We start from the raw sequence: 56412 nt of genomic DNA, 5'->3' as shown, positions 1-56412 counted from the left end.
TCGCCGCAACACCCGCCTTCGCACGCCAAGTACGCCGGCTTGCTCAAGCGCCGTCGGTCAACGCAGTGAAATAACGCCTAACCCTTCTCCGCCGGATCGGCGAGGAGCTGTTGCAGGGCGGAATCGGCCGTGACGTCTACGGCGTACCAGGTTGACGGATCGCCGCTGGGCGCGCTCCACGCCGCGGCCGCGCAGATACGAACAGTCTCGTCGAACCGAAGGCCCGGCAGCCGCCAGGTCAGCCCCGCCGGAGGGACGAGTTCGACACCGTACGGCGCATCGGCTCCGTCCCTCAGCTCATCAGCCCATCGACCAGGAAAATCCCGCCCGGCCTCGGCATCACGCCGTATCGCATCGAGGTCCGGTCCGCCAGCGCAAGAACGGAACCGGCGTTCTCGACGGTCACCGCCTCCAGCGACTCGCCGGGATCAGCTCCGACGGAAACGCCCGCGGGCACGTCGCGAAGCCGCAGGGAGAGTTCCAGTCCCGGCAGGGCACCGCGTGCTCGAGTCCGCCAGACCGCAGCCCACAACGTCACCGGCGCGAAATGCCCCGCAACCACCGCATCGATCCCCGGAAACAATGCTCACCGTGGCGGTATCGCCCTGAGCCGCGGTTGCTGCCGACCTCACCGACCGTCGGCCGACCTCGCCAGACAGCCCGGAAAGCGGTGTCGAACCGAGGCGCCCCGCCAGTGCGACAGTGCCGAGCGGTGTGACAACGGACGGCAGCCACTGAGGACACGGTCCCGTATTTCCGGATTCAATCTTCACGTTGCTGTTCTCAATGTTTGACGACGTCACGGCCTGATCGGGTAAATGTGCACCGCCCCGTCTTCCGCATATACGACCATTCCCTTGGTGGTCGGAATTCTGGTGCCCGTCCGGCCAACGTATATTCCGATCACGTTGCCTTCGCCGAAGTCTACGCGTTCCTTGAAGCCGGCATGACCGCGTGGGACGCCGCCGACCGGTTACGCGCTACGGCGGGAAGCTTGCGTGCTGGAGTCCGTGTCGTGGAATTTCGCTCGTCGGGGGCGGCGGTCACGGGAACTGAAGGGGCGGAGAGAGTGCTCAGCATTGTCGGCGCAGGTGGTGCTGTCTTCCGTTGAAGTTAAGGCTGGCTAGGTGCCGGTCCGCCCCGACGGTGCGCCTCAGCCGTCAAATGACAGCCGGTGCTGACGGCCACGCCGGTGTTTTTCCCCGTGCCGAAGCTAAGCAGCGCACCGTCGGTTTTGCCGTACACCACGTCGTGGTTGCTAGGGCGGTCGGAGAAGATTTTGGGCGTGGGATCGAAGCCGTATCCTGCGGCGATTTGTCCGACGAGGGCTTGGGCACGGGGCCAGTCGGCGTCAGGCAGGTTTCCTTCGGAATCCCAGCGGGGCAGGCTCAACTCCAGGCCGTCGGTGTCGAGTCCGGGGTAGTCGTTGCCGCAGCCGGTTCCGCTGAGTTCGCCTCCTTGTTCCCAGGTTCGGCCGAATTCGGCGGTGAGGCGTTCGCGGATGGTGGTGAGCATGGCGGTGTAGGCGGTTTGGGCTTGGTCGATGTCGGGTCGTTGCATGAGCTGGTCGTAGGCGCTGGACACGTCGGGTCCTTTCTGTCCGCAGCCAGCAAGCGCGAGCGCGGCGGCGCAGGCTGCTGCCCAGCGGCTCAGGCCGTGGTTGCGGTTTCGATGCGGGGGCATGGTGGCTATCTTAGTTTTTCCCGGGTATGCGGTATTCGAAGCCGGGTTGGTCCCGGAGCATGAATTGCGCAGGGGTGTTGGCGAGGAGTGCGGCGAGGTTGTGCTGGCTGGTGGTGCCGGGCTTGAGGTATTCACCCACGCTGGAGTGCCCGGTCGAGGCTTCCAGTGGCGGCCCGTCGATCGGGTGCGTGCGGTCGGTGGACATGTCGTGGACTCCGGGCAGGTGGGTGGGGTCGGTGCCGAAGACGCCGGAGTCGGCGACCATGTCGGCGTCATTTTTGAGGGCGTAGGACTGGCCGGGCGGGACTTTCAGGTCGGTAACGGTGTCGGTGCCGAGCCCGGGAGACCCGGCGAAGGCAGCCGCGTCGACTTCGACGTGACGCAGCGCCAGCCCGGTAGTAGTGGAGCCGTAGGAGTGTCCGAACGCGACCGTCCGCGCCGGATCCGGCCCGCGCGAGGTTTCCAGCCCTTCCAGGAACGGTGCCAGTTTCGCCGCACCGGCCTCGGCTTTGCCCGAGCCCAGCACGTCCAGGGACTGCGGCGCGTCATATCCCATCCACGTCACCGTCGCCGACTTTTCGCCGTTCCCATACCACGCTGCCATCTTGTCGGCTTCCTGGCGGATCTTGTCCATGCTTTTGTCGTAGTCGATCAGGTCGCCGCCGACTGAAGACCCGAACCCGCCGGTGAAAGTCATGACGTTTCGAGCGGTGTCGACATTGCCGTTCGCGATGGCCGCTCTCAGGTGTTCACCGCTGCCATCGAGCACCAAGAGTTGCCGTCCGCCAGGCAGGCGCACCGCCTTGTCGACCGTGCCGAGTTCGGCCAGCCGATCGTTGATCCGGTCGAGCTGGACTTTCAGGTCGTGGTGCTGGTTCTGCTGCTGCGGGTCGGACAGTTTCAGTCCGTCCATGCGCCGTTGGAGGTCGTCGCGTTGACGTCGCAGGTCCGTCTCCTGCTGTGCCAGCACCGCCCGGTTCGCTTTGTCCCTGGCCCAGCCCGGCAATCCGTCCATCGCGCCGACCATCCCCGGGCGGTCTCGGACGAGGTTGTCGCGTTCGCCCGGGGACAGGGTCGCCCACCAGGCAGAGGCTTGTGAGGGGGTCGCGTTCGCCGGAGGTTCGGGGGCGGTGATGCCGGGGGCAGCGAGTCCGTCCGCGGCCGCTGCGGCCACGGTGGACTCGTTGCCGGTGCCGAACTGTCCGGCGGCGGCGCGGTCGAGGACGGCCGCGAGGTCGGTGTCGATGTCGTCAGCGGTCCGCAGGATCTGCGCGACTTCGTCCACGAGCTGGGCGTGGATGCGTTCCCGGTCTTCGGGGTGCAGGTCCGCCGGCGGCTGCCCTCCGGCGTAGAGGTCGGTGATGCCGCCGGTGCCGGTGAGCCGGAACCCGTATTTGCGGGCCAGCTCGTCGGCGTTGCAGATCGCGGCCTGCACGGCGGCGATGGCGTCCGCGGCCTGACTGACGGCCTTGCCCAGGGCGGCGACTCCGGCGGCGTAGGTGTCCAGACCACGCATCAGCGCCTTGTGCTGCCCGGCAGCGGCGTCGGCCCCGCCGCCGGCCCAGTCCTCCATCGGCAGGAGCTTGCCGAACTCGTCGCCGTCGTGGACAAGGATCTGCCCCCGGATCTGCAACACGGAGAAGACATCGTCCAGCACGCCATGGTCCCAGGCGCGCACGTCAGCCAGCGACACCATCAGCGCGGCCCCGTCACCGTCGGGGCTTCCGGGAAGATCCCCGCCGCCGAACGGTCGCCCTTGCCGAACCGGTCGGCCGCGACACCCAGGTGTTCGCCGAACGCCCGCACCGACGAGCACCACTGGGCGAACGTGGTCGACAGCGATTCCTGGCAGTGCCCGGCCGCCCCCGCGGCCTTCCCGCCCTTGACCGCGACCCCGATCCGGCCGACCGCTTCGGCACAGTCCGCCTCGCCGAACCTGGCCGCCTTCGCCCTGGCCTTCCCTCCCGCCGCTCTCAACCTGTCCGGCACCGTCGTGAACCCCATGATTTCCTCCCTCGGTCGCCTCGTCACGCTAGGGGGAACACGACGGCGTGATCAACTTTCCGCACCCCCGAACAGGGGGCGTGACCCGCCGAAATGCGGACAGGTACCTAGCCGCGGCCGAGTAGAACTACTCAGCCGCCGACCGCGGAGCCGGTCCGCGTCGAGAGAAAGCAACACCGCCGGCCATCCGAGGGTCCCGAACTCCGTTGCATTCCCCGAGAACCGGGTGTTGCGACGGCGTCGACCACCCGCACGGCCCTTCAGAGCCTTCTCCTGTTGGCGTGCTTCCCCGTCCGCTCTCGTAGGCTCTGCCGGTTCAGTCGGGGAGGCCCAGTCCGTAGAACCTCGCCAGGTCCTCTGCCCATCGGCGGGACCGCTGGGGTGCGTTGGCCAGCTGTTGCTGTGCCCGCTGTTCGGGCGTGGGTATCGCGGGCGCGTCGTTGCGGGCGGTGCGCCGGGAGCGTCGCGCGGGGGCGGTATGCCGTCCGTTCCGTTGGTCCTTCATCGGCCACCCGCGCCGCACGTTGCGCATGTCCTCTCGCTCTGATCCGTTGTCACGGTCGCTGCCTTTCGTGCGGCTCGGCGGGGTGGTCCGGGGGCGCGTGTCCGTGCATGGCGAACCGGCGGAAGTGGTTGCGAAGTCGACCACGAGCTGATCGGGCCCGGCTCGCATTCCGGAACGGTACCGCTGTCGCGGGGTGCGCCGGGTAAGGCGCATCGCTCGCGTGGGCGGTCCCGCCCGGTTCGGGGTTGCGCGGCGTGGACGGGCTCGTCAGCGTCGGGCGCGGCATGGGGACCACCTCGGAGAGGCGGGCCCGTGCTCGGCCCGTTCTGGAGGCGGGTCGAGCACGGGCCTGGCGCGGCGCCGGGTGCGTCGGCTACAGCGACGAAGGGCACTGCGTCGGGGTCCAGCATGCCGTGAAGCCGGTCACGCGCTGGTCCGCCTCCATGACCGCGGCGCGCCTCCGGATCGCCCCCGGCAGCTGCCGTGCCAGCCGCGCATTACCAGGCCCGAACAGCCGCACGTCAAAGTTCGCGCACGCCGTCAAGATCCGCATGAATCCCCATTTCAACCTCTTGCCCCGGACGTTCAGGAGCAGGTTCCTGGGCATGAAGCTCGACTACTTCGATAATCGAACCCGCAGGAATATGAAGGTCCGCCAACCCGAAACCCCTCTGCTGAGCAACATTGGCGTAATTGTACAGGTGGGCAGTTTGCTGATACCGTGTTCCGTCCGGATGATGGAAAGCAAATTCGAACGTCACGTACCACTGTGGAGGAAGCCGGACGGAAAGCGTCTGATTAGCGTTGTCCCACCGCCACTGGCAAACGTAGTTCGTGGCCTCCGGATCGGCTGGAAGCTGGTTGCCCGGCCCATTCGCGATCCCCTCGAAGCAGACGTCGTCGGGAGTTCCGGCGGAGGCGCTCTGCGCGGTGACGCCGGCGAACGCGACCGCGATCGCGCCCGCCGCGATCAATCGCTTCCACGACTTCGGCCGATCGCGACGCGAGGACGCCTCCTCGACTTCGTCGACAACATTTCGTTCCATTCGCATTCTACACCTTCCTTGATGTCGAATTCCGATCCCGGGGCCCCACGGGATACAAATACCAGTAAACACCCCTCTTCGCCCGCCGTGCAATATTCGAACGAGTGAAAATAGTCGCACGTGCAGCCCAGGCAACCACTGCTCGGATTCTCGTGAGGTATCCATGAGCCCGGCCTGCGCGCAGCAGGCGGCCCTCGAACGCCGTCGACGGGGAGCGTCAGGCGTCTACCAGGCCCTGCTCGAGGATGATCATGCTCAGTTCGCGCCCGTGACCACGACACGCCGCCCGAGATCGCACAGCGCGGGCGCCGCACTGTCGGCGGCGTCGTGGCCGCTCGCTAAATGAGCGTGAGCACCCACGAGCCAGACAACGGGCAGCCAGGCCAGTCCGGCTGCCGCGTGATCGGCTTCGGCGGGGTCCATGCCGAACAGGCTCGGCGCAACCCGTCGCCGTGCTCGACACCGCCCTCCCCCCAGCCGGCGTCACCGCGACGACCTGCTCGCCCGACGAACAGATACGCGAACAGGGGGCAGAAGCCAGCAACGCCGCAGGATCCTCTGTCACGACGCGCGAACGCCATGATTCCCGGCTCAGCTTGGCGGCCGTCGGGGAGACCACGTCCCTCGCCGTCCGCCGAGAACAAGGTGACGAGTGCTATACCGAGTCAAGCGGGGCGCGAAAGGACTGTCGGCACGAACGGCGCTGCCGACTCTCATTGGCGCCCGCGGTAGAACGACCCAGCGCCGGACTTCTCCGAAGGCCCGAGCGCGGACCGCGCGGCCGAGTCCGAGGCTGTGCCGGTCGCCGAGTGGCAACTTCAGGCCGGCGACGCGGACGTCACATGGTCGTCGAGCAGCCACCGGCCGAGTGGCCCGTCAGGAGGGCCATCAGCAGCAGTTCCGGGCGGTGCCGGTGACACCGTGGTTCGCGAGCTGATGCCCTCAGCGGGTCATCTCGAAGCACCGGACCGCGACCGGGACCACGATGCGCAGCAAGCCGAACGGTCCCGGCCCAGTCGCGACTGGGCCGGGACCGGAGCCGGTCGCCGGATCTCGAACGCCGCGGGGCCAGGTTGATCGCCGCTGTCGGGCGACCGTCCGAAGAGGACCGCGGCGGACTGCTCGGCGACCCGGCTCGGCTGCTCCCGACGCGGCACCTCCCGCGGTTCGGCAACCAGCCCTGCTCGCGGCGAATCGCCTTTGGACAGATCCCGGCAAGAAGGTCACGGAGAACCCGAAAGCCAGGGCCGTCTACGGCTACCGAGGGGTCAGCCGCGGCATCGGGGCGGGAGGCCAGCCGGCCGTCGCAAGTCCTGAGCGACTGGCGGGCCAGGACGCGGAGAGGAGCCAGCCTCCGGCCTCCTACCCACCGAGACTCTTCACTACCGCGTCGTCGATGATCTGTTTCACCGCGTCGGTGGTGAGCGAGTTGTCCTTCGACAGTGCCGCGACGGCTGCGCCGAGGCCGGTGACCTGCGCGCCGAGCGTCTTGAGCTGGCCGACGATCCGGCGGGTGTTCTCCGCCGCGTCGTAGATCGGCGTGCCGTTCGCGTCCGCGTCGCCGTTGGTCGCGCTGTCCGGGTAGCGGGCGAGCACGGCCGCGACGTAAGCGGAGTTCTGTGCGATGGCCGACAACTGCGCGGCCTGGGTGCTGTCCAACTCTGATACCTCCGTGTCGATCAAATGAGCGGTCGTGTACGCCTGGTTCCAGTCGACGAGCCCGGCCGAGCCGGGAAGCGTGCCGTCGCTGCGGTACTGGTGGACGTCGTAACGGGTCCTCGCCGGCTTGGCGCCGTAGCGCGCGATCCAAAGGACCGGGTTTTCGGGCCAGTCCTCGACCCCGGTCTGCCCGGCGAGCGCGTCGTTCATGTAGATCGCGGGCCGGACGCCGCGCTTGAGCATCTCCGAGCAGTAGGCGCGGCCGTGGTCGGTCGCTTCCTCCGCGCTCCAGACATGGATCTTCGGATCGCTCTCGATGTCGCAGGCGGGTGCCACGCTGGTCCCGCCGAGACGCTGGCACTCTGCCCACAGCACGCGTGCCTCCGCGGCGCCGTCGCCGGGCTGGGCGTAGACGTATCCGCCGAACGGGATGCCGAGCTGCCGGAACAAGGCGGCGTGCGCGTCCGCCGTATACACCGTGCCATCGGCAGTTTTCGAGTATTCCTGTGCGCCGTCGGCCATCTTCAGCCAGCCGTATTCGACGCCGGGCAGCGACGTGACGCCGCGCTGGTAGTACGGGTGGAGATCCACCCCTAGGCCAGTGGGCACGCTTAACCTCCGGTGGTCGTGGAATGAGCTCGCGGGTGCGGGGCCCGGCGCGCACCTTGCCCTGGCACGTGAAACCGCCGGGACGGTGATGACGGCAGCGCGAAACCGTCCGGGCAGGCGGAGCTGGGGCACCCTTGTCGCCTTGCGCTCGTCGGGATCGGGCAGGCTCCGGGTTCCCCTTGTGTCCGGTGGGTCCTGCCGGGCCGATGTCTCCGGCTTTGCGGTGGCTCCAGAGGAGCCAGTGAGGCCGTCGAGACCTTGATAACCCTCAGCCGCGTGAGGGTCGCGACTGGGAGGCCCGCGACGGCGGACGGCAGCAGCGCCCGTTTCCGCAGCCGCGGGTCAGCCCGCGTTCCGGGTTGGCCGTGGGGTCTGGCCCCGTGGGGTGCGGGACCCGCCGAACCGGGCTCGGCGGCGGGAGCGCCGGTGCCGCCGGTCTCGTCGCACCGGCGTTGGTCCGGATTTCCTGGAGCTGATTCAATAATTAGCCAAATAAGATGATCCGGCGGCAACGCCGAAATGCGCCGCAGGGAACCTGCGTCAAGAATCACGAAATGACGAACGCCTGCGCGGCGGCGGGCCTTCACCCGGATCACCCCGAGCCCGTAGGCCGTGCCCGGCGGCCTCGCCGGGCACGGTCTACGGGCTGCTTCATTCGCGACGCGACGCCGGACGCGCTGCTTCAGGCGTTGTCGGGCTTGAGCGGCTTCGGAGGGGTCGGCACATCGGGCTTTCCGGGGTCAGGACGCTCGGGCGTATCCGGCTTCTTCGCCTCGGCGTGCAGATGCTTCGACGCTTCGGTGACGGTATCGAAAGCCACGTTGCTCGTCGTCTCGGGACTTTGGTCGGCCGCCTTCTGCTCGCCCGCGAAGTCCTGGTAATTGCTGAAACTCGCCGCCAGGAAAGATTTTGCGATCAAGAGCCCCACCGGCGACTCTTCGGTAACGATCTTCGGATCCTGCGGAGTGTCCGGGATTCCCTCGAAAAGCTCCGGGTCTGAATACTCGCGGATGGGCCATTCTCCGGGAATGAACCCGTGCAGGTAGTTCGCGGCCTGCTCCGCAAGCAGAGCTTCGGCGGCCGCACCCTTAAAGACGTTGTCGAATAGCATTTACAGCTCCACTCTTGACGGTCGATGCGATTGTCAGTACTTGTAGAGCGCAGTGGGCTCGCCGTCGTTCGAATTCCGCCCGGAGACAGTAAGCGCCTCCGGATTGAACACTTCGTGTTCGCCCGCCAGCGTGGACACCACCTCCGCCCAGCCTTTTTGAGCGTACACCTCGCCGTACTTGACGATTCCCAAGATCCGAATGTCGAATACGATCACCTGCGTGTACTCCGGAGGCTCGATATTGCCCGTCGGGTCAGCAGTCTGGACTTTTTTCCAGGTTTTGAGGGAATCGATGCTCTTATAGGCATAATCCTGACTGCCGAATTTGACTGGTTCCGGATAGTACAATGCGACGTAGCCGCCGAAAACGATGGGGATCGTGTAGTCGTACCGCCGGACCTGGCGGCGCTGGGACGCCCGCACCACCACCCTGGAGCCCACGGTGCCGCTCATCGTCGAGGTCTGCGTCCATCCGGTCCGCAGGGAGCCGCTGACCTCGCCCGTGATGCCGAGCATCAGTTCGGCAGACACTTCGCCGGTGCCGGCCCCTTCGCTCGTCGACTCGACAGTATTCGTCTCTTCACTGGACACCTCGGCATGAGCGTGCGACTCGCCTCCGGTCTCTTCGGGATGGTCGTGCATGATCTGCTCTACCGACGTCATCCCCGCACAGGTGTCTTCTTTGCCGACTTCGATCGTCTGATGCAATTCGGCGGACGCCGAATCGCCGAAGGTGAGTTCGACCGTCCCGTCAAGCGACCAGCTGATCTCGTTCTCGATGGAAAATTCCACTGAATTTTCCCAGTTCATCGGCTGCGGGTCGGTACGGTTCACGTAGACCTGCTCAGAGATCACATCGGGTCGGGGCTGCACGATATCCGACCGCTCGTCAATGAGCGGCTCGCCCTTGTTCATGTACGCGAGCCAGCCCCGCGCCCTTGCCGTACGTTCGCTGTCCGGGTAATCGCCGTACCGGACATTGTTGATCGAGAACCCCGTCGGCAGCACCTTCCGGTCGTTCCCGTCTTTATCTTTCTGCTGCGCCACCGCCCGTACGTAGTAGTCGGCCGTGTAATCGCTCCCGAGCGTTGACGCAGTATCCGGAAGCAGCCTTCCCGCCCAATTCCGGAATTCATCGACGCGGCCCGCGATATCGAGTTCCTGCAAGTTTCGCTCAGTCAGGACATATCGCAGATAACGCGAGGGAATGTACGTCTTCCCCATCGGATTGTTGGTAGCCATGCGTGCTCCAATGCCGAGTGTTTAGAAATGGCTTCTGAGTGGTTCGCGCATTGATTTCCTAAAACCTAACGCTACCCATTCTCAACTCGTTGTCAACGAGCATCGCCGGAACTGTCCGTATTGTGAATATCAAATGCAATTGTTCACGCCTTGCCGGAACTCGCCGAATCACCTGGACCGCCCGGTCGATGCGCCGCAGTTCCGAGAAGGCTGGCAGAGCCGGGTTTCCCGCTTCGCGCTTATCGGCCGGCGTGCAAATTTTCACCGAGCTTTGCTCACCCGGCCGTGAATGTCGCTGCGACCGTGAAGCGCCGGACGCCAAACGGCTGCCCGGCCCGGACTGCCTTGCCGCCAGTTCGATGCCACGACAACCAAGCCCTTCGCGCCCGCGATCGGAAAGCGACAGAACCAGCAAGCGGCGCACGGTCAACGGGTCGGCGAGTCAGTGGATGCCGGAACAATACTTGCCCGACGAGCAGGGCGGTCAGCCTCTCGATCGCGCTCGCCGGCCGCGCCGGCACGAGCCCGACCGAGCACACGCTCAACCCGTCCCGCAGAGCAGTGGCCATCTTTCCGGCAACGACGTGTCACCGCCCCCCTCATTCGGTCCTGAACGCAACCGCCGCGTCGACGCGCTGAACCCGCCGGGGCGGCAAGCGATTCCGCGCATCCAAATACCCGGAGGAGGAGCTGCTCGGCGCTCGCCGGGAACGGCTGGGAGGAAACACGAGATCCGACCGCTCCGGGAGGCCGGCCCTTCACTGGTCCCCTGCCCGTACTGAGTACGACGAATTCCCGTTTCGGCAGCCACAGCAGCGCCCGTTTCGAAAGCCACCCGAGAATAGCCGGGCATACCGGAGTCCAGATGAGATCCGGCACGCTTGTGTCCATCGCCCGGTCGGCAGCCACCCTAGGTTTCGCCGCCGTGGCTTGCGGCCACCGGGAGTCCGCGCCACCAGCCCGGTCACGTTTCCCGCCCGCACACACTCGATGGTGAAAAGCGGCGGCAGCAGGCGAGATCCGGCTCGCCGACGGTTCCCGGACGGAGGAGATCGCCTCGGCGGCGGGCGTCGCCAGGCTGGTCGGCGTGCCGAGCGCGTTGGAGGTCGCGTTACGCGTCCGGGCCGGGGATCAAGTCGCGGAGGAGGCGTGGGCGAAGTGCGTCGGCGTGCTTGCGGAAGCGCTCGCTTGGGCCACCCCGGTTTCGGACTGCCGGACGGTGGTGGTCGGCGGTGGGCTGGCCGAATCCGGCGCTCTGTTGCTTGACCCGTTGGCCGCGGCCGTGTCCGCTCGGCTCGCAGGCATCCGGCCGTCGGCCATCGCCGCGGCCCGGCACGGGGCCGCGGCCGTCGTCGGGGCGACGCTGCTCCCGCGGGAACTGGTCGGGTCATTGTCGTCGTGCCCCGTCCCGCAGTCGACGCGATCGATCGCGCCGCCGCCGGGGTCGTGAACGTCGCGGTCGCGCTCTCCGTGACGGCGCACCAGCGCATGCCCTGCTGCCGCTGCGCAAACCGGCCGACGACGCCTCGCCCTCCCCCGAGGGTGGTCGCGTCATCCCTTCCGGGCCAAATCCGAACCCGGCTGCAGCGCAATGCAATAATCAATGAGCGACGCGTGAAATATTCCCGCCTCGCGCAGGAAGCAGCCGGTTGACAAACCAGCGATTCACCTTGCCTAATGGTCCATACCAAAACGGTCCGGCCAGATTCCGAACAGGAGCGAACATGAAATCGTTCCGTTTCCCGCGCCGCTTAGCTGCTTTCGCGGTGATCGTCGCACTGGCCGGCTCCGCGGCACCGGCTCACGCCGAGAGCGTCTCGCCCGCCCAGTAGGTACAGCCCTTGGATTCGACGACCTTGGGCACGTATTCGGCAGCCGACGAGCAAGGTCAACGGATCCGGACGATCCTGCGGAACAGTTCTCGCTATCTCATCGGGCCAGCCTACGCCGAAACTTATCGAGAGTACGCAAAGGACGGTTATCTGGACCTCGGCGGGAAAGACGAGCGGGCGATCCGCGTTCCGGCGATGGCCGCGTTGACAACCGCGGTCGCGCTCAAACTCGGCGCCTACGATTCGAATGGCCTCTCGGCATCGAAAGCCACTGCCCGGCTTGTCAACCTGGTGCGCTCTGTGGCCGCGCGCCACCGGGTGAACAACGACAACACCGCGACGTCCTGGGGAGGCGACTGGCAGACCGCGCTGTGGGCTTACTACGCCGGGGCGGCAGCGTGGTTGACGTGGGACTCGCTCTCCGCTGCCGACCGGGAAAAGGTCGTCAGGATGCTCGTATTCGAGGCGAACCGGTTGACCACGGGCGACGACGTCCGTCTCGTCGGCGACGGTTCTTGGCAGCTGTACATGAAGCGACGCGACGGCAAGGTGATCACGCCAGGCGACAGCAAGGCCGAGGAAGACAGCTGGAATGCCGGGCTGCTCGGTCTGGCCGCCGCGATGCTGCCCGGAAGTCCCGACGCGCGGCGGTGGGCTCGCCGCAACAGCGAACTGCTGGTGGCCAGCGCCGCGCGACCAGCCGACCTCGACAGCACGAAGACGATCGACGGGATCCAGTTGTCCACCTGGCTGCAGGGGACGAACATCGAGGACGACGGCATTCTTCGCAATCACCATCGGGTGCACCCGCTCTACATGGCCGCCTTCGACCAGAACCTCTATCAGGGGGCCATCTCCGCCCTCGGGCGCACCTGCGCCCCTGGTGCGGCCTTGCACAATATTCCGATCGTGTACCGCGCACTGGTTGACCGCCCGTTCTCCGGGAAGACCATCTACACACCCGGCTCTCCCGCCATCAGCTATCCGGAGGGCAACGACTGGGGCACTGAGTTCCCGTTCTATTTCGGGAACTTCGACCTGCTGGTGTCTCTCTACCAGCAGGACAGCGGGTCATCGGTCGGCGCTAGCACGTGGGAGCGGCTGCACGACGAGAAGCAACTGGCCCTGCAAGCGAGGTTCCCCGACGGCCGCACCTACGACGGGACGGACGAGAACAACTACTTCGGCCGGGAACAACGCGTCGGCGCCATGGCGGCCCAGGCATTCTTGTCGCTGTGGATGGCCCGAAACTCGCTCGGTTCCAAGGTGTGCTGGACGACCGCCTCCGACTCCGCGACATCGACCGCGCCGACATCGTCCTCGGCGACGCCCTCGACTTCGCGGCCCGCCAACACGAGCCCGACGACGTCCGGCATGCCAGCGGACGCCCGGCGGCCGGCGGCTCCGGCGGCCGCAGCACCCGCAACCGGCCCGTTCTACCGCGGCCCGCTCGCCACGACCGGCGCGGATATCCGCGGCTACCTCATCGGCGGCGCGTTGCTGCTCATCGGCGGCGCGCTGATGGCGGCAGTGTCAATGCACCGCAAGCGATTTCGCCGAAGCCGCACAGTCCGGTCGCGAGCGGAAGCCTGACGGGAGCAAGGCCCGCGGACCCTCTACCTGGGTTGCCAACGACCTTTCCGAACGTCTCCCGCCATTGTGCCCAGTCGCACCCAGCACGCCGAGGTGCTCAAATGTGCTCCAGAGCCGATGGAGCTTTCACGCCGCAGATTCCGGGGCCGAGCCCTAAGCGGCTCACTACGATCGACGTCTGCGCATCGCGCAGGTGATCTTGTGCGAGTTCTCGTCTGAGGCTTCGACAACGCTGGTCGAAGGCCAGAGCTTGATACCTGGAATCGGCCGCCTGTATCGAGTCGTCGCGAGCAAGCGTCCGCGGTCAGTGAATAGTCCCCGCAGGCGGCCGGAGATGGCCCCGCTGATGGCCACCGGGATCCCCGTGGACGACCGGATATCTCCCCGGAAGACAGTCCGAGATGCTGTGCGGCGGTCGCACCGAGCACCGGGTTCGCCCGGTCGACGACTGCTTGCCGAAGATCGGGAAGCTGATGGTGCGCTCGAGGACAGGGCAAACGAAATCGCTGCCACAACCGGCAACGAAAAACGTCGCCACCAGATAAAGAGCACCCATCGATGCTCCGGTCAGGGCGCGGTCCTGGCCACCGCGATCGTGCTGGCTCCCGCGCCCGGCAGCGGGGTCGGCCCGAACCAGCCCAGGCAGACCACCATCGCGTCGTCTTCCGCTTGGGCGTGGTCGCGGCGGGTGGCGAGTTCTCGCAGGACCATGCCCGGCACGTGCGCCGCGGGCAGGTCGGCAGTGGTCACGACCGCCTCGGACAGTTCGCGGTCGCCGCAGAGTTCGCCGAGGAGGCCGGTCGCGTTGTAGACGCCGTCGCTGACGAAGACGAACCGGTCTCCGTCGAGCGCCTGGAATCGGTGCGGCACCGTTTCTAGCGAAGCTGATCCAGAGTCCGCTCGACATTGCGGCGCGTAGCCAGCGCGGCAGCCTCCGCGTCGCCGGCTTCGATCGCCTCCACCAGGTCGTGGTGGGCCTGGTGGAGGTCGTCCGTGCTGGTTTCGCCGTTGTCCAAGGTGGTGACATCGGCGGCCACGGCGCGCATGGCGTCGAGGAAGGAATCGAATACGTCGAGCAGCACCGGGTTGTGCGCGGCCAGGACGACTGCCCGGTGGAACGCGACGTCCGCGTCCAGCAGTTCGGGGAGCGAGGCGGCTCGGTCACGGGCCTTGAGCGCTTTGCGGAGCGCTTTGAGGTCCGCGGCGGTGCGTCGGGTCGCGGCGAGGGCACCCGCCTCGACTTCCAGGGCGACGCGGACCTCGTACACGTCGATCGCCGCGGCCGTGCGCAGTTTGCGGTCCAAATCGGACAGCGGGGTCGCCGAGGCGACGTAGGTGCCCGAACCCTGCTGGGAGTACAGCTGACCGGCGGAGATGAGAGCCCGGACGGCCTCCCTCGCCGTGGACCGGCCGACTCCGAGCAGTTTGCTCAGCTCGACTTCGTTGGGCAGCTTGGCCCCGACCGGCCATTCGCCCTCGCCGATCAGCCGGCGCAGTTCGGCCGTCGCCGCGTCGACCAGCGAGGTTCGCTGCACCGACCGGACCGTCATGTCAGACTCCCTTTTCCGCTTAGTACCCCGGCCAGCAAGGTATCAGGTCACCAGCTCCTCAGAGGGGTGCGCGGACGGCTGAACAGGCAGGACGCGGTCCCGCAGGCGGGTGCCGAACACCACGGCGATGAGGTACACCGCGAGCACCGCGCCCAGGGTGAACCGCAACCCCTCGGAGTCGGCCAGCCAGCCGAACAGCGGCGAGGTCAGCCCGCCGACCGACATCGCCAGGCCGAGCGTCAGCCCGCTGGCCGTACCGGGTCGCGTCGGCAGGTAGTCCTGGGCGAGCGTCACCTGGTTGGCGAACGGCAGGAACATCGCGAGTCCTAACAGGACGGTGCTGAGTTCCAGCACGGGATAAGCCGGGCTGAACACCACTCCGGCCAGCGCCGGAATGCCCAGCAGGTATCCGGCCCGGATCGGGGTCAGGCGACCGAACCAGTCGCCCAGCCAACCTCCGAGCACCGTACCCGCGGCACCGGCAAGCGTGAACGACGTCAGCGTCACCGCCGCGACTGCTGTCGAAGCGTGCAACTCGCGAATCGCGTACAGCGAAAGCAGCGAACTGACTGTCACATAAGGGATCGACCATCCGACCGTTGCCGCGACCAGCCTGCCGAAGGCCCGCCAGTCGTCCGAGACGTCCGTTGTGGACTGTCCGGCCGCGGTTCCGCTGGTGGCCAGCACGGGGACATTGCGGCGATTGAGCAACCACAGCAACGCCATCACCGCCGCCGGGACCGCCAGCAGGTAGCTTCCCGACAGGCCGAGCGAGCCGACGACCGCGGTGACCAGAGCGGGAGCGAGCGAACTGCCCAGCGTGCCGCCCACCGAGAACAAGCTCATGGCGCGTTGCGACCGGCCGCCCGCCGCCCGAGCCTGATTGGTCGCGGGCGGATGGTAGGCGGCCACGCCGATTCCCGCGATGGCAACGCAAATCCAGGTGAGCAGATAGCTGTCCGCGAAACCGGCGCCGGCGATTCCGGCGGCGGCCACGAGGAACCCCAGCGGGGCCAGCCAGTCTCGCCGGGACCGGTCGACGATCATGCCGAACACCGGCTGCACGACGCTGGACAAACCCGTTGCGGCCAAGGCGATTCCGGACACCGCCGCGTAGCTGTAGTGCCGCTCGCTCATCAGGAACGGCAGCAACGCGGGCACCGCGCCCTGGTACAGGTCGTTGACGACGTGGGTTCCGGTCAGGAAGCCCAGTTGAGCTTTTCTCATCGCCGTGCCCGCTCCAGTTGTGCCGCAACGGAAATGAGGGTCGTCTCGGCGCCGTAGCGGCCGGTGAGCAGCACCCCCGCGGGCAACCCGCCGGGTGTCCGGAGCGCCGGGGCGGTCAGCGACGGCTGGCCGGTGATGTTGGCCAGCGGCGTGAGCGGATGAAACTCCAGCATGTTCTCGAAGGTGCGCGCGGGATCCGCGTCGACGAGGCCGCCCACCAGCGGCGGCAGGGTGGCCGTGGCGGAACTGAGGACGACGTCGAACCGGTCGTAGCGGTCGGCGATCCGGCGGGCGGTGGCCTGCATCGACCCGAGCGCGGACATGAGGGTCACCGCGTCGTAGCCGCGTGCCTTCTCCCGCAGCCAGCGGGTCAGCGGCAGCAGGTCCTGCTCCCGTTCGGCGGGAACCGGCACCGACGCGGCGAGCACCGACCACACGACGGTGAAATCGTCGCGGTAGTCGTCCGGAACCGTCGGCGCGGCCTCCTCCACGTCGTGTCCCAGATCCGCGAGCAGCGCGGCAGTGTCTTCGCACGCCCGGCGGCACCACGGGTCGTCGTTCGGCTGCCCTTCGAGCACGCCGATCCGCAACCGGCCGGGGTCGCGCTCGGCGCTGCTCGCGAAGTGCCCGGGCGGGGTCGGCGGCAACTGGTGGGTGTCGCCGGGACGCGCGGTGCTCAGGACGTCCAGCAGCAGTGCGGCGTCCGCGACCGTGCGGGCGATCGGACCCGCGGTGGCCAGCCCGGCCGAATCCGGCCCGGGAGCGGGGCTCACCCGGCCCCTGGTCGGCTTGATCCCGACCAGCCCGCAGCACGCGGCCGGGATCCGCACCGAGCCGCCGCCGTCGCTGCCCTGCGCGGCCGGAGCCAGTCCAGCCGCGACCGAGGCGGCGGCCCCGCCGCTGGACCCGCCCGCGGTGCGCGCGAGGTCGTGCGGATTGCGGGCCGCGCCGAACACCGTCTCGGTGTAGGAGGAGCATCCGAACTCGGCCGCGTTGGTCTTGCCGAGCAGCACCATGCCCGCCTGGCGCAATTGCGTCACGACCGCCGCGTCCACTTCGGCGACCCGCTCGGCGAAGACCTTCGAACCCGAGGTGTAGCGCAGCCCCTTCACCGGCCAGGTGTCCTTCACCGAGACCGGCACGCCGCACAACACCGGCAGGTCCCGCCTGCCGGACAGAACGAGCGCCTCCGCCTCGCGGGCGGCCGCGAGCGCCCCCTCGTGGTCCACCGTGAGGTAAGCGCCCACTTCGTCGTTCTCGCGATCGATCCGGCCCAGGTACTCCTCGGCGAGCTCCACCGGGGACACCTCGCGGGCCCGCACCGCTGCCGCCAGCTCGGCCAGCGTCAGATCCGTCATCTCAACTCCTCATGTCATCTGAGGACTTGGACGGTAACCGACGCCGTCGGGTTAGGCAAGCCTTACCCGGCGGACTCCCGGCCGCCGCGTGCGTCGGGAATCCTCAGTGGACGGTGAATCCGCCGTCGACCGGAAGCGCGGTCCCGACCACGAAACTGGCCCCGGGACTGCACAACCACAGCACCGCCTCGGCCTGGTTCTCGACCAGGTCGGCCACCATCGGCGTATCGAGCACACCGGGGCACACCGCGTTGACGCGTGATAATTCGCACGCTCGGGCAAGCCGGCCAGCCCGCCCGGCCAGCGTTGTTGAACGCCATGTCCAGTCGGCCGTTCTCCGTCACCGCGCGTTGCACGGCCGCTGCCACTTGCTGCTCGTCGGTCACGTGCAGGCGACGCCGATCGCTCGCGGGCCGATCTCGTCGGCCACGTTGCGGACGGCGTCGCGGTCTAGGGGTTCATCATGGTTTCCTGGTTCACGGCTTCAGCAGCGTTTTGACGGCACGGCGCTCGTCCATCGCCCGGTAGCCTTCGGCGGCCTCCTCGAGCGGGAGGGTGAGGTCGAAGACGCGGCCCGGGTCGATCTCGCGGTCCCAGATGAGCCGGATCAGCCCGGGCAGGAACCGGCGCACCGGAGCGGGGCCGCCGAGCAGGTGGACCTCGGCGAAGAACAGTTCCTCGCCGGGAAGCTCTACGCCGTGCGCGACCCCGACGTAGCCGACGTGCCCGCCGGGACGCGTCGAACGAATGGCCTGCATCATCGATTCCTGGGTGCCGACCGCTTCGATCACACTGTGCGCGCCGTATCCGCCGGTGAGTTCCTTGATCCTCGCGACGCCCTCGTCACCGCGCTCCGCGACGATGTCGGTCGCGCCGAATTCGCGGGCGAGCTGCTGCCGCGACGCGTGCCGCGACATCGCGATGATCCGCTCCGCGCCCAGGTGCTTGGCGGCCAGCACGGCGAGGAGACCGACCGCGCCGTCGCCGACCACGGCCACGGTTTTGCCCGGCCCGGCCTCCGCGGCCACGGCGCCGAACCAGCCCGTTCCGAGCACGTCGGACGCGGCCAGCAGGGAGGGAATCAGGTCGTCGTCCGGCATTCCGGGGGTGGCGACGAGGGTCCCGTCGGCCAGCGGCACCCGCAGGTACTCCGCCTGCGCCCCGCCGGCCCCGACGTACTCGACATGCGCGCACCGCGACTGATAGCCGGCTTCGCAGATCTCACAGGTGTTGTCCGAGGCGAAAAACGACCTGACGACGAAGTCGCCGACCGCGAGGTTCTTCACCTCGTCCCCGATTTCGGCGACGACACCGACGTACTCGTGCCCCATCGGCGTCGGCCCGGCCACCTCGTTGACGCCGCGGTAATCCCACAGGTCCGAACCGCACACGCAGCTCGCCGACACGCGCACGATCGCGTCGGTCGGCGCGACGATGACGGGGTTTTCGCGCTCTTCCACTCGGACGTCGCCCGGGCCGTACAACACAGTTCCACGCACTTGGCATTCCTCTTTAGACAGGTCTTCGGGGGTGGCCTCTTCACCGTCCGTCATCTCGCGACGGCCTGCCAGGCACTGTCAGAACCCCCCAGAACGGCCGCCTCGACCTGCTCGCGACCCAGCGAGTCAGCACCGACGAAAGATCAGATGTAAAACACCCCGCCGTCGACCTGGCACACTGCGCCAAATCGGGACAGATTCCCCGGGATATCCTTGATTCACGGCGACTTCCCACCTCCGGAAGCCACCCGTACACCTCCTTGACTGCCGATGCGCCCTCCTGCATAGTCTCCTAGACATCGGATGTCATGGGCGCGCAGGACATCTCCCGATGCCTGGTCAAGGAGGACCTGAATGGCCAACCGCCGGCTTGTGAGCATCGTCCTGTCCGCCGTCGCCGGGTTAGGCGGCACGTTCGCCCTCGGGCCGCCGGCCGCCGCGAGCGGACCGCCGCCGATGACGGTCTACGCCGCCCCGAACGCGGACGCGCCGCCCGGAAACCCCTGCACCCAGCCGCGGCCGTGTTCGCTTTCCCAGGCGCAGCAACGGGTCCGGCACCTGCTCGACACGGGTGTCGGCGACCATCGCGACCTCGTGGTCAAGCTCGCCGGGGGCGCCTATCATCTCGCCGCTCCGCTGGCGTTCGGCCCGCAGGACTCCGGACGCAACGGGCACACCGTGACCTGGCAGCCGGCGACCGACGCCGCCGTGACGATCAGCGGCGGACGGCCGTTGCGTCCGAACTGGCAGCCCACCGCACCCGGCAGCAAGATCGTGACCGCGACCGTCCCGGCCGGGCTGGACTTCGACGGCCTGTTCGTCAACGGCCAGCGCCAGATCCTGGCCCGCTATCCGAACTACGACCCGAACGCGGCCCGGCTGCAGGGGTCGACCTCGCTGGCCGCCCTCGAACGGGAATCGGCGAAATGGGCGGACCCGTCGACCGCGCTGGTGCGCGCGATGCACTGCGGCGACTGGGGTTCTGTCTCGTTCACCGTCAGCGGGCGCACCGCCGACGGGCTCGCGCTGCACTACGTCGGCGACAACAACCGGCCGCAGGATTGCGGGCTGGCACAGGGAAACGGGCCCGGCCGGATCGGACCGGCGATGGCCGAGAACGTCAAGGAAGAACTCGACGCTCCCGGCGAGTGGTTCTACGACCGCGCGAGCGGTCAGCTGCTCTACTACCCGCCGGACGGAACCGACCTTTCCGCCGCGACCGTCGAAACCGCGGAACAGGACCAGCTCTTCACCCTCACCGGGACCTCTCCGGCCAATCCCGTACACGACATCACGCTGCGCGGGCTGCACTTCACCGCGACACACCGCACGCTCTTCAACAGCCCGTTCGAGGCCGACGCCAAGGGCGACTGGTCGGTCGTCCACAAGGGTGCGGTATCTCTGAAGAACGCGGCTGACATCTCAGTCACCGGGTCGTTCTTCGACCAGCTCGGCGGCAACGGCGTCTTCCTCGACGGCTACAACAAGCACAACACGATCAGCGACAACAAGTTTGAGTCCGACGGCGCCACGGACGTCCAGATCGTCGGCTCGCCGCGCGCGGTGCGCGACTACTCCGGCAACTACTACGACAACGTCGCCGTCACCGACACCGCGCCCGGGCCGAAAACCGACGACTATCCCCGCGACATCGTCGTGCGGAACAACCTCATGCAGAACATGGGCCGGTTCGAAAAGCAGTCCTCCGGCGTCAACATCTCGATGAGCGCGGACGTCACGGTCGACGGCAACACCATCTCCGACAGCCCGCGCGCGTGCCTCAACATCGAGGACGGCACCTGGGGCGGGCACGACGTCAAGAACAACGACCTGTTCAACTGCGTCGAGGAAACCGGCGACAACGGGTCGATCAACGTATGGGGCCGCGGCCGGTTCTGGGCCAGTTCCGGCAACAACACGCTCGCGCCGGGCACGAGTTTCGAAGGCACCACCGGCACCGCGCTGACCGACGCCCAGGCGCGGCGTCTGATGAAGCTGGACGTCGTCCGGCCGATCACCATTCAGCACAACCGGTTCTGGCACGCCGGGGACTGGGCGATCGACCTCGACGACGGCTCGTCCAATTTCCGTCTGCTGGACAACCTCATTCTCAAGGGCGGGATCAAACTGCGCGACGGGTACGAGCGCACGGTGCGGAACAACCTGCTCGTGGACGGCTCGATCTACGAGCAGGTCAGCCATTCCGACTGCGGCGACCTCATCGAGCACAACATCACCCTCGGTCCGCAGGCGTACAACAACGTGCTGAACAATCCGTCCACCGCCAAGTACGGCGTCGACCGAAACCTTTTCTGGAACGACCGCTATCCGGTTTACGTCAACCCCGACGGCAGCGGCAACGAGGCGCTTTCCGCGGACGGCGCCACGATCAACCCCCAATCGGCCTGGGTTCGCGCCGGGATGGACCCGCATTCGCTCGTCGCCGACCCGAAGTTCGCCGCGGCCGATCCCCCGGCGAGCTACGATTTCACCGTCGCCGCCGATTCGCCCGCGATCAGCCTCGGCTATGCCAACTTCCCGATGACCGGCTTCGGCGCCTCGGGGGCGCCGCGCCCGCCCAAGGCAGTCTTCGCTAACGGCCCCGGCTCCGGCGGTCCGGCCAACGGGCTGATCGTCCAACCCGAAATGCTCATGGGGGCCACCGCTACCAATATCCCGTCCCTCGCGGTCCAGTCGTCCCTTGGCCTGACCAAGCCGTACGGCCTCTACCTGTCCTCAGTGCCGCAGGGCAGCTACGCGGCTCAGAACGGGTTGCGGACCGGTGACGACATCACCGCCGTCAACGGCACTTCAGTGACCGACGATCGCAATACCTTCTGGCTCAGCTACAACAGACTCGCGCCGGGTGCGCCGATCACGCTGACCGTGCGGCGCGGGCAGGCTGACGTCACTGTTCACCTTGCCAAGACACGGGAAGCGGAACTGCTCAACAACACTTCCGGCGTCGTCTACACCAACACCGGAGCGCCGTCGACGGGATGGATCTGGCGCGGCAGTTCAGCCGGGGGCGCGAATTCGTATCTCGACGACATCTGGGCGACCCAGAACGTCGGTGATTCGTGGAGTTTCACGTTCTACGGAACGGGAATCGACATCATCTCCGAAACCAACACGGACGAGGGCGATGTCGACCTGACCTTGGACGGCTCGCCCTACCGGACGGTCAGTTTCGTCACGCCGACGCGGGAGTACCAGTCGACGGTGGCGACTGTCTCGGGGCTGCCGCCGGGGGTGCACACCGTTACGGGGACGATGAAGAACGGCAGTTATCTGATCGTGGACGCTTTCCGGACTCATCCGTAGCTCATGCTGACGTGCCGTGCGCGTGGTGCCTTGCCGGCGTCACGCGCACGGCATTTTCCTATTCAGCAACAGGACCGGTATTCGTCAGGCGATAGTCGAGCGGCAACGCCGGGGTCGGCGTCGCCGTGACGTGCAGCCGGGTGTAATGACCGCCGACCAATCCGCTGGCGGTCACCGCCGTCGGAACCGAAATCAGTATGCTGGACGCGCAACTGGGAACGCAGTCGTACTCCCAGAAGCTGCCCGTCGCGTGCGCGGTCGCCTCGCCCCAGCCCGACCAACGCAGCTGGCCGATCCCCATTTTCTGGTCCGCACAGGCCAAGTTCAGCCACGAAGGCGCGACGACGGCGGGCCCTTCGCAGCGGTAGACGGTCAGCGACGGCTTCGCGACAGCGGCTGAATGCTTCGCCGGCGACGCCGCTGCGGTCGTTTGCGGCACCGCCGATGGAGCCGTCGAGATGGTCGGCGACGTGGTCGCGGGTTCGCTGGCGGCTGGCGCGGACCCCGAAGGCGCTGGGCCGCCCACGGGATCCGAGGTGCATGCCGTCGCAGCCACCGCGATCAGTACCAGCGCTCCCGCGCCGAGCAACGGTCTTCGGATTCTCCACTCAGTCATGACAAATCCCCTCCCCGGCCGGACCTCCGCGGCCCGGCTACGGAGAAGAGGACGCGCAAGCCTCCGCGAGGTTGCGCGCCTCCCCTAAGTCCACTTAGGACACCTCAGCGCACCCGCAACCGCCGCCGGGCGAAGGCCAGTGCGCTCAGGCTCAGCACGGCCAGCGCCATCACGTAATAGCTCGGCGCCAGATTGCTCCCGGTGACCCGAATCAGCCAAATCACCACCAACGGCGTGAATCCGCCGAAAACCGACGCCGTGATGTTGTAGCTGACCGACAGCCCGGTCGCCCGGGTGCGGGTCGGGAAGACGTCGGCCATCATCGTGCCCAGCGGGCCGACGTACCAGACTTTCACCAGGCCGATCGCGGCCATCACCGCCGTCATCACGGCGAACGTCGGCTCGCTGTTCAGTGCCAGGAACAGCGGGAAGATCGCCAGCAGCATCGCCGAACAGGCCGCGGCCATCAGCGGGATCCGGCCGGTCCGGTCGGACAGGCGTCCGGCGATCGGGGCGAGGACGGTCAGCACGATCTGGGTGACGATGGTCGTGGTGAAGGCCAGCGATTTGGGCAGCCCGAGGTTGCGGATGGCGAAGGTCGGCATGTAGATGATCAGGTAGCTGATCGCGGTGGACACCGCCATCGCGCCCATCGCGACCAGGATCCGGGTCTTCTGCGAGCGCAGCACCTCCCGCAGCGGGGCCTCGGCGGCGTCTTCCTCGAACGCGGGGGATTCCTCGACGTGCCGCCGGATGTAGTAGCCGATCGGGGCGATTAGCAGGCCGAAGGCGAACGGGATCCGCCAGCCCCACGAGCCGAGCTGCGCCTCGGTGAGCACCGCGCTCAGCACGGCGGCGAACACGATGCCCAGCAGCGTGCTCAGCCCCTGGCTCGCCGCGCCCCAGCTGCCCATGAAACCGCGGCGTTTCCGGTTGCTTTCCACCAGGTACGCGGTCGCGCTGCCGAATTCGCCGCCCGCCGAGAAGCCCTGCAGCAGGTTGGCGAACACCAGCCCGATCGGGGCCGCGATCCCGATCGTCGCGTAGTTCGGCATGACCGCGATCAGCAGCGAGGCCACCGCCATGATCCGGATCGACCACACCAGCGCGGCTTTGCGGCCCGCGCGGTCGGCGTAGGACCCGAGGATCATCCCGCCGAACGGGCGGATCAAATACGCGACCGCGACGCTGGCGAAGGCCAGCATCAAGGACACCGCTGGGTCAGAAGCGGGGAAGAATTGCTTCGCCAGAACGTCGGCGAACAAAGTGTAGGCCCCGAGGCTGAACCATTCCAGGGTATTGCCGATCGTGGCCGCGAGCACGATCCGGGACGCACGCGGCGGGGGAACTGTTTGGACGACAGGGGAATCGGGAGCAGGGATCGACATGGTCGCCTCCGAGGCGGTGCGTCAGCGGTTCGGCGTCATTGGTGAATCGCGGCTCCGAGCACGTCTGCCCGGAGCAACCATGTGCGGGAATTCAGCGGAGCTTGCCCAATTCGAGCAGGACGTTCGCGGCAGCGGTGATTCCGGCGTGAAAACGGGCCAGTTCGAAGTTCTCGTTGGGACCGTGGTTGTGCTCGTCGACGTTCGCCAGCGGGATTCCGTAGCACGGCAGGCCGAGGCCGTCGGACAGCGAGGCGATCGGCAGGCTGCCGCCCATCGCGGGCACCAGCAGCGCCGGACGTCCGGCAGCCGCGCTGACCGCGTCGGTGATCACCGCGGTGTAAGGCGATTCCGGCAGCGTCCGGGACGCTTCCATCACTCCGCCCGGGACGTGCAGTTCAGCGTGCGGAAGGTGCTCGGCGAGGTGCGCGCGCAACGCCTCGATGACCGTCGAGGCGCGCTGGCCGCCGACCGTCCGGATGTCGCAGCGAGCGACCGCGACAGCCGGGATGACCGTGCGGTGCTCGCCTTCGTCCGAACAGGACAGCGAATTGATGCTGAAAGCCGGCAAGGCGAGGCGATCGTTGAACCCCACGCCTTCCGGCACATCCATCCGGTTCAGGCCGACTTCGGCGAGCGCGGCGGGAACGTCGACCGGGAGCGCGTCCAGCGCGTCCCGTTCCGACGGGCTCAGCGGAACCCTGCCGTCGGCGATTCCCTTGACCAGCACCTCGCCTTCCGGAGAGCGCATCGTCGACAGCAGCCACACCAATTCCCACGCGGGATTCGGGCCGACCCCGCCCCAGTTCCCCGAATGCAGCGCCGCCGGAGCGCCGTGCACCCGGATCTCGAACCGGACCGCACCGCGCACGCCGAGGCTGACCGTAGGTTCGCCGCTGTCGTGCACCGGGCCGTCGCTCCACAGCACGAGGTCCGCGTCCCACTCGTCGCGCAACCCGGCGAGCGCGGATTCCAGGTTCGGACTGCCGATTTCTTCCTCGCCGTCGAGCAGCACAGTCACGCTGCACGGCAATTCCCCGGTCTCGGCGAGCGCCCGCAACGCAAGCAGCTGCGCGAGATGCTGCCCCTTGTTGTCGCCCGTGCCGCGGCCGTACATCCGGCCGTCCCGGATGCTCGCCTCGAACGGCGGACTGTCCCAAGCGGCCAACGGCCCGGCCGGTTGGACGTCGTAATGGCCGTAGATCACCACGTGCGGCGATCCGGGCGGCCCGTCGGCATGTCCGACCGCCAGCGGCCAGCCACCGGTCTCCACCTGCCGCGCTTCGAGCCCGCTGCGCCGCAGCAACGCGCAGGCGAACTCGGCCGCCTCGGCCATGCCCTCGCCGGTGGCGCTCACGCTGGGAACGCCGATCCATTCGGCCAGCTCCGCTTCATGCCGCTCCCGGTGCTGCTCGACGTACGACTCGATGCGGCGCACCCGACCTCCAGTGATTTCACTTTCTGATATCGATACCATCGAAGCAAATCGGCTAAGCTGCTGTCAATGGACGACCGTCTCCCGCGCCAGGCGACCGCCGACGACCTCCGCGCGCTCGCACACCCGCTGAGCTGGCGGATTCTGCGGCTGTGCCTGGATTCCGCGTGGACGAACCAGCAGCTGGCGAAGCGGCTCGAGGAGTCCCCGGCGACCGTGCTGCGCCGGGTGCACGCGCTCGCGGAAGCCGGTTTCCTCGTCGCCGAACCGGCCCGCCGCAGCGACCTAGGGGCCTGGGAACGCCCCTACCGGACGACCCGGCGGACCTGGCATCTCGACCTCGACCAGGCAGGCGACCCGGCGCTGACCGCGCGCGTCGAACTGGCGACCCTGGACGCGCACCGGGCCGAAATGCTCGAAGCCGACCCCGCGTCGATCCAGCAGACCCGCCGCGGCGTGGTCCGGCTGAGCGACGAGGCCGCGGCCGAGCTGCAGTCGCGATTGGACGCGTTGCTGGACGAGTTCGTCGCGCGCGAAGAACCGGCCGGGCGCAGGCATTCGTTCCTGTGGAGCGTGGTCGAGCGCCCCGGCGAGCCCGACACCGCCGAGGACTGACCCCGCCGAAATGTGACGCAGTTAACGTCCGTTTTGCCTGATTACCGGGCTCCCGCGCGAAGCCATGCTTCAGCTCCGAAACGCACTCGACCGTGAGGAGCTGGCATGACCGGCAGCGAAACGTTCCCGATGGCGCGGGCGGCAGGATGCCCGTTCGCCCCCGCGCCCGGATTGACCGAGCGGCCGCCGGTGTCGCGGGTGCGGCTGTGGGACGGCAGCGAGCCCTGGCTGATCACCCGGTACGCCGATGTCCGCGCGGTGCTGGCGGATCCGCGGGTCAGCGTTGACGTGGCACAGCCCGGTTTTCCGCATACCAACGCGGTCAGCAAGGCACGCGACGCGCGGATGAAGACCTTGATGCAGCTGGATCCGCCGGAGCACCCGGCGCAGCGGCGGAGGCTGGCCCCGGAGTTCACCGTCCGGAGAATGGCGGCGCTGCGGCCGCGCATTCAGGAGCTGGTCGACGATCTCCTCGACCAACTGCTCGCCGGGCCGGATCCGGCCGATCTGGTCGAGTCGTTCGCGCTGCCGCTCCCCTCGCTCGTGATCTGCGAACTGCTCGGCGTTCCCTACGCGGATCGCGACTTTTTCCAAGGTGTCGCCCGCACCCTCGTCATGGACAACCCTGACCCGGCGCGCGCCGTGGCCGCCAGCGAAGAGCTGAATGCGTATCTGGAAGACCTCGTCGCCGCGAAAGCCGCTGCCCCGGGCGATGATCTGCTGAGCAAACTGGCCGCCTCGCCCGAACCGATGTCCCCGCGGGAAATCGCCGTGCTAGGTCAGCTTCTTCTCGTGGCAGGCCACGACACCACCGCGGCGATGATCGCGCTGGGCACGGCTGTGCTGCTGACGCACCCCGAGCAATTCCGCGACTCGTCCGCCGATCCGGTGGAGGAACTGTTGCGCTACTTGTCGATCACGCACACTGAAGCACGCCGCGTCGCGTTGGCGGACCTCGAGATCGGCGGGCAGCTGATCCGCGCGGGCGAGGGCATCATCGCGGTGAAGAGCACCGCGAACCGGGACCCGCTGGCCTTCCCGGACCCCGACCGCTTCGACGTCCGCCGCCCCGCCCGGCACCACGTCGCCTTCGGCTACGGACGGCACCTCTGCCTGGGCGCACCGCTGGCGCGGGTCGAACTGGAGATCGCGTTCTCGACATTGCGGCGCCGGGTGCCGGGGTTGGCATTGGCGGTGCCGGTGGATCGCTTGGAGTTCAAGGAGAACGCGGTTTTCTACTCGGTGCGCGAATTGCCGGTTACCTGGGGAGGTTTGCCGCTCGGATCCTCTCGCGGCTCGTCGGCGGGCGGATAGCCGACGCACGGCCCACGCCGAACCACCTCGGCGTGGGCCTCCCCCAGGACCGCCAAGACCGCCCCGGCAACCCCATCTTCTACTCGGTGCGCGAACTCCCCGTCATGTGGGCGAGCACATTGACGACATTGCCACCCGGATCCTCGACGAAAAACCGCAGCACTCCCCACGATTCCTCGGTCAGCGGATAAACCACCCGCAGCCCGCGCCGGATCGACTCGGCGTGGGCTGCTTCGACCGCTGCCGGATCGCCGAGATCAATTCCCCAGCGCGGCACGGGATCAGTGCTTCCGGGAGGAAGGACCAGCACCTGCGCGGCCGGGTGGTCGTTGCTGCGGAGGCCGAGAACGGGATCGTCCATGGCGACGTCCAGCCCCAGGACCTGGACGTAGAACTCGCGGGTCGCGGCGTCGTCGGGGCCCTCGCTGTAGGCGATGATGCGCTTGATCACCCGGTCAGCCTCGCAGGCCAAGGCAGCCGGCGGCTTGGAGAAATGGGAGCTAGCTGCCCGCGGAGTAGGCGATCCGGCGGTGCCGTCCGGGGCGTTGGACCCGCCAGTGCCGGCCGCGGGACGACGACCGGCTGGAGCCGCGGGCCTCGAGGGCCAGGTGACGCTCCGCGAACTGTTCGGCGGTGATGCTCATCAGAACGGGGTACTTGATTTCCCCGCGCAGCAACTCGGCGTCGCGGAGCCGGCCCTCTTCGCGGAAGCCCAGCTCGCCGTGCAGGGACAACGAGGCGAAGTTGCTTCCGTTGACGCTCACCTCGCACGCCCGGTACCGGCAGCGCTCGAACATGAACGCCAGCAGCAGCGCGACCGCGTCGGCGGCGTAACCGCAGCGGCGGTGCTGCGGGCCGATGCCGACGCCGTAGCTGAACCGGCCGGAGTATGGGTCCGTTTCGACCCACACCGAGCCGACCAGCGTCCGGTTGTGCAGGGTCTCGATCGCGAAGTGGAAGCCGTCCGGCGAGGAGTGCGCGCGGTGCGTCGCCCAGTGCCGGTAGCCGCCGACCTGCGGGTCCCGCGCCCGGACCGAGTCCCGGTCGAATCCGGCGAGGGTGCGCTGGTCGCCGGGACGGACCGCGCGCAGCCGCACCTTCCGTCCGACCTCGTCGACCCGCCACGGGGCGACGGCGCCGGACCCGGGCCGCCGAGACGCATTCGTGATCATCGGGGGTGATGGTACCGGGCCGGGTCCGGGCGGGTTTCAGGAGAATCCCCGATCGGCTCCGGGCGCGGTCACTCCTTGCAGTTTCCCTTGACCGGAGCGGGTTTGTCGGGATCGAACTGCCCCGGCTCCGGTGACAGCGACGGCCCGGTGAAGTCCGGGTCGGCGAACGCGGGGGCGAGCAGGCGCTGCTTGGCGGCGACGCACGAGACCTCGGTGGAGTACCCGCTGCTCTCGGCCAGCCACAGGCCCCGGCTGCCCGGTGCCCAGGCCGAACCGCTGCGCATGACGTAGTCCGCGTCGGTCCGCACGAACGGCTCCAGATCGCCCGGGCCTTCGATCACCCGGTTGCCGGGATCGAAGGCGTAGGCCACCACGTACGAGACGTGCAGGTACAACTCCCCGGCCTCGCCCGGCCGCACGGTCATCTTCCCGGTCATCCGGGGCGACACGGGCAGGAGACGGTAGCCGTCCTGCAGGTAGACCACGAGCGACTGCGGATCATCCTGGAGATGCGCCCTGCTGTCCGGGGCGAAAAGCCCGAGGTACCCGTCGGCGCGGTGCCCTTCCAGGACGTTCTTGTCGAACTGCGCGACCTCGACCGCGTGTTTGACCTGCTCCTGCGCGTCCCCGACCTGCTTCGCGGAGAACGTGCCGACCTTCGCCGGGGCCGGGACCGCCAGCCCGGCGATGCCCTCGGGCCAGTTCTGCGCCGGGGTGTTGAGGAACGGCCTGGACAGGTCGACGTGCGCGGAGTCGGGAAGGCTGGTCGGCGCGGGCGCGGTGGTGGTCGACACCGGCGCGGCCGGAGTGCTCCCGGCGACCTCCTCCGCCCTCGTCCCCTGCTTCCACAGGTAGAACCCCGCCCCCGCCACGACGACGACCACGGCCGCCCAGATGGCCGCCAGCCTGCGCCAGCGCGTCCGGCGACGCTGCCGGCGCAGGCCGGTCCAGGCTTCCTTCTCGGCGTGCCGCTGCCAATCCGGGTCCATCAGCTCCGGATGGTTTTCGATGTTGTGCTCGTCCACTCGCTCCGCCTGTCTCGTCGATCCCGCCTCGAAAGATCGACAACCGCGAGCAGGCGTTACGGGCGGCGGACCTTCGCAACCAATTCGGAATCCAGCCGGGGCTCAAATCAATTTGCACGGAATGTCGGCATTTTCGTCGAGATGATACGAAGCGCACACGCGGTGGTAACCGTCCGCGATGACGAGGTCGTCGGCCGTCGCGAACCCGGGGTGGCCGTGCCCGCGGACGAGCAGGACCGGCGACAGCGCCTTGCCGCCCTTGACCTTCTCGAGGTCGCTCGCGACGTGCGCGTTGTCCTCCGGCAGCAGCTTCAGCCTGCTGGCCCGGAGGATGTCCTTCGCCTTGCGGTGCGTCAGTTCCGCTTCTTTCAGCTGATCGACCAGCTTGGTCGCGACGTCCTCGGCGGCGACCAGGGTGAGATAGTCGAATGCGGCCGGATAATCGTGCTCGTCCGGTTCGTCTTTCCAGTGCTCTTTCACGACGCCTCCCTCGTTTTCGGCGGAAGCCATTGTCGTCCGGTCCGGGGCGGACGGGCCAGGTCCGTCGCCCGTCTGCGAAGCCGTCAGCGGCGGATCAGCCCGCGCGCCTTCCCCGCCGCCACCGCCGCCGTCCGGGAATCCACTCCCAGTTTCGCGTAAATGTGCACCAGATGCGATTTCACCGTGGCCTGGCTCAAAAACAGCCGTTTGCTGATCTCCAGGTTCGACAATCCGTCGGCGACCAGACCGAGCACCTCGATTTCCCGCGGCGACAGCGCGGCCGCCGGGGTGCGCATGCGGTTCATCAGCCGGTGGGCGACCGCGGGAGCCAGGACGGTCTGTCCGGCAGCGGCGTTGCGCACCGCGGCGGCGAGGTCTTCCGGCGGGGCGTCCTTCAACAGGTACCCGGTCGCGCCCGCTTCGATGGCGGCCAGGATGTCGCCGTCGGTGTCGTAGGTCGTCAGGACCAGGACTTTCGGCGCGTCCGCCGCCGCGGTGATCTGCGCGGTCGCTTCGGAACCGGGCATTCCGGAGCCGAATTGGAGGTCCATCAGGACGACATCCACGCCGCCCGCGAGCCGCACGGCTTCCTCCGCCGAGGACGCCTCGGCGACGACTTCCAGGTCCGGTTCGGTTTCCAGCACGGCGCGCAATCCGGCGCGGACGACCGGATGGTCGTCGGCCAGCAGGAGGCGGATCATCGCGAGTCCACCGGGAAGCTCACGGCCAGCGCGGTGCCGTTGCCGGGCGCCGATTCCACTGTCCACGAGCCGCCGAGGGAGCGGGCCCGGGCGCGCATGGCGGGCAGACCGAATCCGCTGCCGCCGCGCACTTCCTGCGAGTCGAAACCAATGCCGTCGTCCACGGCGTCCAGGGTGATGCTCGTGTCCATGTAACTCAAGGTCAGCTCGGCCCGGCTCGCGGCGGCGTGCCGGACAGTGTTGGCCAGCGCCGACTGCGCGATGCGCAGCAACGCGACCTCATACGCGGTGGGCACGTCGAACGGGGTGCCGCTGAGGTGAAAGTGGACGGTCAGGCCGGAACGTTGTTGCGTGGTCGCGCATAGACGTTCCAGCGCCGCGGGCAACGAAGCGCCTTCCAGTTCGACCGGGGCCAGGGCGTAGACGAGACGGCGGGCTTCGGTGAGATTGTCCTGGGCGGCTTGCCGGGCCTGAGCGACGTGCGGAACCGCGGCCTCGGGACGGTCCGGCAGCGCGCGTTCGGCCGCCCGGAGCAGCAGGTGGATGCTCGACAGACCCTGCGCCAGGGTGTCGTGGATTTCCCGTGCCAATCGTTCGCGTTCGGCGAGGACTCCGGCGGAATGTTCCATCGCGGCCAGGTCGTTGCGGGTCTCGCGCAGCTCCTCGATGAGCTGCCGCCGTTGCTCGCTTTCGCGGTAGAGCACCTGGTAACCGAGCACAGTGGCGATCGCGACCGCGGCCCCGAGCGTCGGGCCGAGGAGCACGCCGACGCTGAACCCGCCTTGGTGCCAGGTGAAACCGGCGATCGCCAGCACCGTGGTCAGCGCGACGACGGCCGGGCCCCAGCGCGTCGGCAGCAGGTGCATTTGCAGGAAGTACAGCGGGAAAGCCAGCCACACGCCGTCCGGGGTGAGCCACAGCAGCACGAGCCACGCGACGCCCAGCACGGCCAGCCATCCGGCCGTCGCGCCCGGGAACCGGCCGATCCGGGGCAGCAGCGGGCCCACGGTGTAGACGCCGCCCATCGCCAGCGCCCCGGCCAGCACCGCGGGCGCGTGCGGCTGGCCCTCGGCGAACGCGCGCGCGACGGCGAGCACCAGCAGCCCGGCCAGCAGGAGGTGCAGGCAGACGCGCAGCACGCGCAACGGCCGGTCGAGGGTCTGCGGGTTCACGAAAGCGGCTACCTCCCCGGTCGATTGTCCGTGTCCCGGGCGGAATCCGCATCAATCGAAAGGTTGAGCGGCGCGTGCACCCATCGATGCGCCGGAGACCGTCCGCGGCGCGATGTCCCCGCGCCCGGGTCGGCCGATGCTGGGAAGCACACCGAAAAGGAAGGGACGCACATGTTCGTCGCGTGGCGGGATCTGCGCTTCGCCAAGGGGCGGTTCGCGTTGATGGGGACCGTCGTCGTGCTGATGACGTTGCTGGTCGGGCTGTTGTCCGGGCTCACCTCGGGACTGGCCGAGAAGAGCACGTCCGCGATCACCGGGCTGGCGGCCGACCATCTGGTCTTCGCCGATCCCGGCAGCGGCTCGCTCTCGTTTGGACAGTCCACAGTGACCCGCGAGCAGGCCGAACAGTACGCCCGGATGCCCGGAGTGACCAGTGCGGAACCGATCGCGATCAGCACCGCCAGCGCGGCGGCCGGCGAGCGCACCGCGACGTTGGCGGCATTCGGAGTCCGGAACTCGAGGCCGGGCACGGTCGTCTTGTCGACGAGCGCCGCGGACGCGTTGAAGGCACGAGAAGGCGACCAGCTCACGCTGCAAGGCCAGAAAGTCACCGTGTCCGCCATCGACGGAGACGCGTCCTACAGCCATCTCCCGGTGGTGTGGACGCACTTCGCCGGTCCAAACGCGACAGTGCTCGCGGTGGCCGCCGATTCGTCCGCCGACCTCTCCGCCGCGGACGCGCGTCTCGGCACCCGCACCGTCACGAAGGACGACGCGTTGTCCGCGATCGGCTCCTACTCGGCGGAAAACGGCTCGCTCCAGCTCATGCGCGGCTTCCTGTTCGTGATCTCCGCGCTGGTGATCGGCGCGTTCTTCACCGTGTGGACGATCCAGCGCAGCCGCGACATCGCGGTGCTGAAAGCACTCGGCGCGACCACGAAGTACCTGCTGCGAGACGCGCTCGGGCAAGCCGTCGTGCTGCTGATCGGCGGAACCGCGCTCGGGACCGGGCTCGCCGCCGCGCTCGGAGCGGTCGCGTCGGAAACGGTGCCGTTCGTGCTCAGCGTGGGCACGTTGCTCGGCCCGGCCGCGGTGCTCGTGGTCCTCGGGGTGCTCGGCGCCGCGCTGGCGGTCCGCCGCATCACCTCCGTCGACCCGCTGACCGCACTGACCTCCGGAGCGCACTGATGAGCCTGCACCTGTCCGGCATCACCCTCACCTACCCCGACGGCGATTCCCGCCTCACCGCCCTCGACCAGGTCCACCTCCACGTGCCCGCCGGGAACGTCGCCGCGGTGGTCGGGCCGTCCGGCTCCGGCAAATCGAGCCTGCTCGCCGTCGCCGCGACGCTCATCCGGCCCGATCGCGGACGCGTGGTCGTCGGCGGCGTCGACACCACCGGCCTGGACCGGGCCGCGCTGGCGGAACTGCGGCGCACCAAGATCGGGATCGTGTTCCAGCAGCCGAATCTGCTCGCGTCGCTCACCGCGGCGGAACAGCTGGAAGTCATGGCGCACCTGAACGGAACACCGCGCGGCGAAGCGGCGAAACGCGCGAAGGAACTGCTCGACGCCGTCGGGCTCGCCGACCGGGCGACCCACCGGCCGGGGCGGCTTTCCGGCGGACAGCAGCAGCGGGTGAACATCGCGCGGGCGTTGATGAACGAGCCCGCCGTGCTGCTGGTCGACGAACCGACCAGCGCGCTGGACCGGGACCGCGGCGCGGCGGTCGTCGATCTGCTCACTACGATCACGCACCAACAGGCGACGGCAACCGTGCTGGTCACCCACGACCGCTCCCACCTCGAAGGGGTCGACTCGGTGCACGAGGTCGTCGACGGACGGATCCACCAGCCGGCCCGGGCCGGCGCCGAGGAGAACCGATGACGAAGAAGATCTACTGGGCCGCCGCGATCTACACGATCCTCGGCCTGCTCGGCGGGCTGTACTACCGCGAGCTGACCAAGGCGGAGCACTTCACCGGCGACACCCAGCTGTCCATTGTGCACACCCACCTGCTCGCGCTCGGGACGCTCGTGTTCCTGATCGTCCTGGTGCTGGACAAGGTGTTCACGCTGTCGGCGACGAGGTCGTTCGCGCCGTTCTTCTGGATTTACCACGCCGGGATGCTGGTCACGGTCGGCGGGATGGTCGTGCACGGCACGCTCACCGTGCTGGGCAAGGAATCCGGCGCGGCGATCGCCGGGATCGCCGGGCTGGGGCACATCCTGCTGACGGTCGCATTCGTGTTGCTGTTCGTCGGCCTCCACGGGCGCATCTGGAAGCCCGCCGAGACAAAGGCGTGACGTGAAGGACTCCTTGAGGGAATCTGATTCCCTCAAGGAGTCCTTCACGGGCCTACTGGCGGCGGAAGGTGACCGCCGCCAGGGCAGCACCGGCGAGGGCAATCACGGCCGAGCCGATGAACGCCACCGAGTAGCCGTTCGTCAACGCCGCCGGGTCGCCGAGCGCGCCCGCGCCCGAGGCGGCCGCCAGCGCGGTCATCACGGCCAGTCCCAGCGCCGAACCCACCTGGTAGCCGGTGTTCACGATCCCCGACGCGAGGCCGCCTTCTTCCGGCCGGGCCGCGGAAATCGCCGTGCTGAGCGACGGGATGAACGCCAGCGACATCCCCAGGGCCGCGACCAGCGACGCGGGCAGGACGTCGACCCAGAAGGTGCCCTCCGCGCGCACCAGCGCGAGCCAGCCCAGCCCGATCGCCAGCAGCAGCAATCCGGCGACGATCGGCGGCTTCGGGCCGAACCGGCCGATCACCCGCGGGGCCAGCGCGATCATCCCCAGCATGATCAGCGCGGTCATCGGCAGCAGCGCCGCACCCGCCGGGAAGGCGCGGAAGCCGAGCACCTGCTGCAGGTAGAGGTTCAGGAAGAACCACATCGGAATCCACGCCGCGCCGAGGAACACCTGCGCGAGGTTGGCCGCGCCGAGCCGCGGGGCGCGGAAGATCGACAGCCGCATCAGCGGGGTGCGGGCTTTCGCCTGCCGGACAACGAAAACCGCGAGCAGCGCGAGACCGGCCGCGACCGCGATCCCGGTGGCCGCCCAGCCCGCCTCCGGAGCGCGGACGATCCCGTACACCAGCGTGCCCAAGCCGAGCGTGACCGTCAGCGCGCCGAAAACGTCAACGGTGCCTCGGGTCCCGGTCGCTCCCCCGGGCAGCACGGCGCGAGTGGCGAACAGCGCGAGCAGCGCGATCGGCACGTTCAGGTAGAACACCCACGGCCACGACAGGTACTCGGTGATCACCCCGCCGAGGAACACTCCCGCGGTGCCGCCGGCCGGAGCCGCCGCGCCGTACAGGGCAAGGGCTTTCGTGAGTTCCTTCGGGTTGCTGCCGAAGAGCATCATCAGCAGCGTCAGCGCGGATGGGGCGATGAGCGCGGCTCCCGCGCCCTGCACGACCCGGCCGGCGAGTTCGACCGGCACGTTCCCAGCGGCTCCGGCGAGCACCGAACCGGCCAGAAGAATCGCCCATCCGGCGGCGAAGAGCTTTCTGGCGCCGAACAAATCCGAGAGCCGCCCGCCGAGCAGCAGCAGGCCGCCGAAGGCGATCACGTAGGCGTTGAAGACCCACGACAGCGTGCTGGGCGTGAAGCCGAGGGCATCGCGCATGCGCGGCAGCGCGACGCCGATGATCGAGGTATCCATGATCACCATGAACTGGGCCAGGGCGATCAGTCCGAGCGCCCACCAGCGGAGCGCGTTCGGCCGGGTTTCTTGGGCAGTGGTCATCGTCTTTCGCTTTCTCTTCAAGGGGAACGGCAGCACGGCATGCGGCTGCTCAGCGGTGGCTGTGGTGGTCGTGGCGGCCGGGCGCGGCGAGCCCGGCGTCGAGGACGAAGGCGGCGGTGCGCACGACGCCCTCGGCCTGGAAGTCCAGGTACAGCAGGTACCGGCCGGTCGTCGGAGCCTCGGCGTGGAAGCGGATTTCCCCGGGCTTCCCGTCGTCGAGCGCGTGGATGTGCAGGTAGGCGAGGTCGCCCTGGCGCAGCGCGACCAGGTGCCCGAACGACCCCAGGTACGGCTCCAGGTCGGTGACCGGCCGACCGTCCCTGGTTACGCGGGCGGTCAGCAGCGTTCCGGCCCCAGCCGCGAGCGTGCCGTCGAGGGTCACCTCGTAGCCGTCGACGACGCTCGTAGCGATCGGTTCCGCGGCCTGCGGCTGGTAATCCCCGGCCACCTCGACCGTCCGCGACAGCGTCACGCTTTCCCCGCCCGCGGGGGTCAGGTCGGTGAACACGCGGTAGGTGCCCGCCGCCTCCCAGGTCCACGGGATCTTCCAGACACCGGTTTCCGGGTCGAGCACCGGATGGCGGTGCCGGAAATGCGCGCCGTCGTTGCGAACCACGATCAGGTGCAACTGCTTGCCGTGCGCCTCCTCGTATTTGGTTACCGGCTGTCCGTCGGCGGTGGCGACAGTGAACGACAGCTCGCCGTCCTCCCCCGCCGTCGCCGGGGCGCGCACCACGCCGAGCTGGACTTCGCCGGTCGAAAGTGCGGTGCCGTTGACGTTCATCGGACTCTCCTTCGTTCGTTCTCGACGGCACGAACTGTATACCCCCTGGGGGTATTTAGAAGTGTGTCCTGGGTCTCCTTTCGGGCGACCCCGGCCCTTGTCTCGGGCTGAGACCGGCGTTACGCTTCGTCGACGGCGGTGCGCCCGCACCGCCCGTTCCGTTCGCTCTCGAGGAGGTGCGCGATGCTGCTGACTTCCGGACAGCTCGCCGACCTCCGTCAGCGCACGCGCCAGTCCGCCTGGAACAAGGGGCGCGTCGCGCACGGCTGGCCAACGCGCCGCTGAGCGGTCTCCCCCGCTCGGCCGCGCTCGCGCACGGGCTCGCGTCCCGTTGCCGCTCTTTCCCACGGTCCCCTGACCTGCGCAGATGGCGCGTCGGCGGCCGTGGCCCAGCCGAGAGAAGACGAGAGGAACTCCGATGGTCGACCCCGAGGTGACCGTCAACGGGAAACGCACCGCGATCGGCGCCGTTCCCGTGCACACCACGGCACTGGACTGGCTCCGCGGACAGGGCCTGACCAGTTGCAAGGAGGGCTGCGCCGAGGGCGAATGCGGCGCGTGCGCGATCCTGGTCGCGCGGCCCGGCGTCGAATCCCCGACGGACCTGGTCGCGATCAACGCGTGCCTCGCCCCGGTCGGATCCCTGGACGGGCAGGAAGTCTGGACGGCCGAGGGTCTCGGGTCAACCGCGGACTTGCACCCGGTGCAGCACGAAATGGCCGTGCGCGGCGGATCCCAGTGCGGCTACTGCACTCCCGGCTTCGTCTGCAGCATGGCCGCCGAGTACTACCGCAGCGACCGCGACGCGACCAGCGACGACCACGCGCCGAACGGTTTCGACATCCACGCGCTGAGCGGAAACCTCTGCCGCTGCACCGGATACCGGCCGATCCGCGACGCCGCGCACGCGCTCGGCGCTCCCCCGGCCGAGGATCCGCTCGCGCAGCGGCGGACCTGCCGCGCGCCGGAACCCGTTGCGACCCAGCTGCACAGCGACGGCCGGGACTATCTCCGACCGGCCAGCTGGGCCGAAGCACTGCAGCTGCGCCACGACCGTCCTGACGCGACTTTCGTGGCCGGGTCGACGGACTGGGGCGTCGAGGTCAACATCCGCGGCGTCCGCGCGGACTGCGTCGTCGCCATCGACCGCGTGCCGGAACTGCAGGTGCTGGACATCGGCGCGGACACGATCGAAATCGGGGCCGGGCTGAGCCTCACCGAAATGGACCGCCGCCTCGACGGCCGGGTGCCGCTGCTGAGCCAGCTGATCCCGCAGTTCGCGTCGCGGCTGATCCGGAACGCCGCGACGCTCGGCGGCAACCTCGGCACCGGCTCGCCGATCGGCGACTCCGCGCCGGTGCTGCTCGCCCTCGGCGCGCGGGTCGTTCTGTCCTCTGTAGACGGTGAACGCGAGGTGCCGCTCGACGAGTACTTCACCGGATACCGGCAGAGCGTGCGACGGCCGGACGAGCTGATCCGTTCGGTGCGGATTCCCTTGCCGCTGGCGGGAACCACCGCGTTCCACAAGGTCGCCAAGCGTCGGTTCGACGATATTTCCAGCGTCGCCGTCGCGTTCGCGCTCGACATCGAAGACGGTCTCGTCCGCACCGCCCAGATCGGACTCGGCGGGGTCGCCGCGACGCCGATTCGCGCCAAAGCCACCGAAGCGGCGCTCGTCGGACAGTCCTGGAACGAGGAAACCGTCCGCGCCGCAGCGGAAATCCTGCGCGGCGAAGGCACACCGATGGACGACCACCGCGCGAGCGCCGCCTACCGCGCCGCGACCTTGGGCCGCAGCCTGCTGAAACTTCACGCCGACTCTCTCGAGGGAGCACGAGCATGAGCGCACTCTCCGAACGCCCGGAAAGCCCGTCCGTCGGGATCGCCCGGCCGCACGAAGCCGCCGCGGCGCACGTCCGCGGCACCGCGCTGTACACCGACGACCTCGTCGCCCGCACGAAAGACGTCCTGCACGCATACCCCGTACAGGTAACCGAGGCGCACGCGAAGGTGCTCGCGATCCGCACCGAGGCGGCGGACGCCGTGCCCGGCGTGGTTCGCGTGCTCACCGCGGCGGATGTCCCTGGCGTCAACGATTCCGGCGTGCACCACGACGAACCGCTGTTCCCGTCCGAGGTGATGTTCTACGGCCACGCGGTGTGCTGGGTGCTCGGCGAGACGCTGGAGGCGGCGCGGCTGGGCGCGGCGGCGGTCGAGGTGGACCTCGAAGCGCTGCCGTCGCTGGTGACCGTCGGCGAGGCGATCGCCGCGGGCAGCTTCCAGGGCGAGCCGCGGGTGGTGGCGCGCGGCGACGTCGACGCGGGGATGGCCGGTTCGGCGCACGTTTTCCGCGGCGAGTTCGACTTCGCCGGCCAGGAGCATTTCTACCTGGAAACCCAGTGCGCGCTGGCGCACGTCGACGAGTCCGACCAGATTTTCGTGCAGAGCAGCACGCAGCATCCGTCGGAAACGCAGGACATCGTGGCGCACGTGCTGGGCAAGCACAGCCACGAGGTCACCGTGCAGAGCCTGCGGATGGGCGGCGGGTTCGGCGGCAAGGAATGGCAGCCGCACGGATACGCCGCCGTCGCCGCGCTCGGCGCGACGCTCACCGGACGGCCGGTGCGGCTGCGGCTGACCCGCACCCAGGACATGACGATGACCGGCAAGCGGCACGGTTTTCACGCCGAATGGAGCGTCGGTTTCGACTCCGACGGCAAGCTTCAGGCGCTGGACGTCGTGCTGACGGCGGACGGCGGCTGGAGCCTCGACCTGTCCGAGCCGGTGCTCGCCCGCGCGCTGTGCCACGTCGACAACGCGTACTGGATCCCGCACGTCCGCGCGATGGGGCGGATCGCGAAGACGAACAAGACGTCGCAGACCGCGTTCCGCGGCTTCGGCGGGCCGCAGGGAATGCTGGTGATCGAGGACATCCTCGGCCGCTGCGCGCCGCTGCTCGGCATCGATCCGACCGAACTTCGGCGGCGCAACTTCTACTCCGAGGGCCAGGAAACGCCGTACGGGATGCCGGTGCGGCACCCGGAACGCATCCACCGGATCTGGCAGCAACTGCTCGACTCGGGCGACGCCGAGCGTCGGCAGGCCGAGATCGCCGCGTACAACGCGAAGCACGCGCATTCTAAGCGCGGCCTCGCGATCACGCCGGTGAAGTTCGGGATTTCCTTCAACCTGACGGCGTTCAACCAGGCCGGCGCGCTGGTGCACGTGTACAAGGACGGCTCGGTCCTGATCAACCATGGCGGCACCGAAATGGGCCAGGGCCTGCACACGAAGATGCTGCAGGTGGCCGCGACCGCCCTGGGCGTGCCGCCGGAGAAGGTGCGGCTGGCCCCGACCCGGACCGACAAGGTGCCGAACACCTCGGCCACCGCGGCGAGTTCCGGCGCGGACCTCAACGGCGGCGCGGTCAAGAACGCCTGCGAGCAGATCCGCGACCGGCTGCTCGCCGTCGCGGCGGGCAAGCTCGGCGTCCCGGAAAGCGACGTCCGGATCGTCCGCGGCGCCGCGCGCACCCCGTCCGGCGAGGAACTCGGCTGGGACGAACTCGTGCACGCGGCCTACTTCGACCGGGTGCACCTTTCCGCCGCCGGGTACTACCGGACCGAGGGCCTGAGCTGGGATTCCGCGACGATGAGCGGCACCCCGTTCAAGTACTTCGCCTACGGCGCGGCGCTCGCCGAGGTCGAGGTGGACGACTTCACCGGCGCGTACCGGACACGGCGGGTCGACATCGTGCACGACGTCGGCGACAGCCTGTCCCCGCTGATCGACATCGGCCAGATCGAGGGCGGGTTCGTGCAGGGCATGGGCTGGCTGACGCTGGAAGACCTGCGCTGGGACGAGTCCGACCGGCCCTCGCGCGGACGGCTCGCGACCCAGGCGGCGAGCACGTACAAACTGCCGAGCCTGTCGGAGATGCCGGAGGTCTTCAACGTCACACTGCTGACCGATGCCGCGGAAGACGGCGCGGTCTACGGCTCGAAGGCGGTCGGCGAACCGCCGTTGATGCTGGCCTTCGCGGTGCGGGAAGCGCTGCGGCAGGCGGTCGCCGCGTTCGGCGAACCCGGGCACAGCGTCGACCTCGCGTCCCCGGCGACGCCGGAGGCCGTGTTCTGGGCGATCGATCGCGCAGTCACCGCCGCTCCGGAGGTCGAGGAGCAGGTACCGGATCTGGTGGGCCAGCCATGAACTGGCTCAGCGCGGTCCAGCACCTGCGGGACGCGGGGCTGCCGGGCGTACTCGTCACCGTGACGTCCTCGCGCGGGCACACCCCGCGCGAGGGCGGCGCGAAAATGGTGGTCGGCACCGCGGAAACCCACGGCACGATCGGCGGCGGCAACGCCGAGGCGGTCGCGATCGAGCAGGCCCGGGAACTGTTGCGGGACAACGCGACCGCGCCGGTGCTGCAAACGCTTTCGCTGTCCGACAAGGCTCCTTACCAGCATGGCGTGCAATGCTGCGGAGGCACGATGACGCTGTTGTTCGAACCGCTGCCGGTGCGGCCCGCGGTGGCGGTCTTCGGAGTCGGGCACGTCGGCCTGGAGCTGGCGCGGGTGCTCGCCCGGCACGAGGTTTCGCTGCACCTGATCGACAGCCGTCCGGCGCAGCTGACCCCGGAACGGCTGGCCGTGCTCGACGACGCGGTGGCGAGCGTGCACGTCCACCAGGTCCCGTTGCTGCCGGAAACCGTGCTGTCCGAACTGCCGGCGGGCACGCACGTGCTGATCATGACGCACGACCACGCCGAGGACATCGCGCTGTGCGACGCGGCGCTGCGCAGCGGCACGTGCGGATCGATCGGGCTGATCGGGTCCGCCGGGAAATGGTCGCGGTTCCGGAAGCGGCTGACCGACCTCGGGCACGACGAGGCCGCGCTGTCCCGGATCACGACGCCGATCGGGCTTCCGGACCTGACCGGGAAGGAACCGGCGGTGATCGCGGTGAGCGTCGCGGCCTCGTTGCTGCAGAAATTCCAGGCGCGCGTCCAGCCGGGCGCGCTTCAGGCGTAAATCGCTTGCTTGCCCCCGGGAGCACGACTGGGATACGGGGAGACACCGTCAGCTCCTGGGGGCCTCCTGCGATGGAAATCCGGCGCAACAACGATTACGACCTCTTCTTCAGCACCGTCCAGGCTGCGTTCGGCCGCTACTGGCCCGAGTCGCCGGGCAGCGGCATCCTGGGCGCGTTCGAGAGCGAACGGAGCTTGATCGCCCACGCGCCGGACGGGAAGGCGGTCGGCACCACCGGCGCGCACTCCTTCGACCTCACGCTGCCGGGCGACGTGCTCGCCTCCGCCGCCGGGGTGACCGCTGTCGGGGTGCTTCCGACGCATCGGCGGCAGGGCGTGCTCCGCGCGTTGATGCAGGAACACCTGGCCGACGTCCGCGCCCGCGGCGAGTTCCTGTCGGTGCTGCTCTGCTCCGAAGCGGTGATCTACCGGCGGTTCGGCTACGGCCCGGCGACCTACACCGAGCAGATGACCGTCGAACGGCACCGCTCCGCTTTCGGCGCCCCGCGCGGGGGTTCGGCGGTCGCGACCGGCTCCGTCGAACTGCTCCGGCGCGTCGACTGCGGCGAGTTGCTGGAAGAGATCTACGACCGCTACCGGCGCACCCAGCCGGGCGCGTTGTCGAGGCCGCACCGCTGGTGGGCACTGGGCGCGGGACACCCGCCGACCGGCCCGGAACCGCGGTACCTCGCCGTGCACCGGGACGCCGACGGGACCGCGGACGGATATGCGAGCTACCTGGTCACCGACGGCGTCCTGACGGTCGACGAGGTCATCGCGGTGGACGACGCCGCTTTCACCTCGCTCACCCAATACCTGCTGGGGCACGACCTGGTCAAGAAGATCGACTTCAAGCATCTCCCGCCGGGAAACCCGCTGCGCTGGCAGCTGGCCGACCTGCGCGCGGGCGAGCCCACCACGACGGACTGGCTCTGGGTCCGGCTGCTGGACGTCCCGCGCGCGCTGACCACTCGCGGCTGGTTCGCGGACGGTTCGCTGGTCCTGGACGTGACCGACCCGTTCCTGGAGGAGCACGGCCGGTACCGGCTGACGGTCCGGGACGGCAAGGCCGAGTGCGTACGGACGGACCTCGCGCCGGATCTGTCGCTGGACGTGAGCGATCTGGGGTCGATCTACCTCGGCGGGACGGTGCCGAGCGTGCTGGTCCGGGCCGGACATGTGCGGGCGCACAACGGAGAGGCAGCCGGAGCGGCGGATGCGTTGTTCCGTTCGGATCGCGCGCCGCACTGCGTGCACTGGTTCTAAGCCAGCACCTCAGCCGCCAACCGGCGGGCGTACGCGGCGTCGAGGCCCTCCGGGCGGAACAGGATCCGGTACATGATCGGAGCCACCACCCGGTCCATCACCGTGTCCGCCGCCGGGGCCGGCTCGCCCCGGGCGGCCGCGCGGGCCAGGACGACTTCCACCTGGTCGACGGCGTAGGCCGAGCACTGTCCGGCGTTGCTTCCGTCCGGGTCGCCGAGCAGCGCGTCGCGGATGTAGGCCCGGCCGGCGGGCGAGGACATTTCGTCCAGGAACAGCTCGGTCCACGCCGTGAGGTCCGCGGCCAGCGAACCGTGGTCCTCCGGCGGGGCTTCCGGGCGCAGCCGCTCGACCGCGACGTCCGACAGGAGTTCCTGCAGGTCGCCCCACCGCCGGTAGATCGTCGACGGCGTGACGCCCGCCCGCGCGGCGACCTGCGGCACGGTCAGCGCGTCCCGGCCCGCTTCGGCGATCAGGTCGCGGACGGCGGCGTGCACCGACTCCTGGACTCGCGCGCTGCGCCCGCCCGGACGCACCATCCGCTTCTGGCTCACCTTGTCACTGTAAGGCGCGCCCGTTCCAAGGCGTGTCCGGTCCGCAGCAGCACGGACTCGCCATGCGACCGGGCGAGAAGCTGCAGGCCGATCGGCAATCCGTCGGGATCGTCGCCGACCGGAAGCGTCAACGCTGGCACGCCGGTGATGTTCGCGGGGGCCGAGAGCCGTACGTACGCGTCCGAGACTGCTTCGACACTCCCGTCGGACCACGTGACGGTCTCCTGTCCGGCCGGGACGGCGGTCATCGGGACGGTCGGTGCGGCGAGGACGTCGATCTTGTCGAACAGCCGCGTCCATTCCTGGCGCATGAGGGTGCGGGACCGTTGGGCGCGCAGGTAATCCCCCGCGCTCATCAGCTCGCCCGCCTCCAGCAGGACGCGGACGTCCGCGGCGTACTGGTCCGGCACGGTGCGCAGGCTCCGCTCGTGATACGCCGTGGCCTCGGGGACCATCAGGCCCCACTGCGTTGCCTGCAGGTACCGGGTCATCGGGATTTCGACGTCGACCAGCTCGGCACCCAGTTCGGCGAGATGGTCGATCGCCTCGCGGACAGCGGCTTCCACGGCCGGGTCGACGTGGTCGAAGTAGTAGTTGCCGGGGACTCCGACGCGCAGCCCGGTGAGGTCGTCGCCGATTGAGAACGACTGTCCAATCAGGACAGACAACACCAGTGCCGCGTCCTCGACGGTGCGGGTGATCGGGCCGACGTGGTCCAGCGACCAGGACAGCGAGGTCACGCCGTTGCGCGGGATGAGCCCGTACGTCGGTTTCAGGCCGACGACACCGTTCAGCGCGGCGGGGACCCGGATCGAACCGCCGGTGTCGGTGCCCATCGCGAACGTCGCGGCCCCGGCGGCGACGGCAACAGCGGAACCGCCGCTGGATCCCCCGGCTACGCGGGACGGGTTGCGGGCGTTGTGGGTCTGCGGAGTCGTGAGGCCGTAGGCGAATTCGTGGGTGTGGGTTTTGCCGAGCAGGACCGCTCCGGCGGCCTTGAGCTGGGCGGCGACGGTGCTGTCCCGCTCGGCGCGATGTCCGGCGCGCACCTGGGAACTGGCGGTGGTCGCGGTACCGGCGACGTCGATCAGGTCCTTCAAGCCCATCGGGATGCCGTGCAGCGGGCCGTGGATTTCGCCCAGCTCCGCGGCTTCGGCACGGGCCCGGTCGGCGTCCACCGTGACGTACGCGCGCAACCGCGGTTCGACCTCGTCGATGCGGGCCAGGACGTCCTCGACCAGTTCGGCGGGTGAGACCCGCCGGTCCCGGATCGCGGCGGACGCTTCGGCGAGAGTGAGGTCAGCCAGCGACATGACGGACGCCCTCCTCCGCGCGGTAGGTGGAAGCCGGTGCGGTGTCGCCGAAATCCAGGTCGCGCAGAACGGACACGACGGAGTGGATGTGGTTGGCGACGGCGGCCACGTCGGTATGCCGGGCATCGGCCAGCGGCAATCCGGCTCGGGCGGCGAGCCGCGCGGTCTCGGCGGGGGTCAGGTCGGACACGAGCACTCCTAAAAGCTAAGGGTTTGCGTTAAGCGACGATAGCCACTACTGTCGCTTAACGCAAACATGTTGCGTTAAGGAGGCACGGGCCCATGTCCTGGACCATCGGCGAGATCGCTGTCCACCGGATCGACGAGATCGAATTCCCCGCCGCGACCGGGCCGTGGCTGCTCCCCGGCGCGACGGCCGAGGTCGTCTCGGGCGAGGACTGGCTGCGTCCGGATTTCGCCGACGGCGGCGCGATCCGCTTGCACAGCCACAGTTTCGCGTTCGAGAAGGACGGGATGAAGATCCTCGTCGACACCGGGATCGGCAACGGGAAAACGCGCGCCAACCCGGCGTGGCACGACCTCGACACCGGATATCCGGACGCGCTCGCCGCCGCCGGGTTCGCCCCGGACGACGTGGACCTCGTGCTGCTCACCCACCTGCACGCCGACCACGTCGGCTGGAACACCCGCGAGCAGGACGGCGAGTGGGTGCCGACGTTCGCCTCCGCCCGGTACGTCACGGCCCGCGCCGAGCGCGAGTTCTGGGCGGGCTACGCCATGGACGCGGCGCGGCGGCAGATGTTCGAGGACTCGGTGCTGCCGGTCGAGCGCGCCGGCCTGCTGGACCTCGTCGACGTCCCCTATGCCGGGGTGGAAATCGTGTCCGGCGTGCGACTGCGGCCGACGCCGGGGCACACCCCTGGGCACGTGTCGGTCGAGCTGACCAGCTCCGGCGAAACCGCGCTGATCACCGGGGACGCGGTGCACCATCCGGTGCAGTTCGCGCACCCGGAGATCGGCGCGTCGGTGGACATCGACCCGGCGGAATCCGAGAAAACCCGCCGCCGTCTCCTCGCCGAACTGGCCGATTCGGGCGCTCTCGTGCTGGGCACGCACTTCACCCCGCCCACCGGCGGCCGCGTGGTCTCGCACGGCTCCGGCTACCGGCTCGCGGAACGTCCGTGAAGGGCTCCTTGAGGGAATCTACTTCCCTCAAGGAGCCCTTCACGGACCTCAGGACAGGTGGGCGGGCAGGCCCGCGACTGCCTCGCTGATCGCCGCGTCGAACGCGTCCGCGAGCGAGTCCGGCGAGATTTCCGTGCTGTACACGACGATCGACCGGCCCGGATCGATTTCCAGCACGTCGACCGTGCCCAGGTGGTCGGTGACGGGGAGGTCGCCGCCGGTTACCCGGTACTGCAGCCGCCGCCGGGCTGGGTCGTGCGTGACGACGGCCTCTTCCAGGACCGAACCATCCCCCAAGACCACGGTGCGCTGCCGCGTGTCTCCGGTGGAGGACTTCATGGACGGGAACCAGTCGGCGACCGCCGCGGTATCGCCGATCACCTGCCACACTGCGTCGGCGGGTGCGTCGAGCAGGACGTGGGAACGAAGGCTGGCCATCAGCTGTCCGAGAAGAGCTTGCCTGCCCGCGCCCAGTTCGCGGTGTCGATGTCGGTGAACACGATGCCGACCGCTTCCGGGGCGCAGTTGCCGATCCGGCAGATCTCGCGGGTCAGCACCTCGGCCAGCTCGCGTTTCTGCTCGGTGGTGCGACCGGGGAACCAGTCGATCTGAACGTGGGGCATGGGAACTCCTTGTCAGCTCAGGGATTCAGCGGCTTGCTGAGTACGGGCACGGTATTCGCGGCGAATAGCGAGCGCTTCGTCCAAGTCGACCGCTACGAAACGGGTTTTGGTGTTCGGCGCGGACTGGGCCACCAGGTCCAAGTCTCCACTGAGGACAGTGCCGACCATCAGGTATCCGCCGCCGGACACCGCATCGCGGTGCAGGATGATCGGTTCGACGCCGCCGGGCACCTGGATCGAACCGATCGGATAGGGCGCGTCCACGATGTTCGACGGATCCTGCCCGGCGCCGAACGGCGGTGTCCGCGGTTTGGTTTCCAGTTGTGCGCCCTGGTAACGGAAACCGACCCGGTCGGCGACCGGGGTGAGCGTCCAGTCGGTGTCCAGGAAGGTCGCGCGGCCTGCATCGGTGAGCACGTGGTCGTAAAGACCCATCACCACGCGGACTTCGATCTCCTTCGACAACGCCGGGCGCAAGGATTCCGGCAGCGAACGCCCGGGCACCCCGGCGCCGGCACCCACCGGAATGACATCCCCGGCCACCAGCGGCGCACCACTGATCCCGCCGAGCTTCCCCAATCCGTAGGTGGATCGGCTGCCCAGCACCAACGGCACGTCAATGCCGCCGCTCACCGCGATATACGCACGAGCGCCGCGTTTGCAGAACCCGAAGGTGAGGACATCGCCCGATTTCACCGCGAACGCTTCCCACAACGGCCGTTCCTCGCCGTTGAGTTTAGGCGGAAGCTCGGCGCCGGTGATCGCGATGACCGTGTCCTCGGTGAAATGCAGCTCCGGTCCCATATAGACACATTCGAGCGCGGCCGCGCCTGGATCGTTGCCCACCAGGCGGTTCGCGACCGAGTACGAGTACTGGTCGAGCGCGCCCGAGGGCGGGATGCCGACGTCGTAGTAACCGTTGCGGCCGGCGTCCTGGATCGTCGTGGCCAGCCCGGGCTGGCGGACCTCAATCGGCACGGAGCACCTCCATCAGTCCCGCGGTGAAGCCGTCCGGGTCGTCGAGGTACTCGCGCAGCCCGAAGTCGACCGGGCGCGAACGGATCCGGAACGTCCCGGCCTCGACCTCCTTGACGTGGTCGTCGTAGGCGTCCCGGTCGATCGGCTTGAACCGCACGATGTCGCCGGGCCGGAAGAACACCATGAAATCGGCGAAGTCCGGGAGTTCCTGCGCCGGATCGTAGATCGGCGCGGGCGTGATGCCGAACATCTGGTACCCGCCCGCGCCGCGGACCGAGTAGATGCAGCTGAAGCAGCCGCCGTACCCGACTGTCTGCTTAGGAGTGTCGGTGCGCGGTCGCAGGTATTTCGGCACCACGATCTGCCGTTCCCGCGGCACCATCTGGTACATGAACGGGAGCCCGGCGACAAACCCGACCATCGAGACGAACCACGGCGCGCCGCTGTGCGCCGCGATGAATTCCTCGGCCCCGGCGTATCCGTTGATCCGCGCGGCGTATTCGATGTCGGTGGCGTCCGGGTCCTGGTGCCGGTCGCGGAACCGCAGCAACGTCTCGGTGGTCCACGGGTCCTGGTACAGCACCGGAATCTCGACTACCCGCGTCGAAAGGCTGAAATCCGCCGCGTCGCCGACCTTCTCCTCGATCTCGCGCAGATGCGCCAGCAAGGTGCGCGGCTCGATGACGTCCGGGTCGTACCGGACCTGATACGACGCGTTCGCCGGACAGATCTCCACGACGCCCTCGGGACGGTTCTCGCGCAGCGAAGTGGTGATCGCCATCGCGCGGAAATTGGCCTGCAGGCTCATTTCCTCGGCCAGCTCGACGAAAATGTGCTCGTCGCCGCCCCAGCTGTACCGGGCGGGGGTCGCGCCGCTCATGCGCCGGCCTCCGCTCGCTGGGTAAGCCACTCTTCGAGCGTCCCGGTGGTGAACGCGCCGTCGGCGAACCATTGCTGCCCGAGCAGTTCGATCAGCAGCGTCGTGGTGGTAGGAACGCCTTCGACGACCAATTCGGACAGTGCCCGCTTCGCCCGGCGCAACGCGGTCGCCCGGTCTTCGCCCCACACGATCACCTTGGCCACCAAGGAGTCGTAGAACGGCGGCACCTGGCTGCCCGGCGCGAGCCACGTGTCCGTGCGGACCCACGGACCGCCCGGCAACCGGACGTCGCCGATCTTTCCCGGACCGGGAAGGAAATTGCGCTCCGGATCTTCGGCACAGACCCGGAATTCGACGGCGTGCCCGCGCTTGGTCACGTCCGATTGTCGGTACCGCAACGGTTCCCCGGCCGCGATCCGCAGCTGCTCGGCGACCAGGTCGATCCCGGTGATCAGCTCGGTGACCGGGTGCTCGACCTGGATTCGGGTGTTCATCTCGATGAAGAAGAACTCGCCGGTGTCGTCGTCCACCAGGAACTCGCAGGTGCCCGCGCTGCGGTAGCCGACCTCCTTGCACAGCCGCACGGCCGCGGCCGTCATTCCCGCGCGGATCCGCTCGTCGATGCCCGGCGACGGCGCCTCCTCGACGACCTTCTGCCGCCGTCGCTGCAGCGAACATTCACGCTCGAAAACATGCACGGTCTCGGAACCGTCGCCGAGCACCTGCACCTCGACGTGCCGCGCGGCCCGCACGAACCGTTCCAGGTACATCCGCCCGTCGCCGAAAGCGCTCGCGGCTTCGCCGGACGCCTGCGGGAACGCGACCTTCAGCTCGGCCTCGTTCGCCACTACCCGGATGCCGCGGCCGCCGCCGCCCGCCGCGGCTTTGAGCATGATCGGATACCCGATCTCGCCCGCCGCGGCGACCGCTTCGGCCACATCGGACACTCCGCCGGGCGTCCCGGGCACCGTCGGCACCCCGGCCGCCTGAGCGACCTGCCGCGCGCGGACCTTGTCCCCCATCTGCTCGATGACCGACGCCTCCGGACCGACGAACGTCAGCCCCGCGTCCGCCACCGCCGCCGCGAACGACGCGCGCTCGGACAGGAATCCGTAGCCCGGATGCACCGCGTCCGCACCGGTTTCCTTGGCCGCGGCGAGGATCGCGTCCGCCACCAGATAGCTCTTCGTCGCCGGGGCCGGGCCGATCGGGACGACCTGGTCGGCCAGCAGTGCGTGCGCGGCGCTCCGGTCCGCCTCGCTGACGACCGCGACCGTCTCGATCCCGAGGTCGTTGGCCGCGCGGATGATCCGGACCGCGATCTCGCCGCGATTGGCGATCAGCAACCGTTTCATGCGTCCACCTCGAGCACGACGAGCGGCTGGCCCGCGTCGACGACCGCCTCGGCGTCCGCGGCGAACTCCACGACGGTCCCGGCCGCGCCCGCGGGCACCGGGTAGAAGGACTTCATCACCTCGACCAGTCCGACCGTGTCGTCCGCGCCGACCTTCTGGCCGGGCTTCACGAAATCCGGGCTGTCCGGATCGGGCTTGCGGTAAAACACCCCGGGAATGGGCGAAACCACTTCGAGACGGGACATCAGCGTCACCTCGCGCTCGGTTGGGCAGGGAACAGGAGCAGAAATCAGGTCAGGTACGGCGTGAGAGCGTCGTGCACGCTTTTCGCGAGATCCACCGCGCCAGGAGTGTCGGAGTGCACGCAGATGCAGTCGGCGCGCATCGGGATGTCCTGACCGTCCACAGAGGTCGCGAGCCCCTCGGTGACCGCGCGCACGGACCGTTCGGCGGCGATCGCCGGATCGTAGGCGACGTGCTCGCGAGTGATGATGAGCGAACCGTCGGCGCGGTAGTCCAGATCGGTGTAGTACTCGGCGATGAAGCCCTGACTCCGCTTGCCCCACACCTTTTCGTGCACGGTGTTGGCCATGCCCATCAGCGGCACGTCGAAGACGTCGGCCGCCTCGGCGATCGCCCGCGCGACCGCCTCGTCCCGCGAAGCCAGGCCGTACAGCGCGCCGTGCGGTTTGATGTGGTTGAGCGGCATGCCGTGTTCGGCCAGGAACCCGGTCAGCGCGCCGACCTGGTACACGACCGCGGCGGTGAGTTCCTCGGGCTCCATCTTCAGCTCCCGCCTGCCGAACCCGTCGCGGTCCGGGAACGACGGGTGCGCGCCCACCTTCACCGAATGCTCGTGCGCCAGCGCGACTGTCCGCCGCATGACGACCGGGTCGGCGGCGTGGAAACCGCAGGCGACGTTCGCGACCGTGATGTAGGGCATGATGCCCTCGTCGTCGCCGCAGCGGTAGATGCTGTAGGCCTCGCCCATGTCGCAGTTGATGGCAACCATGAGTGCTGTTCCTTGTCTTTTTCCGGCAATTCTTCTCAGGAATGCGCGATCTTCGGGGTGTCCCCGTCGGGGTCGATGTAGACGTCGTCGCCCTCGAGCCGCACCGGGTACCGGGCCAGCTGCGCGTGGCCGGGGTTGATGCCCTGGCAGGTGGTGAGGTCGAACGTCCACAGGTGGCTTTTGCACATGAGGGTCTTCTTGTCCAGTTCGCCCTCGACCAGTTCGACCTGCTGGTGCGGGCAGATCGCCTGGGTCGCGACGACCTCGCCGCCGTCGAGGTGGGCGATCAGCACTTCCTTGTCCCCCACCTCGAACGACTCCATGTCGCCTTCCCAGACGTCGTCGAGGCTGCACACCCGCACGAAACCCATGCGGAAGCTCCTTTCTCAGCTGAACCGGTCGAAATGGAGCCGGTCGGCGGCGAGCCCGCCGTCCAGCACCAGCGCGCGGGCGAGCGCGTCGGTCATCGCGGGCGGCCCGGCGGCGTAGTAGGTGAAGTCGGTCAGCGCGTCGCCCAGTTTCGCGACCACGGCCTCGTGCACGAATCCTTGGTGCGAGCCGGAATCCGCCGCGCCGGGTTCGGAAACCGCGGTGTGCACGTGGAGTGCGCGCAATCGGCGTTCCGCCATCGCCATCGCTTCCGGAATGTGCAGATCGCGCGGAGCCCGGCCGCCGCAGAACAAATGGACCGTGCGCTCGCCGGCGTCGGCCTGTGCAGCCGCGCCGAGCACGACGCTCACCATCGCGCCGAGTCCGGAACCGCCTGCGACGCAAACGATGTCGCGGTCGTCCCCGGCGCGGTAGTACGCCTGGCCGTACGGGCCGTCCAGCTCGATCGTCTCGCCGAGGTCGAGCCCGTCGAACAGAATGGACGTCGCTTTCCCGCCCGGTGACCGTTTGACGACGAATTTCCATTCCCGCTGACAGTTGCCGAGATTGCTCATCGAGTACGCGCGTTCGATGCCGCTGGGGAAACCGAGCATCGCGTACTGCCCGGCGCTGAACGCGGCGTGCTTTTCCGCGACGAACACGAACTCGGCCATGTCGTGGGTGAGCCGGTGCACCTCGCGCAGCTGCGCCTGCTGCCGGATCGGCCGGTGCGGCGCGGGTTCCGGCAGCGAGCTGAGGTCGACCACGCAGTCGCTGGCCGGTTCGCTCTGGCAGGCCAGCCTGCGGCCTTTGCGCCGGTCGCGGGCGCTGAGCCCGGGCGCGTCCGCCCAGCGCGTGCGGACGTCGCCCTCCAGCAGCTCGTACCGGCAGCTTCCGCAGGCTCCGCTGTTGCACTCGTAGCTGAGGCCGACCCCCGCGCGGAGGGCGGCACGCAGCAGCGTGTCGCCCTCCGCGCAAGGAAAGCGAACGCCGGTCCCCCGCAGGAGGACTTGGTGTTCGGTCGTCATGGCCGGTTCAGCCTCCGATGCCGAGCTGCCGCTGGAACGCCCGGACCGCGCCGATCGCGTTCTCCGCCGCTTCGGCGTTCTCCGCGACCTCCGCGCCGTACGCTTCGATCGCGGCGACCCCGAGCGGCTGCCACTTCGCGACCCACTCGCGCAGCTGCGGCACGTTCGAGTCCACTTCGGACATCTGCTTGACCAGTGCCTCGGTCCAGCGGCGCGACCGCTCGCTGTCGCGCAACGCCGATTCGGCCAGCAGCGCGTGCAGCACGTCGCCGTGCCGCCGGGCGCTGACGCCGAGCTGACGCAGCACGATCTCGTCGAGCGCCGGTTTGGCCACCACGTTGAGCGCGACGAACGCCTCGGCCCAGTCGAACGTGGTCAGCTGGCGTTCCATCAGCTCGCGGAACCCTTGCCAGGCCGGAAGTTCCTCCCACAGCTCGCGTTCGCGCTCGCCGAACCCGGCCGTCGGATGCGCCTGCCGCAGCTCCGCGGTGCGGTAGGCCACATTGGACAGCCAGCGCAGCGAGTCCGCGGCCTGGAACGCCGCGCAGTTGGCGATCGTGCTGGCCGGGGCCATGTGCACGAGGTACGCGCTGGCCATCTGGACGGTGTGCAGGAGGTACCGGCTCGGCGTGTACAGCTGGGCCAGCACCGCGACCCACTCCGGCGAGAGCCCGCGGTCGTGGCCCTCGGCGTCGTGCTGGTCGAGCAGGCCGTCCACATAGGACTCTTGGCCGTCCTGGAGGATGTTGTACGTGCGGTACACCAGCTCGTCCGGATCGCGGAAGGCGTTCCAGTCCGGGTGCGTGATCGGGCTCTGGTTGCGGTAGCGGCGGTAGAAGTCCGCCATGAAGCCGGTGTGCCCGACGTCCCAGGGCTGTTCGGGGTCGCGGGTGTGCCACAGCAGGTTGGTGGAGACGATCTCGTACTCGCTCGGCTTGCGCCGGCGGGCGGCGAGGTGCCCCCAGGTCTTGAGCGGTTTGAGCGGGGTGCTCACGACAGGGCCTCCTTGCGGGCGGAAGTGCCCAGGTAGAAGCGGATGACGTCGCCGCCGGTCTCGATCCGGCCCACGAACGAGGGCATGATCAGCTCCAGCTCGGACATCTTGAACGGGCGGCCGAGCTCCTCGGCGATGGTCTCGCGGCGCAGGACGCATTCGCCGCCCTCGACCTCGACCCGCACGTACGAACCGCGGTCGCGGATGTCGACCCGGCGGCCGGGGTTGTCGGTCACCGCGGCGTCGGCGACGGCGCGCGCCACCTCGCCGACCTGGAGGACCGGGCCGACCGGGTCGGCAATGGGTGCAGAGCTGGGTTCGGTGCTGCTCATCCGGTCCTCCTCACTCGAAATAGACTTCGACGCATTCGGTCGGCTCGAGACCGGCCGCCGCGACGGTGCTGGTGCGCTCGAACGGCTGCGCGTCGCCCTGGCGGCGCACCCGCAGCGTCCGGCCGGGCTGGTCGGGCACGTGGATGCCGACCGAGTTCTCCGCCGCGGCGGCGGCGAGTTCGTCCATCGTGTGCTCGCTGTCCGCGGGGAGCAGTTTGAGCACGAAGTCGCCGTCGAAGTGCACGGCGAGCGGAATGGTGGCCATCAGCGTTCCTTTCAGCCGGCCTTGACGAGCTGCTTGCGGTAGGCGTCGACCCAGGCGAACCCGTGCGCGTCGTCGCCGCCGGGGCCGACCGAGCCGAGGCCCATGTACTCCAGGACGCCGCCGAGGTCCGCGGGCTGGATCTCGCCGCCGAGGAACCGGTCGACCAGGTTCTTGTGGTGCCGGTAGCGTTCCGGGTCGTCCTCGAAGATCCACTTGTCCACTTCGGACGCGAAGTGGTAGCGCCGTCCTTCATGGACCAGCGAGATGTCGCGCAGCGTCTGGGAAGGCGTGCCGACGATCGGCAGCTGCGAGACGTTGCAGATGATCGGCAGCGTGCCCGGCACCGTCTTTTCCGGACGGTCGTGGGCGAAGTTGTCGATCAGGACGTCCCACACCTTGCCGAAGGTGTCGTTCCAGCCCGGGTACTTCTCCTCCAGCCAGTCGCGTTCCTCCGGGCTGACGCCCGCCGCCGGGTTCCACCACAGCGTCGGCCGCCACGAGTAGGTGCCCAGGTGCTGGCCGTGGTGGTGCTCGGAGATGTCGCGCAGGAAAATGTCCCAGTACCACGGTTTGGAGAGGCCGAGGTCCTCCAGCGAGCGCATGAACTGGGTGACGATCCATTCCTCCATGAATTCCTTGAAGGACGCCTCGCGCACGTCCAGCGGGACGTAGTAGTCCATCGGAATCCCGGACAGAATGGTGAACAGCCGGTACGAGCGCCAGAACGCGATGTCGATCTTCTTCTGCGCCTCGTCTTTCTGGCCGTTCTCGATCAGCATCTGCAGCAGCGGCGTGCCGAGCTGCGCGTGCCGGGCCTCGTCGGACTGGATGCTCTGGATCAGCTTGGAGAACGTGAAGTCGCCGGCCTTCGCGGCGTCGCCGGACAGTCCGATGAACTGCAGGTTCGTGAAGCCGGTCTCGAAGGAGAAGTTCGCGAAAATCGAGGTGGACACGGCGTCGCGGGTCATCATCACGTCGTCGAAGAAGTGCCGGGCGCCGAGCGTGACCCAGTTGTCGGTGAACATCGCCGCGTGCGACCACTCGAACTGGCGGTCCTTGTTCACGTACTCGTGCGGGAAGTACAACTGGATCTGCCCGTGCCGGATCTCGTCCAGCATCCCGAAGGTCGCCATGTTGCGCATGCCAGGCGCCTTCGACCAGCGCACGAAGCGAGACTCCTGGAACGACGCGCCGTATTCGACCAGCGCGACCGCCGCGTAATGCTCCTTGAGAATGGAAATCCAGCCCGGGTCGGCTTTGTTGTACAAATCGGCGCGTTCCAGCGCCGCCTTCACCGAGTACGCCCCAGCGTCCTTCTGCCGCTGAATATCGACGTACTCGCGATAACTCACCTTGTACGGCTCGTCATAGGTCGCCCACACCTCGTCGGGCAACCCTTCGCCGCCGGACAGTTCCGGCGGGAACAACTCCGCTTCGGTAACGTAACGCGGAGTCCATTGCGTGTCGCGGGCGATGTCGTACCACTGTGCTCGGTCCAGCAGAGCCATGCGTTGCTCCCTCTGTGGTCTTTTAGCTGCCGTGCTCGGAACCCAGCGGCCCTTCGCCGCCGGGGTAGACGAAAGACATGGCCGGGGCGTAGAACCCGAACGTCACCTGCAACGGGTGCGCGGGCCGCAACCGGTAGACCGGATGCTCCTTGTCGAGAAACTCGAACGATTCGACCGCGAATTCCTCGGCGATATCAGCGACGTACGCGTACCGCCCGCTGATAAATTCTCCGCCACGACTCGTGATATACCGCAACTGCCCGGTAACCCGCTGCGTCTCGCCGATCTTGAGCCGCGCAGTAGTGCGAATGATGGGCCGCCCCTCGACGACCGTCGTGGCGACCAGCCGATCCCCGTCGAGATCGAGCGTCGTCTCCCCCGGCGCACCTGCTGGAACGCCGTGCTCCCGGGCGTAACGGATCATCGGCTCGGAACTGTTGTGGTAATCGGTCCACCACCGCCCCGGAACGCCCGCCTCGGTGTCCAAGCCGGACAGATTCACGCCGAGATACGTGAGGGAATACGCGCCGAACGCGTCGTCCCCCTCGCTGGCCGACGTCTGAGCGTCCCCCTCGACCACGTACTGGTTGAGGTAACACGACCGATCAGCAGCCGGCGTGAGTCCCTCCGGAACAAGCTCCGCGACCGCGTCCGGATCCTCGGGCACCCACACGAGGTAGAGAGTCCGCGACCCGGTCACCAGCTGAGGCGGATGCAGCGACGTGCCCATAGGGGTTTGCCTCCAGGTTCACCGTTGAACGTGCCCGCCCCATCGCTCGAGCGGTGCCCCAAAGACTGCGCGACGGCCCCGGGACCGGACAGTGCGCAAGTTGGACAAGAACCGAGCCCGGAATGCCAAACCGGAGCACAAACCCACATCAGCGCAGGTCAGAACCCCACCCAACGATCACCCACGGAACCTCTGAATCCGTCAAGCCCCCCAATGTCGTGAGGGGAACCCTGAGGGACTCAGAGTCCCTCAGGGTTCCCCTCACGACAAAACCGCAGCCGCTGCACCCACCCGCCGGGGGCACCCACCCCACCCCCAACCCCGATACAAAGCCGCCCTG

The 56412-nt window shown here is 68.6% G+C and carries 55 protein-coding genes and 2 pseudogenes; 13 read left to right on the top strand and 44 right to left on the bottom strand.

The window, feature by feature from the left end; genetic code table 11:
- Window positions 1–292: 292 nt before the first annotated feature.
- The 10 genes and pseudogenes from SSMG_RS44300 to SSMG_RS12420 all read right to left on the bottom strand — a co-directional run bounded on the left by SSMG_RS44300 (window position 293) and on the right by SSMG_RS12420 (window position 9841).
- A complete protein-coding gene (locus SSMG_RS44300; protein ID WP_037713465.1) occupies window positions 293–562 on the bottom strand; it encodes a hypothetical protein in 270 nt (89 codons plus the stop codon).
- A gap of 237 nt (window positions 563–799) precedes the next feature.
- Window positions 800–943: pseudogene (locus SSMG_RS47600) on the bottom strand (polymorphic toxin type 50 domain-containing protein); the annotation flags it as partial.
- 170 nt (window positions 944–1113) lie between these two features.
- Entirely contained in the window at window positions 1114–1683 is a 570-nt protein-coding gene (locus SSMG_RS43340) for a lipoprotein (protein ID WP_009076203.1), read from the bottom strand.
- Between the two features lie 10 nt (window positions 1684–1693).
- Complete coding sequence (locus SSMG_RS12445) at window positions 1694–3379, bottom strand: alpha/beta hydrolase (protein WP_050788159.1); 1686 nt, start codon at window positions 3377–3379, stop codon at window positions 1694–1696.
- Window positions 3379–3687 (bottom strand): hypothetical protein, encoded by a 309-nt coding sequence (locus SSMG_RS12440; protein ID WP_037713460.1) that lies wholly within the window; start codon window positions 3685–3687, stop codon window positions 3379–3381. The genes SSMG_RS12445 and SSMG_RS12440 overlap by 1 nt, the downstream gene beginning before the upstream one ends.
- Window positions 3688–4713: 1026 nt before the next feature.
- Window positions 4714–5244 carry a hypothetical protein gene (locus SSMG_RS45315; RefSeq protein WP_009076198.1) on the bottom strand — a complete coding sequence of 177 codons (531 nt, stop codon included), beginning with the start codon at window positions 5242–5244 and terminating at the stop codon, window positions 4714–4716.
- A 249-nt stretch (window positions 5245–5493) separates the two neighbouring features.
- Complete coding sequence (locus SSMG_RS45310; protein WP_158688013.1) at window positions 5494–5661, bottom strand: hypothetical protein; 168 nt, start codon at window positions 5659–5661, stop codon at window positions 5494–5496.
- A gap of 939 nt (window positions 5662–6600) precedes the next feature.
- The gene (locus tag SSMG_RS42315; RefSeq protein ID WP_158688012.1) at window positions 6601–7506 is read right to left on the bottom strand and encodes a GH25 family lysozyme; all 906 of its coding nucleotides are present in this window, start codon (window positions 7504–7506) and stop codon (window positions 6601–6603) included.
- A gap of 682 nt (window positions 7507–8188) precedes the next feature.
- On the bottom strand, window positions 8189–8617 hold the full coding sequence (locus SSMG_RS12425) for a hypothetical protein (RefSeq protein ID WP_009076194.1): 429 nt from the start codon (window positions 8615–8617) through the stop codon (window positions 8189–8191).
- A 33-nt stretch (window positions 8618–8650) separates the two neighbouring features.
- Entirely contained in the window at window positions 8651–9841 is a 1191-nt protein-coding gene (locus SSMG_RS12420; RefSeq protein ID WP_158688011.1) for a gluconolaconase, read from the bottom strand.
- Between the two features lie 1036 nt (window positions 9842–10877).
- On the opposite strand from SSMG_RS12420, the gene SSMG_RS12415 reads away from it, so the two are divergent.
- Both SSMG_RS12415 and SSMG_RS12410 read left to right on the top strand, forming a co-directional pair.
- Entirely contained in the window at window positions 10878–11309 is a 432-nt protein-coding gene (locus SSMG_RS12415; protein WP_078560761.1) for an ROK family protein, read from the top strand.
- Window positions 11310–11700: 391 nt separating this feature from the next.
- A complete protein-coding gene (locus SSMG_RS12410) occupies window positions 11701–13284 on the top strand; it encodes a hypothetical protein (RefSeq protein ID WP_009076188.1) in 1584 nt (527 codons plus the stop codon).
- Window positions 13285–13851: 567 nt separating this feature from the next.
- On the opposite strand, the gene SSMG_RS12405 is transcribed toward SSMG_RS12410, so the two are convergent.
- From SSMG_RS12405 to SSMG_RS12380, 6 genes and pseudogenes are all read right to left on the bottom strand, one after another.
- On the bottom strand, window positions 13852–14154 hold the full coding sequence (locus tag SSMG_RS12405; protein ID WP_009076186.1) for a SpoIIE family protein phosphatase: 303 nt from the start codon (window positions 14152–14154) through the stop codon (window positions 13852–13854).
- A 5-nt stretch (window positions 14155–14159) separates the two neighbouring features.
- Window positions 14160–14834, bottom strand: a complete 675-nt coding sequence (locus SSMG_RS12400; protein WP_009076184.1) for a FadR/GntR family transcriptional regulator — start codon at window positions 14832–14834, stop codon at window positions 14160–14162.
- 42 nt (window positions 14835–14876) lie between these two features.
- The gene (locus SSMG_RS12395; RefSeq protein WP_009076183.1) at window positions 14877–16061 is read right to left on the bottom strand and encodes an MFS transporter; all 1185 of its coding nucleotides are present in this window, start codon (window positions 16059–16061) and stop codon (window positions 14877–14879) included.
- Window positions 16058–17419: an amidase gene (locus tag SSMG_RS12390; RefSeq protein WP_009076181.1), complete on the bottom strand. Its 1362-nt coding sequence runs from the start codon at window positions 17417–17419 to the stop codon at window positions 16058–16060. The genes SSMG_RS12395 and SSMG_RS12390 overlap by 4 nt, the downstream gene beginning before the upstream one ends.
- 103 nt (window positions 17420–17522) lie before the next feature.
- Window positions 17523–17861: pseudogene (locus tag SSMG_RS46815) on the bottom strand (SDR family oxidoreductase); the annotation flags it as partial.
- 34 nt (window positions 17862–17895) lie between these two features.
- The gene (locus SSMG_RS12380) at window positions 17896–18918 is read right to left on the bottom strand and encodes a zinc-dependent alcohol dehydrogenase family protein (RefSeq protein WP_009076179.1); all 1023 of its coding nucleotides are present in this window, start codon (window positions 18916–18918) and stop codon (window positions 17896–17898) included.
- Between the two features lie 354 nt (window positions 18919–19272).
- On the opposite strand from SSMG_RS12380, the gene SSMG_RS12375 reads away from it, so the two are divergent.
- Complete coding sequence (locus tag SSMG_RS12375) at window positions 19273–22242, top strand: right-handed parallel beta-helix repeat-containing protein (protein ID WP_009076177.1); 2970 nt, start codon at window positions 19273–19275, stop codon at window positions 22240–22242.
- Between the two features lie 58 nt (window positions 22243–22300).
- On the opposite strand, the gene SSMG_RS12370 is transcribed toward SSMG_RS12375, so the two are convergent.
- From SSMG_RS12370 to SSMG_RS12360, 3 genes are all read right to left on the bottom strand, one after another.
- Window positions 22301–22681 carry a hypothetical protein gene (locus tag SSMG_RS12370; protein ID WP_286156950.1) on the bottom strand — a complete coding sequence of 127 codons (381 nt, stop codon included), beginning with the start codon at window positions 22679–22681 and terminating at the stop codon, window positions 22301–22303.
- A gap of 281 nt (window positions 22682–22962) precedes the next feature.
- A complete protein-coding gene (locus SSMG_RS12365) occupies window positions 22963–24246 on the bottom strand; it encodes an MFS transporter (RefSeq protein ID WP_009076173.1) in 1284 nt (427 codons plus the stop codon).
- Between the two features lie 91 nt (window positions 24247–24337).
- Window positions 24338–25681 (bottom strand): M20/M25/M40 family metallo-hydrolase, encoded by a 1344-nt coding sequence (locus tag SSMG_RS12360; protein WP_199785886.1) that lies wholly within the window; start codon window positions 25679–25681, stop codon window positions 24338–24340.
- 66 nt (window positions 25682–25747) lie between these two features.
- Between SSMG_RS12360 and SSMG_RS12355 the strand changes: the two genes are divergently transcribed.
- Together SSMG_RS12355 and SSMG_RS12350 are read left to right on the top strand one after the other, a co-directional pair.
- Complete coding sequence (locus SSMG_RS12355; RefSeq protein WP_037713453.1) at window positions 25748–26293, top strand: winged helix-turn-helix domain-containing protein; 546 nt, start codon at window positions 25748–25750, stop codon at window positions 26291–26293.
- Between the two features lie 105 nt (window positions 26294–26398).
- Window positions 26399–27607, top strand: a complete 1209-nt coding sequence (locus SSMG_RS12350) for a cytochrome P450 (RefSeq protein WP_009076167.1) — start codon at window positions 26399–26401, stop codon at window positions 27605–27607.
- A 79-nt stretch (window positions 27608–27686) separates the two neighbouring features.
- On the opposite strand, the gene SSMG_RS12345 is transcribed toward SSMG_RS12350, so the two are convergent.
- The 6 genes from SSMG_RS12345 to SSMG_RS12320 form a co-directional block, all read right to left on the bottom strand.
- Complete coding sequence (locus SSMG_RS12345; RefSeq protein WP_009076165.1) at window positions 27687–28058, bottom strand: VOC family protein; 372 nt, start codon at window positions 28056–28058, stop codon at window positions 27687–27689.
- Window positions 28059–28107: 49 nt separating this feature from the next.
- Window positions 28108–28779, bottom strand: a complete 672-nt coding sequence (locus tag SSMG_RS12340; RefSeq protein WP_078560759.1) for a GNAT family N-acetyltransferase — start codon at window positions 28777–28779, stop codon at window positions 28108–28110.
- Window positions 28780–28847: 68 nt separating this feature from the next.
- Window positions 28848–29804, bottom strand: a complete 957-nt coding sequence (locus SSMG_RS12335; protein ID WP_009076161.1) for a hypothetical protein — start codon at window positions 29802–29804, stop codon at window positions 28848–28850.
- Between the two features lie 102 nt (window positions 29805–29906).
- Window positions 29907–30284: a hypothetical protein gene (locus SSMG_RS12330; protein ID WP_009076159.1), complete on the bottom strand. Its 378-nt coding sequence runs from the start codon at window positions 30282–30284 to the stop codon at window positions 29907–29909.
- 83 nt (window positions 30285–30367) lie between these two features.
- The gene (locus SSMG_RS12325) at window positions 30368–30985 is read right to left on the bottom strand and encodes a response regulator transcription factor (RefSeq protein WP_009076157.1); all 618 of its coding nucleotides are present in this window, start codon (window positions 30983–30985) and stop codon (window positions 30368–30370) included.
- Window positions 30982–32157 carry a sensor histidine kinase gene (locus SSMG_RS12320; protein ID WP_009076154.1) on the bottom strand — a complete coding sequence of 392 codons (1176 nt, stop codon included), beginning with the start codon at window positions 32155–32157 and terminating at the stop codon, window positions 30982–30984. The genes SSMG_RS12325 and SSMG_RS12320 overlap by 4 nt, the downstream gene beginning before the upstream one ends.
- A 171-nt stretch (window positions 32158–32328) precedes the next feature.
- Between SSMG_RS12320 and SSMG_RS12315 the strand changes: the two genes are divergently transcribed.
- From SSMG_RS12315 to SSMG_RS12305, 3 genes are read left to right on the top strand one after another with little or no spacing between them, the layout of a single operon-like run.
- Window positions 32329–33345 (top strand): ABC transporter permease, encoded by a 1017-nt coding sequence (locus tag SSMG_RS12315; RefSeq protein ID WP_009076152.1) that lies wholly within the window; start codon window positions 32329–32331, stop codon window positions 33343–33345.
- On the top strand, window positions 33345–34043 hold the full coding sequence (locus SSMG_RS12310) for an ABC transporter ATP-binding protein (RefSeq protein ID WP_009076149.1): 699 nt from the start codon (window positions 33345–33347) through the stop codon (window positions 34041–34043). The genes SSMG_RS12315 and SSMG_RS12310 overlap by 1 nt, the downstream gene beginning before the upstream one ends.
- Window positions 34040–34462, top strand: a complete 423-nt coding sequence (locus SSMG_RS12305) for a DUF2871 domain-containing protein (protein ID WP_009076147.1) — start codon at window positions 34040–34042, stop codon at window positions 34460–34462. Before SSMG_RS12310 ends, SSMG_RS12305 begins: the two co-directional genes overlap by 4 nt.
- 52 nt (window positions 34463–34514) lie before the next feature.
- Here the strand turns inward: SSMG_RS12305 and SSMG_RS12300 are convergent, their stop codons facing one another.
- Together SSMG_RS12300 and SSMG_RS12295 are read right to left on the bottom strand one after the other, a co-directional pair.
- On the bottom strand, window positions 34515–35909 hold the full coding sequence (locus tag SSMG_RS12300) for an MFS transporter (protein ID WP_009076145.1): 1395 nt from the start codon (window positions 35907–35909) through the stop codon (window positions 34515–34517).
- Between the two features lie 49 nt (window positions 35910–35958).
- Window positions 35959–36693: a hypothetical protein gene (locus tag SSMG_RS12295; RefSeq protein ID WP_100266767.1), complete on the bottom strand. Its 735-nt coding sequence runs from the start codon at window positions 36691–36693 to the stop codon at window positions 35959–35961.
- 418 nt (window positions 36694–37111) lie between these two features.
- On the opposite strand from SSMG_RS12295, the gene SSMG_RS12290 reads away from it, so the two are divergent.
- The 4 genes from SSMG_RS12290 to SSMG_RS12275 all read left to right on the top strand — a co-directional run bounded on the left by SSMG_RS12290 (window position 37112) and on the right by SSMG_RS12275 (window position 42988).
- Entirely contained in the window at window positions 37112–38536 is a 1425-nt protein-coding gene (locus SSMG_RS12290) for a xanthine dehydrogenase small subunit (RefSeq protein ID WP_037713451.1), read from the top strand.
- The gene (gene xdhB, locus SSMG_RS12285) at window positions 38533–40902 is read left to right on the top strand and encodes a xanthine dehydrogenase molybdopterin binding subunit (protein WP_009076140.1); all 2370 of its coding nucleotides are present in this window, start codon (window positions 38533–38535) and stop codon (window positions 40900–40902) included. The genes SSMG_RS12290 and xdhB overlap by 4 nt, the downstream gene beginning before the upstream one ends.
- Entirely contained in the window at window positions 40899–41723 is an 825-nt protein-coding gene (xdhC, locus tag SSMG_RS12280) for a xanthine dehydrogenase accessory protein XdhC (protein WP_037713448.1), read from the top strand. Before xdhB ends, xdhC begins: the two co-directional genes overlap by 4 nt.
- A 71-nt stretch (window positions 41724–41794) precedes the next feature.
- Window positions 41795–42988: a GNAT family N-acetyltransferase gene (locus SSMG_RS12275; RefSeq protein ID WP_009076135.1), complete on the top strand. Its 1194-nt coding sequence runs from the start codon at window positions 41795–41797 to the stop codon at window positions 42986–42988.
- Here the strand turns inward: SSMG_RS12275 and SSMG_RS12270 are convergent.
- The 3 genes from SSMG_RS12270 to SSMG_RS12260 are packed head-to-tail and all read right to left on the bottom strand — an operon-like array spanning window position 42985 to window position 45048.
- Window positions 42985–43524, bottom strand: coding sequence for a TetR/AcrR family transcriptional regulator (locus SSMG_RS12270; protein ID WP_037713446.1), 540 nt, complete (start codon window positions 43522–43524; stop codon window positions 42985–42987). The genes SSMG_RS12275 and SSMG_RS12270 overlap by 4 nt on opposite strands.
- 11 nt (window positions 43525–43535) lie before the next feature.
- On the bottom strand, window positions 43536–44852 hold the full coding sequence (locus SSMG_RS12265) for an amidase (protein ID WP_037713444.1): 1317 nt from the start codon (window positions 44850–44852) through the stop codon (window positions 43536–43538).
- On the bottom strand, window positions 44839–45048 hold the full coding sequence (locus SSMG_RS12260) for a hypothetical protein (RefSeq protein ID WP_037713440.1): 210 nt from the start codon (window positions 45046–45048) through the stop codon (window positions 44839–44841). Before SSMG_RS12260 ends, SSMG_RS12265 begins: the two co-directional genes overlap by 14 nt.
- A gap of 86 nt (window positions 45049–45134) precedes the next feature.
- Here SSMG_RS12260 and SSMG_RS12255 point away from each other — a divergent pair, with 86 nt between their 5' ends.
- Window positions 45135–45998, top strand: a complete 864-nt coding sequence (locus SSMG_RS12255) for an MBL fold metallo-hydrolase (RefSeq protein ID WP_009076129.1) — start codon at window positions 45135–45137, stop codon at window positions 45996–45998.
- A 48-nt stretch (window positions 45999–46046) separates the two neighbouring features.
- On the opposite strand, the gene SSMG_RS12250 is transcribed toward SSMG_RS12255, so the two are convergent.
- From SSMG_RS12250 to SSMG_RS12185, 14 genes are read right to left on the bottom strand one after another with little or no spacing between them, the layout of a single operon-like run.
- The gene (locus SSMG_RS12250; RefSeq protein WP_037713438.1) at window positions 46047–46436 is read right to left on the bottom strand and encodes an SRPBCC family protein; all 390 of its coding nucleotides are present in this window, start codon (window positions 46434–46436) and stop codon (window positions 46047–46049) included.
- The gene (locus SSMG_RS12245; protein WP_009076124.1) at window positions 46436–46621 is read right to left on the bottom strand and encodes a tautomerase family protein; all 186 of its coding nucleotides are present in this window, start codon (window positions 46619–46621) and stop codon (window positions 46436–46438) included. The genes SSMG_RS12250 and SSMG_RS12245 overlap by 1 nt, the downstream gene beginning before the upstream one ends.
- Window positions 46622–46633: 12 nt before the next feature.
- Entirely contained in the window at window positions 46634–47599 is a 966-nt protein-coding gene (locus SSMG_RS12240; RefSeq protein ID WP_009076122.1) for a biotin-dependent carboxyltransferase family protein, read from the bottom strand.
- Entirely contained in the window at window positions 47589–48479 is an 891-nt protein-coding gene (locus SSMG_RS12235; protein ID WP_009076120.1) for an allophanate hydrolase subunit 1, read from the bottom strand. The genes SSMG_RS12240 and SSMG_RS12235 overlap by 11 nt, the downstream gene beginning before the upstream one ends.
- Window positions 48476–49834 carry an acetyl-CoA carboxylase biotin carboxylase subunit gene (locus tag SSMG_RS12230; RefSeq protein ID WP_009076118.1) on the bottom strand — a complete coding sequence of 453 codons (1359 nt, stop codon included), beginning with the start codon at window positions 49832–49834 and terminating at the stop codon, window positions 48476–48478. The genes SSMG_RS12235 and SSMG_RS12230 overlap by 4 nt, the downstream gene beginning before the upstream one ends.
- Window positions 49831–50079, bottom strand: coding sequence for an acetyl-CoA carboxylase (locus SSMG_RS12225; protein ID WP_037717008.1), 249 nt, complete (start codon window positions 50077–50079; stop codon window positions 49831–49833). The genes SSMG_RS12230 and SSMG_RS12225 overlap by 4 nt, the downstream gene beginning before the upstream one ends.
- Window positions 50080–50123: 44 nt before the next feature.
- Complete coding sequence (gene pxpA, locus SSMG_RS12220; RefSeq protein ID WP_009076115.1) at window positions 50124–50846, bottom strand: 5-oxoprolinase subunit PxpA; 723 nt, start codon at window positions 50844–50846, stop codon at window positions 50124–50126.
- 35 nt (window positions 50847–50881) lie between these two features.
- Window positions 50882–51217 (bottom strand): Rieske 2Fe-2S domain-containing protein, encoded by a 336-nt coding sequence (locus SSMG_RS12215; protein ID WP_009076113.1) that lies wholly within the window; start codon window positions 51215–51217, stop codon window positions 50882–50884.
- Between the two features lie 15 nt (window positions 51218–51232).
- Window positions 51233–52243 (bottom strand): 2Fe-2S iron-sulfur cluster binding domain-containing protein, encoded by a 1011-nt coding sequence (locus SSMG_RS12210; RefSeq protein ID WP_009076111.1) that lies wholly within the window; start codon window positions 52241–52243, stop codon window positions 51233–51235.
- Window positions 52244–52250: 7 nt separating this feature from the next.
- The gene (locus tag SSMG_RS12205; RefSeq protein ID WP_009076109.1) at window positions 52251–53237 is read right to left on the bottom strand and encodes a toluene monooxygenase subunit beta; all 987 of its coding nucleotides are present in this window, start codon (window positions 53235–53237) and stop codon (window positions 52251–52253) included.
- A complete protein-coding gene (locus tag SSMG_RS12200) occupies window positions 53234–53569 on the bottom strand; it encodes an MmoB/DmpM family protein (RefSeq protein WP_009076107.1) in 336 nt (111 codons plus the stop codon). Before SSMG_RS12200 ends, SSMG_RS12205 begins: the two co-directional genes overlap by 4 nt.
- 10 nt (window positions 53570–53579) lie before the next feature.
- Window positions 53580–53834 (bottom strand): toluene-4-monooxygenase system B family protein, encoded by a 255-nt coding sequence (locus SSMG_RS12195; protein WP_009076105.1) that lies wholly within the window; start codon window positions 53832–53834, stop codon window positions 53580–53582.
- Window positions 53835–53845: 11 nt separating this feature from the next.
- The gene (locus SSMG_RS12190; RefSeq protein WP_009076103.1) at window positions 53846–55342 is read right to left on the bottom strand and encodes a YHS domain-containing protein; all 1497 of its coding nucleotides are present in this window, start codon (window positions 55340–55342) and stop codon (window positions 53846–53848) included.
- A gap of 22 nt (window positions 55343–55364) precedes the next feature.
- The gene (locus SSMG_RS12185) at window positions 55365–56072 is read right to left on the bottom strand and encodes a hypothetical protein (RefSeq protein ID WP_009076101.1); all 708 of its coding nucleotides are present in this window, start codon (window positions 56070–56072) and stop codon (window positions 55365–55367) included.
- Window positions 56073–56412: the final 340 nt, after the last annotated feature.

This window comes from Streptomyces sp. AA4, assembly GCF_000158875.1.
Classification (GTDB): domain Bacteria; phylum Actinomycetota; class Actinomycetes; order Mycobacteriales; family Pseudonocardiaceae; genus Amycolatopsis.
This window is presented reverse-complemented; position numbering and strand designations above follow the sequence as displayed.

Bases quoted from the DNA above. Each gene is read 5' to 3' on its own strand.
- SSMG_RS43340 (WP_009076203.1), bottom strand. From the start codon at position 1,683: ATGCCCCCGCATCGAAACCGCAACCACGGCCTGAGCCGCTGGGCAGCA.
- SSMG_RS12445 (WP_050788159.1), bottom strand. From the start codon at position 3,379: ATGGTGTCGCTGGCTGACGTGCGCGCCTGGGACCATGGCGTGCTGGAC.
- SSMG_RS12440 (WP_037713460.1), bottom strand. From the start codon at position 3,687: ATGGGGTTCACGACGGTGCCGGACAGGTTGAGAGCGGCGGGAGGGAAG.
- SSMG_RS45315 (WP_009076198.1), bottom strand. From the start codon at position 5,244: ATGCGAATGGAACGAAATGTTGTCGACGAAGTCGAGGAGGCGTCCTCG.
- SSMG_RS45310 (WP_158688013.1), bottom strand. From the start codon at position 5,661: ATGGACCCCGCCGAAGCCGATCACGCGGCAGCCGGACTGGCCTGGCTG.
- SSMG_RS12425 (WP_009076194.1), bottom strand. From the start codon at position 8,617: ATGCTATTCGACAACGTCTTTAAGGGTGCGGCCGCCGAAGCTCTGCTT.
- SSMG_RS12420 (WP_158688011.1), bottom strand. From the start codon at position 9,841: ATGGGGAAGACGTACATTCCCTCGCGTTATCTGCGATATGTCCTGACT.
- SSMG_RS12400 (WP_009076184.1), bottom strand. From the start codon at position 14,834: ATGACGGTCCGGTCGGTGCAGCGAACCTCGCTGGTCGACGCGGCGACG.
- SSMG_RS12395 (WP_009076183.1), bottom strand. From the start codon at position 16,061: ATGAGAAAAGCTCAACTGGGCTTCCTGACCGGAACCCACGTCGTCAAC.
- SSMG_RS12390 (WP_009076181.1), bottom strand. From the start codon at position 17,419: ATGACGGATCTGACGCTGGCCGAGCTGGCGGCAGCGGTGCGGGCCCGC.
- SSMG_RS12375 (WP_009076177.1), top strand. From the start codon at position 19,273: ATGGCCAACCGCCGGCTTGTGAGCATCGTCCTGTCCGCCGTCGCCGGG.
- SSMG_RS12365 (WP_009076173.1), bottom strand. From the start codon at position 24,246: ATGTCGATCCCTGCTCCCGATTCCCCTGTCGTCCAAACAGTTCCCCCG.
- SSMG_RS12355 (WP_037713453.1), top strand. From the start codon at position 25,748: ATGGACGACCGTCTCCCGCGCCAGGCGACCGCCGACGACCTCCGCGCG.
- SSMG_RS12350 (WP_009076167.1), top strand. From the start codon at position 26,399: ATGACCGGCAGCGAAACGTTCCCGATGGCGCGGGCGGCAGGATGCCCG.
- SSMG_RS12340 (WP_078560759.1), bottom strand. From the start codon at position 28,779: ATGATCACGAATGCGTCTCGGCGGCCCGGGTCCGGCGCCGTCGCCCCG.
- SSMG_RS12325 (WP_009076157.1), bottom strand. From the start codon at position 30,985: ATGATCCGCCTCCTGCTGGCCGACGACCATCCGGTCGTCCGCGCCGGA.
- SSMG_RS12315 (WP_009076152.1), top strand. From the start codon at position 32,329: ATGTTCGTCGCGTGGCGGGATCTGCGCTTCGCCAAGGGGCGGTTCGCG.
- SSMG_RS12310 (WP_009076149.1), top strand. From the start codon at position 33,345: ATGAGCCTGCACCTGTCCGGCATCACCCTCACCTACCCCGACGGCGAT.
- SSMG_RS12305 (WP_009076147.1), top strand. From the start codon at position 34,040: ATGACGAAGAAGATCTACTGGGCCGCCGCGATCTACACGATCCTCGGC.
- SSMG_RS12300 (WP_009076145.1), bottom strand. From the start codon at position 35,909: ATGACCACTGCCCAAGAAACCCGGCCGAACGCGCTCCGCTGGTGGGCG.
- SSMG_RS12295 (WP_100266767.1), bottom strand. From the start codon at position 36,693: ATGAACGTCAACGGCACCGCACTTTCGACCGGCGAAGTCCAGCTCGGC.
- SSMG_RS12290 (WP_037713451.1), top strand. From the start codon at position 37,112: ATGGTCGACCCCGAGGTGACCGTCAACGGGAAACGCACCGCGATCGGC.
- xdhB (WP_009076140.1), top strand. From the start codon at position 38,533: ATGAGCGCACTCTCCGAACGCCCGGAAAGCCCGTCCGTCGGGATCGCC.
- xdhC (WP_037713448.1), top strand. From the start codon at position 40,899: ATGAACTGGCTCAGCGCGGTCCAGCACCTGCGGGACGCGGGGCTGCCG.
- SSMG_RS12275 (WP_009076135.1), top strand. From the start codon at position 41,795: ATGGAAATCCGGCGCAACAACGATTACGACCTCTTCTTCAGCACCGTC.
- SSMG_RS12270 (WP_037713446.1), bottom strand. From the start codon at position 43,524: ATGGTGCGTCCGGGCGGGCGCAGCGCGCGAGTCCAGGAGTCGGTGCAC.
- SSMG_RS12265 (WP_037713444.1), bottom strand. From the start codon at position 44,852: ATGTCGCTGGCTGACCTCACTCTCGCCGAAGCGTCCGCCGCGATCCGG.
- SSMG_RS12255 (WP_009076129.1), top strand. From the start codon at position 45,135: ATGTCCTGGACCATCGGCGAGATCGCTGTCCACCGGATCGACGAGATC.
- SSMG_RS12250 (WP_037713438.1), bottom strand. From the start codon at position 46,436: ATGGCCAGCCTTCGTTCCCACGTCCTGCTCGACGCACCCGCCGACGCA.
- SSMG_RS12245 (WP_009076124.1), bottom strand. From the start codon at position 46,621: ATGCCCCACGTTCAGATCGACTGGTTCCCCGGTCGCACCACCGAGCAG.
- SSMG_RS12235 (WP_009076120.1), bottom strand. From the start codon at position 48,479: ATGAGCGGCGCGACCCCCGCCCGGTACAGCTGGGGCGGCGACGAGCAC.
- SSMG_RS12230 (WP_009076118.1), bottom strand. From the start codon at position 49,834: ATGAAACGGTTGCTGATCGCCAATCGCGGCGAGATCGCGGTCCGGATC.
- SSMG_RS12225 (WP_037717008.1), bottom strand. From the start codon at position 50,079: ATGTCCCGTCTCGAAGTGGTTTCGCCCATTCCCGGGGTGTTTTACCGC.
- pxpA (WP_009076115.1), bottom strand. From the start codon at position 50,846: ATGGTTGCCATCAACTGCGACATGGGCGAGGCCTACAGCATCTACCGC.
- SSMG_RS12215 (WP_009076113.1), bottom strand. From the start codon at position 51,217: ATGGGTTTCGTGCGGGTGTGCAGCCTCGACGACGTCTGGGAAGGCGAC.
- SSMG_RS12210 (WP_009076111.1), bottom strand. From the start codon at position 52,243: ATGACGACCGAACACCAAGTCCTCCTGCGGGGGACCGGCGTTCGCTTT.
- SSMG_RS12200 (WP_009076107.1), bottom strand. From the start codon at position 53,569: ATGAGCAGCACCGAACCCAGCTCTGCACCCATTGCCGACCCGGTCGGC.
- SSMG_RS12195 (WP_009076105.1), bottom strand. From the start codon at position 53,834: ATGGCCACCATTCCGCTCGCCGTGCACTTCGACGGCGACTTCGTGCTC.
- SSMG_RS12190 (WP_009076103.1), bottom strand. From the start codon at position 55,342: ATGGCTCTGCTGGACCGAGCACAGTGGTACGACATCGCCCGCGACACG.
- SSMG_RS12185 (WP_009076101.1), bottom strand. From the start codon at position 56,072: ATGGGCACGTCGCTGCATCCGCCTCAGCTGGTGACCGGGTCGCGGACT.